This window comes from Campylobacter concisus, assembly GCF_003048605.1.
Classification (GTDB): Bacteria; Campylobacterota; Campylobacteria; order Campylobacterales; family Campylobacteraceae; genus Campylobacter_A; species Campylobacter_A concisus_BM.
In genome coordinates, this window is sequence record NZ_PIRX01000009.1 from 57672 (window position 1) to 113401 (window position 55730).

The 55730-nt window shown below is 40.7% G+C and carries 54 protein-coding genes and 1 tRNA gene (1 of these 55 only partly in view); 33 read left to right on the top strand and 22 right to left on the bottom strand.

Features of this window, described 5'->3' with window-relative positions; translation table 11 throughout:
* The 3 genes from CVS86_RS08470 to abc-f form a co-directional block, all read right to left on the bottom strand.
* Positions 1 to 1223, bottom strand: partial view of a DKNYY domain-containing protein gene (locus CVS86_RS08470; RefSeq protein WP_107791609.1) — the 5' portion only. 289 nt of this gene lie to the left of the window's left edge; only the first 1223 of its 1512 coding nucleotides appear in the window; it begins with the start codon at positions 1221 to 1223; its stop codon lies off the left edge, out of view.
* A 73-nt stretch (positions 1224 to 1296) separates the two neighbouring features.
* Positions 1297 to 1731, bottom strand: coding sequence for a hypothetical protein (locus CVS86_RS08475; protein ID WP_107791610.1), 435 nt, complete (start codon positions 1729 to 1731; stop codon positions 1297 to 1299).
* A gap of 1 nt (position 1732) precedes the next feature.
* Positions 1733 to 3664, bottom strand: a complete 1932-nt coding sequence (gene abc-f, locus CVS86_RS08480) for a ribosomal protection-like ABC-F family protein (protein ID WP_107791611.1) — start codon at positions 3662 to 3664, stop codon at positions 1733 to 1735.
* A 95-nt stretch (positions 3665 to 3759) separates the two neighbouring features.
* Between abc-f and CVS86_RS08485 the strand changes: the two genes are divergently transcribed.
* From CVS86_RS08485 to CVS86_RS08495, 3 genes are all read left to right on the top strand, one after another.
* On the top strand, positions 3760 to 5079 hold the full coding sequence (locus CVS86_RS08485; protein ID WP_107791612.1) for an MATE family efflux transporter: 1320 nt from the start codon (positions 3760 to 3762) through the stop codon (positions 5077 to 5079).
* The gene (locus CVS86_RS08490; RefSeq protein ID WP_107791613.1) at positions 5034 to 5717 is read left to right on the top strand and encodes a M48 family metallopeptidase; all 684 of its coding nucleotides are present in this window, start codon (positions 5034 to 5036) and stop codon (positions 5715 to 5717) included. The genes CVS86_RS08485 and CVS86_RS08490 overlap by 46 nt, the downstream gene beginning before the upstream one ends.
* A 70-nt stretch (positions 5718 to 5787) precedes the next feature.
* Complete coding sequence (locus CVS86_RS08495; protein ID WP_103573912.1) at positions 5788 to 6273, top strand: tetratricopeptide repeat protein; 486 nt, start codon at positions 5788 to 5790, stop codon at positions 6271 to 6273.
* 98 nt (positions 6274 to 6371) lie between these two features.
* Here the strand turns inward: CVS86_RS08495 and CVS86_RS08500 are convergent, their stop codons facing one another.
* On the bottom strand, positions 6372 to 8438 hold the full coding sequence (locus CVS86_RS08500) for a TRAP transporter permease (protein ID WP_107791614.1): 2067 nt from the start codon (positions 8436 to 8438) through the stop codon (positions 6372 to 6374).
* An 89-nt stretch (positions 8439 to 8527) separates the two neighbouring features.
* Positions 8528 to 9469, bottom strand: a complete 942-nt coding sequence (locus tag CVS86_RS08505) for a TAXI family TRAP transporter solute-binding subunit (protein WP_107791615.1) — start codon at positions 9467 to 9469, stop codon at positions 8528 to 8530.
* 597 nt (positions 9470 to 10066) lie between these two features.
* Here CVS86_RS08505 and CVS86_RS08510 point away from each other — a divergent pair.
* The 4 genes from CVS86_RS08510 to CVS86_RS08525 all read left to right on the top strand — a co-directional run bounded on the left by CVS86_RS08510 (position 10067) and on the right by CVS86_RS08525 (position 11845).
* On the top strand, positions 10067 to 10366 hold the full coding sequence (locus CVS86_RS08510; protein WP_103599593.1) for a DUF883 family protein: 300 nt from the start codon (positions 10067 to 10069) through the stop codon (positions 10364 to 10366).
* A 258-nt stretch (positions 10367 to 10624) separates the two neighbouring features.
* Complete coding sequence (locus CVS86_RS08520) at positions 10625 to 10861, top strand: hypothetical protein (protein WP_107791616.1); 237 nt, start codon at positions 10625 to 10627, stop codon at positions 10859 to 10861.
* A gap of 184 nt (positions 10862 to 11045) precedes the next feature.
* Entirely contained in the window at positions 11046 to 11201 is a 156-nt protein-coding gene (locus tag CVS86_RS09935) for a hypothetical protein (RefSeq protein ID WP_180995817.1), read from the top strand.
* Between the two features lie 161 nt (positions 11202 to 11362).
* Positions 11363 to 11845: an ATP-binding cassette domain-containing protein gene (locus CVS86_RS08525; RefSeq protein ID WP_199906533.1), complete on the top strand. Its 483-nt coding sequence runs from the start codon at positions 11363 to 11365 to the stop codon at positions 11843 to 11845.
* Between the two features lie 142 nt (positions 11846 to 11987).
* On the opposite strand, the gene CVS86_RS08530 is transcribed toward CVS86_RS08525, so the two are convergent.
* Genes CVS86_RS08530 through CVS86_RS08545 form a run of 4 tightly spaced genes read right to left on the bottom strand, consistent with a single transcriptional unit; the run spans position 11988 to position 15001 of the window.
* A complete protein-coding gene (locus tag CVS86_RS08530) occupies positions 11988 to 12860 on the bottom strand; it encodes a carbon-nitrogen hydrolase (protein ID WP_103567192.1) in 873 nt (290 codons plus the stop codon).
* Position 12861: 1 nt separating this feature from the next.
* Positions 12862 to 13788 (bottom strand): cation diffusion facilitator family transporter, encoded by a 927-nt coding sequence (locus tag CVS86_RS08535; RefSeq protein WP_107791617.1) that lies wholly within the window; start codon positions 13786 to 13788, stop codon positions 12862 to 12864.
* Positions 13789 to 13790: 2 nt separating this feature from the next.
* A complete protein-coding gene (locus CVS86_RS08540; RefSeq protein WP_107791618.1) occupies positions 13791 to 14759 on the bottom strand; it encodes an agmatine deiminase family protein in 969 nt (322 codons plus the stop codon).
* Positions 14756 to 15001: a CBU_0592 family membrane protein gene (locus tag CVS86_RS08545; protein WP_107791619.1), complete on the bottom strand. Its 246-nt coding sequence runs from the start codon at positions 14999 to 15001 to the stop codon at positions 14756 to 14758. Before CVS86_RS08545 ends, CVS86_RS08540 begins: the two co-directional genes overlap by 4 nt.
* A 110-nt stretch (positions 15002 to 15111) precedes the next feature.
* On the opposite strand from CVS86_RS08545, the gene CVS86_RS08550 reads away from it, so the two are divergent.
* From CVS86_RS08550 to CVS86_RS08570, 5 genes are all read left to right on the top strand, one after another.
* Positions 15112 to 15765, top strand: coding sequence for an amino acid ABC transporter permease (locus CVS86_RS08550; protein ID WP_009293648.1), 654 nt, complete (start codon positions 15112 to 15114; stop codon positions 15763 to 15765).
* Positions 15752 to 16420 carry an amino acid ABC transporter permease gene (locus CVS86_RS08555; RefSeq protein WP_103589782.1) on the top strand — a complete coding sequence of 223 codons (669 nt, stop codon included), beginning with the start codon at positions 15752 to 15754 and terminating at the stop codon, positions 16418 to 16420. Before CVS86_RS08550 ends, CVS86_RS08555 begins: the two co-directional genes overlap by 14 nt.
* Position 16421: 1 nt before the next feature.
* Positions 16422 to 17159, top strand: a complete 738-nt coding sequence (locus CVS86_RS08560) for an amino acid ABC transporter ATP-binding protein (protein ID WP_103589783.1) — start codon at positions 16422 to 16424, stop codon at positions 17157 to 17159.
* Positions 17160 to 17251: 92 nt separating this feature from the next.
* Positions 17252 to 18109 (top strand): cysteine ABC transporter substrate-binding protein, encoded by an 858-nt coding sequence (locus CVS86_RS08565; protein ID WP_103589784.1) that lies wholly within the window; start codon positions 17252 to 17254, stop codon positions 18107 to 18109.
* Between the two features lie 20 nt (positions 18110 to 18129).
* Positions 18130 to 18444, top strand: coding sequence for a TfoX/Sxy family protein (locus CVS86_RS08570; RefSeq protein WP_035142669.1), 315 nt, complete (start codon positions 18130 to 18132; stop codon positions 18442 to 18444).
* Between the two features lie 67 nt (positions 18445 to 18511).
* Here CVS86_RS08570 and CVS86_RS08575 read toward each other — a convergent pair whose 3' ends face one another.
* From CVS86_RS08575 to groES, 3 genes are all read right to left on the bottom strand, one after another.
* Positions 18512 to 19879 (bottom strand): phosphomannomutase/phosphoglucomutase, encoded by a 1368-nt coding sequence (locus CVS86_RS08575; protein ID WP_107791620.1) that lies wholly within the window; start codon positions 19877 to 19879, stop codon positions 18512 to 18514.
* 130 nt (positions 19880 to 20009) lie between these two features.
* Positions 20010 to 21644: a chaperonin GroEL gene (gene groL, locus CVS86_RS08580; protein WP_107791621.1), complete on the bottom strand. Its 1635-nt coding sequence runs from the start codon at positions 21642 to 21644 to the stop codon at positions 20010 to 20012.
* Between the two features lie 17 nt (positions 21645 to 21661).
* The gene (groES, locus tag CVS86_RS08585; RefSeq protein ID WP_009293641.1) at positions 21662 to 21922 is read right to left on the bottom strand and encodes a co-chaperone GroES; all 261 of its coding nucleotides are present in this window, start codon (positions 21920 to 21922) and stop codon (positions 21662 to 21664) included.
* A 168-nt stretch (positions 21923 to 22090) separates the two neighbouring features.
* Here groES and CVS86_RS08590 point away from each other — a divergent pair, with 168 nt between their 5' ends.
* Both CVS86_RS08590 and CVS86_RS08595 read left to right on the top strand, forming a co-directional pair.
* Positions 22091 to 24631, top strand: coding sequence for a tryptophanyl-tRNA synthetase (locus CVS86_RS08590; protein ID WP_107791622.1), 2541 nt, complete (start codon positions 22091 to 22093; stop codon positions 24629 to 24631).
* Positions 24632 to 25792: an MFS transporter gene (locus CVS86_RS08595; RefSeq protein WP_107791623.1), complete on the top strand. Its 1161-nt coding sequence runs from the start codon at positions 24632 to 24634 to the stop codon at positions 25790 to 25792.
* An 847-nt stretch (positions 25793 to 26639) separates the two neighbouring features.
* Here the strand turns inward: CVS86_RS08595 and uvrB are convergent.
* Positions 26640 to 28616, bottom strand: a complete 1977-nt coding sequence (uvrB, locus tag CVS86_RS08600) for an excinuclease ABC subunit UvrB (protein ID WP_107791624.1) — start codon at positions 28614 to 28616, stop codon at positions 26640 to 26642.
* Between the two features lie 125 nt (positions 28617 to 28741).
* On the opposite strand from uvrB, the gene CVS86_RS08605 reads away from it, so the two are divergent.
* From CVS86_RS08605 to CVS86_RS08650, 10 genes are all read left to right on the top strand, one after another.
* Positions 28742 to 28975 carry a hypothetical protein gene (locus CVS86_RS08605; protein ID WP_002940382.1) on the top strand — a complete coding sequence of 78 codons (234 nt, stop codon included), beginning with the start codon at positions 28742 to 28744 and terminating at the stop codon, positions 28973 to 28975.
* A gap of 23 nt (positions 28976 to 28998) precedes the next feature.
* On the top strand, positions 28999 to 29235 hold the full coding sequence (locus CVS86_RS08610) for a hypothetical protein (protein ID WP_009293636.1): 237 nt from the start codon (positions 28999 to 29001) through the stop codon (positions 29233 to 29235).
* A complete protein-coding gene (locus CVS86_RS08615) occupies positions 29232 to 29642 on the top strand; it encodes a type II secretion system protein (protein WP_107791625.1) in 411 nt (136 codons plus the stop codon). The genes CVS86_RS08610 and CVS86_RS08615 overlap by 4 nt, the downstream gene beginning before the upstream one ends.
* The gene (locus tag CVS86_RS08620; RefSeq protein WP_107791626.1) at positions 29642 to 31492 is read left to right on the top strand and encodes a primosomal protein N'; all 1851 of its coding nucleotides are present in this window, start codon (positions 29642 to 29644) and stop codon (positions 31490 to 31492) included. Before CVS86_RS08615 ends, CVS86_RS08620 begins: the two co-directional genes overlap by 1 nt.
* Before the next feature lie 51 nt (positions 31493 to 31543).
* Complete coding sequence (locus CVS86_RS08625) at positions 31544 to 33010, top strand: MBOAT family O-acyltransferase (protein WP_107791627.1); 1467 nt, start codon at positions 31544 to 31546, stop codon at positions 33008 to 33010.
* A 9-nt stretch (positions 33011 to 33019) separates the two neighbouring features.
* Positions 33020 to 34144 carry a hypothetical protein gene (locus CVS86_RS08630; protein WP_107791628.1) on the top strand — a complete coding sequence of 375 codons (1125 nt, stop codon included), beginning with the start codon at positions 33020 to 33022 and terminating at the stop codon, positions 34142 to 34144.
* A 65-nt stretch (positions 34145 to 34209) separates the two neighbouring features.
* A complete protein-coding gene (gene ispG / locus CVS86_RS08635; RefSeq protein WP_103569750.1) occupies positions 34210 to 35268 on the top strand; it encodes a flavodoxin-dependent (E)-4-hydroxy-3-methylbut-2-enyl-diphosphate synthase in 1059 nt (352 codons plus the stop codon).
* A 4-nt stretch (positions 35269 to 35272) separates the two neighbouring features.
* Positions 35273 to 36685: a replicative DNA helicase gene (locus CVS86_RS08640; RefSeq protein WP_103569749.1), complete on the top strand. Its 1413-nt coding sequence runs from the start codon at positions 35273 to 35275 to the stop codon at positions 36683 to 36685.
* A gap of 2 nt (positions 36686 to 36687) precedes the next feature.
* A complete protein-coding gene (locus CVS86_RS08645) occupies positions 36688 to 37935 on the top strand; it encodes a ComEC/Rec2 family competence protein (protein ID WP_107791629.1) in 1248 nt (415 codons plus the stop codon).
* 51 nt (positions 37936 to 37986) lie between these two features.
* A complete protein-coding gene (locus CVS86_RS08650; protein WP_107791630.1) occupies positions 37987 to 38343 on the top strand; it encodes a hypothetical protein in 357 nt (118 codons plus the stop codon).
* Between the two features lie 29 nt (positions 38344 to 38372).
* Here CVS86_RS08650 and CVS86_RS08655 read toward each other — a convergent pair whose 3' ends face one another.
* From CVS86_RS08655 to CVS86_RS08690, 8 genes are read right to left on the bottom strand one after another with little or no spacing between them, the layout of a single operon-like run.
* Entirely contained in the window at positions 38373 to 39236 is an 864-nt protein-coding gene (locus tag CVS86_RS08655; protein WP_107791631.1) for an EamA family transporter, read from the bottom strand.
* Complete coding sequence (locus tag CVS86_RS08660) at positions 39233 to 40468, bottom strand: TolC family protein (protein WP_107791632.1); 1236 nt, start codon at positions 40466 to 40468, stop codon at positions 39233 to 39235. Before CVS86_RS08660 ends, CVS86_RS08655 begins: the two co-directional genes overlap by 4 nt.
* The gene (locus CVS86_RS08665; protein ID WP_107791633.1) at positions 40465 to 43491 is read right to left on the bottom strand and encodes an efflux RND transporter permease subunit; all 3027 of its coding nucleotides are present in this window, start codon (positions 43489 to 43491) and stop codon (positions 40465 to 40467) included. Before CVS86_RS08665 ends, CVS86_RS08660 begins: the two co-directional genes overlap by 4 nt.
* Positions 43488 to 44231 (bottom strand): efflux RND transporter periplasmic adaptor subunit, encoded by a 744-nt coding sequence (locus CVS86_RS08670; RefSeq protein WP_107791634.1) that lies wholly within the window; start codon positions 44229 to 44231, stop codon positions 43488 to 43490. The genes CVS86_RS08665 and CVS86_RS08670 overlap by 4 nt, the downstream gene beginning before the upstream one ends.
* Entirely contained in the window at positions 44228 to 45493 is a 1266-nt protein-coding gene (locus CVS86_RS08675) for a TolC family protein (protein WP_107791635.1), read from the bottom strand. Before CVS86_RS08675 ends, CVS86_RS08670 begins: the two co-directional genes overlap by 4 nt.
* Positions 45493 to 46215: a flagellar type III secretion system pore protein FliP gene (gene fliP, locus CVS86_RS08680; RefSeq protein ID WP_196779718.1), complete on the bottom strand. Its 723-nt coding sequence runs from the start codon at positions 46213 to 46215 to the stop codon at positions 45493 to 45495. Before fliP ends, CVS86_RS08675 begins: the two co-directional genes overlap by 1 nt.
* A gap of 11 nt (positions 46216 to 46226) precedes the next feature.
* Positions 46227 to 47006, bottom strand: coding sequence for a flagellar motor protein MotB (locus tag CVS86_RS08685; RefSeq protein WP_009293623.1), 780 nt, complete (start codon positions 47004 to 47006; stop codon positions 46227 to 46229).
* Positions 47006 to 47773, bottom strand: coding sequence for a motility protein A (locus CVS86_RS08690; RefSeq protein WP_004318159.1), 768 nt, complete (start codon positions 47771 to 47773; stop codon positions 47006 to 47008). The genes CVS86_RS08685 and CVS86_RS08690 overlap by 1 nt, the downstream gene beginning before the upstream one ends.
* A 136-nt stretch (positions 47774 to 47909) precedes the next feature.
* Between CVS86_RS08690 and glmU the strand changes: the two genes are divergently transcribed.
* The 7 genes from glmU to truA are packed head-to-tail and all read left to right on the top strand — an operon-like array spanning position 47910 to position 54285.
* The gene (gene glmU, locus CVS86_RS08695) at positions 47910 to 49220 is read left to right on the top strand and encodes a bifunctional UDP-N-acetylglucosamine diphosphorylase/glucosamine-1-phosphate N-acetyltransferase GlmU (protein WP_103615244.1); all 1311 of its coding nucleotides are present in this window, start codon (positions 47910 to 47912) and stop codon (positions 49218 to 49220) included.
* Complete coding sequence (gene coaBC, locus CVS86_RS08700) at positions 49207 to 50379, top strand: bifunctional phosphopantothenoylcysteine decarboxylase/phosphopantothenate--cysteine ligase CoaBC (RefSeq protein ID WP_107791636.1); 1173 nt, start codon at positions 49207 to 49209, stop codon at positions 50377 to 50379. The genes glmU and coaBC overlap by 14 nt, the downstream gene beginning before the upstream one ends.
* Entirely contained in the window at positions 50376 to 51062 is a 687-nt protein-coding gene (locus CVS86_RS08705; protein WP_107791637.1) for a hypothetical protein, read from the top strand. The genes coaBC and CVS86_RS08705 overlap by 4 nt, the downstream gene beginning before the upstream one ends.
* 3 nt (positions 51063 to 51065) lie before the next feature.
* Positions 51066 to 51737 carry a polyprenyl diphosphate synthase gene (gene uppS, locus CVS86_RS08710; RefSeq protein WP_103615247.1) on the top strand — a complete coding sequence of 224 codons (672 nt, stop codon included), beginning with the start codon at positions 51066 to 51068 and terminating at the stop codon, positions 51735 to 51737.
* A gap of 7 nt (positions 51738 to 51744) precedes the next feature.
* Positions 51745 to 52533, top strand: coding sequence for a prepilin peptidase (locus CVS86_RS08715; RefSeq protein ID WP_107791638.1), 789 nt, complete (start codon positions 51745 to 51747; stop codon positions 52531 to 52533).
* Entirely contained in the window at positions 52526 to 53554 is a 1029-nt protein-coding gene (locus CVS86_RS08720) for an LptF/LptG family permease (RefSeq protein ID WP_107791639.1), read from the top strand. Before CVS86_RS08715 ends, CVS86_RS08720 begins: the two co-directional genes overlap by 8 nt.
* Complete coding sequence (gene truA, locus CVS86_RS08725) at positions 53554 to 54285, top strand: tRNA pseudouridine(38-40) synthase TruA (RefSeq protein ID WP_107791640.1); 732 nt, start codon at positions 53554 to 53556, stop codon at positions 54283 to 54285. Before CVS86_RS08720 ends, truA begins: the two co-directional genes overlap by 1 nt.
* A 41-nt stretch (positions 54286 to 54326) precedes the next feature.
* Here truA and CVS86_RS08730 read toward each other — a convergent pair.
* Positions 54327 to 54403: transfer RNA gene (locus tag CVS86_RS08730), tRNA-Arg, on the bottom strand.
* A 109-nt stretch (positions 54404 to 54512) separates the two neighbouring features.
* On the opposite strand from CVS86_RS08730, the gene CVS86_RS08735 reads away from it, so the two are divergent.
* Entirely contained in the window at positions 54513 to 54698 is a 186-nt protein-coding gene (locus CVS86_RS08735; RefSeq protein WP_087581907.1) for a hypothetical protein, read from the top strand.
* Between the two features lie 50 nt (positions 54699 to 54748).
* Complete coding sequence (locus CVS86_RS08740; protein WP_107791641.1) at positions 54749 to 55573, top strand: adenylosuccinate lyase; 825 nt, start codon at positions 54749 to 54751, stop codon at positions 55571 to 55573.
* The last annotated feature ends 157 nt before the right edge of the window (positions 55574 to 55730 follow it).

The following is a 55730-nucleotide window of genomic DNA, read 5'->3' on the forward strand; positions in this document are numbered from 1 at the left end:
ACGCTGCTGTTAAAACGCCAGCCGTAACCGACATTATCAAAATAATATGTCTTATCGCCGTTTGCATAGACCGCTCCGTAGCCATCGTTTCTTACAAAGCCGATCTTTCGCCACTGTTCTTTTGTATCGAGCCTAACGATACAAGTGTGGCGTGAGCTTAGGCCGTGGCTAATTTTTGTGTTGTGCCAAATTTCATAGGTTTTTAGAAAATATGTCTTGCCATCACTTATCACCACGTCGCCATATAGCGGCGTTATCTCGCCTTTAAAAGGATCGTCTCCGTCTCTTACAAACTCGCCCTCATCTATGCTGTTATACCACTGCCACTTTCGCTCCCAGTGATAGATACCGCCTTTGCCACGAAAGAGCGCATGATAGGTGTGCCTGTCTTCTAGGTTAAAAAGTGGCTCGTATGGGGCAAATTTTGGGTCAAATTCATGGTTATTTGCATAGACCATGCCAGAATTTGGCTCATAAAGATAGTGAATGCGCCATATCTCGCCGATATCACGCATTTGTGGGCTAAATTTGATCCCTAGTTTTGTGCTGTCATAATAGACATTTTCTCCGTCAGTCGTAAAATGCATGCTCTTTCTGCCAGATGCCTGCTCGATGTATCGCATTTTGCTGGCATTTGCGCCCTCTAGCTCTTTGCCCTCATGATAGACCTTTACTCCGTCGCTTGCATAGCCAAAGCCCAAGATCGCTGCTAAATTTGCGTTATCAACCTGCCTAAATTTATAGATATGGGTTTGCGCTTTTGGGGTTTTAAACATTTTATGTGAGAGGATGTCCCAAAACTCTTTAAGTGCGGATATTTCAAGGTTTGTCTCGCTTTCGCTATCGCAAAAATATGTGATCTTGCCGTCACCAAAGTAGCCATTGCCAAGCGCTCTAACGCCATTTGGATCAAGCCCACTCATCACGAGGTTACCGCAATATACCGCCTTATCGCTAGCGCCAACATTTCTGTTGTCGTATTTGCCGGTGTCAATGTATCTAAATTTACTGGCCCTCACGCCTATTAGCTCAAATTTACCCCCACTTGGCACCATGGCATAGACCTTGTCATCTTTGACGTAAAAATAGCTATTATTTAGCTCTTTACTATCGCCAATGTCGTCATCTAAAATAGAAACTAACCCAAAGATAAAAAAGTAGGTAGCAAAAAATATCACAACAATGGCGATTATTACAGAGATTAGCGGATGTTTTTTTAGCATTTTAGCCTCGTTTCAAATAAATTTAGCGACCTCATCAAGCCGCAAACCTTTCATACATTTAAATTTCAAAGTTCTATCCAAATATAAAATATCTAAAAATCAAAAACTTAAGATATGCAAATTTACCCATCAAAAACAAAAAACAAGCGGCTGCTAATGTAATAATAAGCCTAATAATATTAAATTCCAGCGTAACCCCATAATAAATAAAGACTGACGCAATAAAGCAAAAATAAAAACAACCAATCATGAAGATCAAATTTGTAATCCTTGCAAAAAGCCCTGACTCCTCGCTGTTTTTTGCGATTAGCCTAATTGTCTCTATCTTATTTAAAAACCCAACCTTTTTATATTTTATCCGGACTAGGTCGCCCACTTCATATTTATATATTTTAGGCGAAAATGTCTCACTAAATCTCATCTTATCAACGATAATGCTAAGGCTTACAACAGAATTTTGCCTAACAACTCTCGTATTTAGCGCGCTTATCCTACCGATCTTTTTCAAGCTACTCTAGCTCCTCGGCGATCTCAAGCACTTCAAAATACTCATTTTCTAGGCATTCAAGCTCAGCTTTTGCAGCTTCTAACTCTTCATAAAGCTTAGTTAGACCCACTTCTTGATAAATTTTTGGATCACTAAGCCCCTCATTTAGCTCGGCAACTCTTGCTTCAAGGGTTGAAATTTTATCTGGATATGTGTTTAAAATTTGCGTTTGTTTGTAGCTTAGCTTTGCGCCAGATTTACTCTTTTGTTTGGCTTCATTTTGGCTATTTGAGAGCTCTTTTTCAAATTTATCAAGCTCTTTCATCTCATCTTCAAGCTCCAAATAGACGCTATACTCTTCATGCAAGACATTTATCTTTGTCCCCTCAAACGCCCAGAGCTTATTTGCCATCTTATCGACAAAATATCTATCGTGGCTTACTAGCAAGATAGCCCCTTCAAAGCTTTGCAAGTAGTCCTCTAAGATGTTGATAGTTGCGATATCAAGGTCGTTTGTCGGCTCGTCAAGCACCAGCACATCGTAAGTTTTGGTAAAAAGCATCGCAAGTGCCACGCGGTTTTTCTCGCCGCCACTTAAAACGCCTATCTTTTTATCTAGAAATTCCTTTGGAAAGAGGAAATTTTTAAGATAGCCATAGACGTGCATATTTCGCCCTCGCACCAGCACGTGATCACCGCCATTTGGGCAAAATGTCTCTATAAGGCTCTTGTCATCATCAAGGACATTTCTAGCTTGATCAAAGTAGCCGATGCTCACCTCGCCTCTTTTTATCTCGCCACTACTTGGCTTTTCAAGCCCTAGCAAAATTTTAAGCAGCGTGCTTTTGCCACTGCCGTTACGCCCCACAATGGCGATCCTCTCGCCCTGCAAGACCCTTGCGTCAAATTTTTCAAAAAGCACCTTGCCGTCTATGATCTTGCCTAAATTTTTAAACTCAAAGAGCATCTTTTTGCGGTTTTGGCTCTGCACTTGGTTGAAATTTTTACTCGCTCGCTCAAGTTCTAGCCTCACGCGCCTTATCACACCTGGGTTTTTCTTAGCCTCCTCGCGCATAGCTAGCACCCGCTCTTTTCTGCCCTCATTTCGCTTTAGTCTAGCTTTTACGCCGCGCCTTAGCCACTCCTCTTCAGCCTTTAGCTGTTTTAGCAGCGTCTCATGCGACTTTGCAAGGCTTGCTAAAATTTCCTCTTTTTTGGTTAGATAGTTTGCATATCCGCCCTCGAAATTTTTTAAGCTTGCATCCTCGACCTCAACGCACCTAGTAGCGAGCGCATCGATAAAATACCTATCGTGGCTTATGAAAACTATGCTTTGATTTGAGCTTTTAAGCATATCTTCAAGAAATTTGACCATATAGACATCAAGGTGGTTTGTAGGCTCATCAAGCAGCAGCACATCTGGCTTTTTAAGGATGAGCGCACCCAGTGCCACGCGCCTGATCTCGCCGCCACTTAGCGAGCAAATGGGCCTGTTTTCATACTCTTTTAGCTTAAATTCTTGCAAAATTCGCTCGATCTTATGCTCGATATTCCAGCCATCTTTTGCCTCTATAAATTTTAAAAGCCTCTCTTGCTCTTTTAAAATTTCTTTGTTTTCAGGATCATTTGCTAGTAAAACACCGCTCTTTTCATACTCACTTATCGCGTCAAATATCTCTTTTAGCTCGTTATTTAGCGCATCTCTTACGCTAAATGTGGCGTTAAAATTTGGATTTTGCGCTAGCATCTCGACGCTTATCAAGCTCTGCACTATGCGTCTGCCACTATCTGCTGCCACCTCGCCAGAGATGATCTTCATAAGCGTGCTCTTGCCGCTGCCATTTTTGCCGATGATCGCTATCTTTTCATTTTCATTTACGCTAAGACTTACGCTGTTTAAAATTTCATTTGCGCCAAATTTTTTACTTACGTCTATTAGGTCGATTAATGCCATTTTTCTCTCAAATTTTAAATTTTTTGGATTATATCAAAAGGGAGCTAAAACCTAATTTGGCTATAATCGCCCAAAATTTAAAAAAGGAGAAATTTATGAATCTTTCTATGAAAAAGCTGGTCGTCCCTATATTTTTAGATATGTTTTTGCACTTTATAACGCTCATCATAAACACCTACATGGTGACAAAAGTGAGCGTGCATCTAGTTGGCGCCATGGGTGCTGGCAATCAAGTGATGGATCTTTTTATGACCATTTTTAACTTTTTAAGCATGGGCTGCTCAGTCGTCGTCGCACAAGCACTTGGAGCTAAAAAGAACGATCTTGCCTCAAGCGTCATACACGCAAGCATCACGTCAAATACGGTCTTTGGCATATTTTCAGCCATCATCATCTACGTCTTTGGCTACAACATCTTAAATTTACTAAACGTGCCAAGTGATCTCATAAACGATAGCTTCTCATACCTTCACATCCTTGGCTTTGCATTGCTCTTTGATGGCATCGGCATGGTGCTAGCTGCGGTGCTTCGCGTATATAATCTAGCAACCGCAGTCATGCTAACATCAGTTTTGATGAACATCATCACCATCTTTGGCAACGCTATCGCCCTTTTTGGCTGGTTTGACCTGCCAAATTTAGGCCTGCAAGGGGTCGCTCTCTCGACATTTGTGGGCAGGCTAATAGGCGTTTTTGTCCTACTTTACATGCTCATACGCGTGGCAAAAGTTAGAATTTATCTTAGCAAACTACTTGTCGTGCCGTTTGGAATTTTAAAGAAAATACTCTCAGTTGGCTTGCCAAGCGCTGGCGAAAATTTACTCTGGATGGCGCAATACATGGTCGCATTTGGCTTTATCGCGAGCATGGGCGAGGCAACTCTTAGCGTGCAGACTATCTACTTTCAGATCACGCTTCTCATCTTGCTTTGTGGCGCAAGTATCAGCGTAGCAAACGAGGTCATCGTTGGGCATTTGGTTGGGGCAAGCGAGTTTAACGAGGCCTATACAAGGACTTTTAAAGCCTTGTGGCTTGGCATTTCTATCACGCTCATCGTCGTTTTGATCGCCTACGCCTTAAAGTATAAGATCATGGACGCACTAAATTTAGATGAGGGCTTACGCAAGATAATGCTACCACTCTTTACGCTCTCGATCGTGCTAGAAGCTGGCAGAACCTTTAACATCGTCATCGTAAATGCCCTTCGTGCAAGTGGCGACGCGAAATTCCCGCTAGCAACTGGGCTTATCTTTATGTGGGGGCTTTCGCTGCCGCTTGGATATTTTCTGGGCATACACCTTGGCTGGGGCATCGTTGGCGTATGGATAGGATTTTGCGCTGATGAGTGGCTAAGAGGCCTTGCAAATACATGGCGCTGGAGAAGCAAAAAGTGGCAAGAAAAACGCCTAGTTTGAGGCAAAAGAGCCTAAATTTAGACTTTTATGGCTTAAGCGTTTTAGTAAATTTTAAAACAAATGTAAAATCTATGCGATTAAGAGTTGGTAAGGATGCCAAGATCACGCTTTCTATGCCATTTTACAGCACGCAAAAGATGGCTCTTAGCTTTCTTGAGACGCACAGAATTTGGCTTGAAAACTCATATAAAAAAGCTCTTTTAAATTTGCCAAAAGATGATGAGATGAAATTTCTTGGACAAATTTATAAGATCAAATTTGATGAGAGCGTAAATGTGCCATTTTTTGAAGATAAATTTATCATAACGCCAAATTTAAAGGCACTTGAGCGCTTTAAAAAAGCAAGGGCAAAAGAGCTATTTTTAGAGCTTATAAGCTACTATCAGCCTCATATCAATAAGCCAGTTAGTCGCATCGTCATAAGAGATAGCAAAACTCGCTGGGGCAGCTGCAACCACAAAAAAGGCTATATAAACTTAAGCCTAAGGCTCATCGAAAAGCCGCTCTCTGCTGTGCGATACGTCGTGCTTCACGAGCTTACTCACCTGCTCTATCCGCATCATCAAAGCAGTTTTTATAAATTTATAGAAGCCATCATGCCTGATTACAAAGAGCAAGAGCAAATTTTAAAATCATAATTATTTTTCATCAAGTAAGTGTAAATTTAATATGTTAAAATTGCACATTACTTTACAAAAGGAAAATTTAATGAAAAAAATGATTTTTATCTCGCTTCTTGCAGCTTGCGCTCTAGCAGGCGACTTTGAAGATGGCTTGAAGGCTTATGCTGACTCAAATTTCACTGAGGCTTTGTCTAAATTTGAAGCAGGATGCGCAGCAAATGACGCAAGATCATGTGCAAAAGCAGGCGCGATCTACCAGCTTGGCAAAACTGATGTGCCAGACAGTAATAAAGCGTTAGAGTTTTACAACAAAGCTTGCCAAGGTGGCGAAAAAGAGGGTTGCTCAGCAGCTGGTGGAATTTATCTCGATAACGATCCACAAAAAGCAAGAGAGCTTTTTAACAAAGCTTGCGAGCAAAACGACGGCTACTCTTGCGGCATGATAGGCTCGATACTAATAGAAGCTAAGAAATTTAAAGAGGCTTACACCTTCTTAGAAAAAGGCTGCAAACTAAGTGATAAGATGTCTTGCGAGTTTGCGGGCGATCTAAAACGCTCAAAACAACTTTGATCTTTAGGCTTTAAAAGCCTAAATTCTCACTTTTTACAAAATCAATAGAAATTTATCAATAAATTTAAAAATTTAGGCAAGAGGGCTCTTGCCTAGTGTTAAATCGCTCTTATTTGATCAAGCGGTTTATCTTTTATGCCCCACTGAGTCATAAAGACAAAGCCATAAAGAGCAGCTGCCACGATGTAGGCTGTGTATTCGTTTGGCATCAGACCAAATTTCACGCAGATATTTGGCACAAGAGCTAGAGGTACGACAGGGATAAGTAGCACTCTCTCCCAAATCCTAAGCTTTGTGACATAGTAGCCTTGTAGCAAGCTAGAAAAGGCAAACATTCCCACGATCGCCATGCCAAAGACGAGTAAAATTTCAAGTGGATTGCTCATCCAGACTATCCCTTTTGAATCAAGCGGATCGCTCGTGTTTATGCTCTCAATCAGCATAAGTTTATTGTTAAAGAAAAAGGCAAATGGCAATATCGCCGTTCTTAGATCGTAAAAAAATCCTTGCACGCCAACGGTTATTGGATTTGCCTTGGCAATACCCGCTGCTGCGTATGCTGCGATGCCAACTGGCGGCGTATCATCAGCTAAAATTCCAAAGTAAAAAACAAAAAGATGCACGGCGATGGCTGGGATCAAGAAGCCATTTTTGTGCGCTAAAAACAAGATAACTGGCGCAACAAGACTTGAGACGACGATGTAGTTTGCTGTCGTTGGAAGCCCCATGCCAAGGATGAGCGACATAAGAGCTGTGAGAAGTAGTATCATCATGATATTATCGCCTGCTAAAAGCTCGACTAGATCAGAAAGTACTTGACCAAGGCCAGTTAGCGAGATAGAGCCCACGATGATGCCAGCAAGAGCAGTTGCGATGGCTATTGTGGTCATACTCTTTGCAGCTGCGACCATCGCCCAAAATATATCCTCAAAGCCAAGAAGCACATCGTTTAGCCCTACCTTTTCGCCTGAAGCTAGCTTTTTGGTTGGCTCTTGAAAGATCATTATCAAAAATAAAAATCCTATCGCATTAAACGCTGCAGCTATGGCCGACTCTTTTGCGATTAAAAGCGTATAAAGTAAAATCAAGATCGGCGTTATATAGTGAAGACCGCTAACGAAAATTTTAAATCTTGAGTGAAATTCGCTCTGATTTATGCCCTTTAGCCCAAGTTTGACGCTCTCTAGATGCACGATGAAAAATAGCGACAAATAACAAGCAAATGCTGGGATAACCGCTGCCATCATAACATTTGTATATGTCATACCCAAAAACTCAGCGATGATAAAAGCAGCCGCACCCATGATAGGTGGCATGAGCTGTCCATTTACGCCAGCTGCAACCTCGATAGCTCCAGCTTTTGTGCGTGAAAGCCCAGCTTTTTTCATAAGTGGTATGGTAAATGTACCAACGGTTACGACGTTTGCTGTTGAGCTGCCTGAAACCATGCCAGTTAGGCCACTTGCGATGACTGAAGCCTTAGCTGGGCCACCTCTATATTTGCCAAGAAGAGAAAAGGCTAAATTTATGAAGTATTGTCCAGCGCCTGCTCGCTCAAGCAATGAGCCAAAAAGAACAAAAAGATAGATAAAGCTAACACTAACGCCAATAGGCACGCCAAAGATGCCCTCAGTCGTTAAAAACATATGACCCGCGATCTTTTCAAAGCTGGCGCCCTGATGAGCGATGATGTCTGGCATATAAGGACCAAAGTGATCGTATATCAAAAATAATATACAAATGATAGGAAGCGCTGGTCCCATGACACGCCTGCCAGCCTCAAGTAAGACGATGATCGCCAAAAACGATATGACGATATCTTGAGTGATATAATCCCCTGTCCTATCAGCTAGCTCATAAAAATAAACCGCTGGATAAAGCACGGCAACAACGCCTACCACGCAAAAAACTAGGTCGTAAAGTGGCAAACTTGAGTGAGCCTTTTTATGAAAAGTGACTGGATAGAGCAAAAATACAAGCCCAACCGCAAAAGCTAGGTGAATAGAGCGTGAAATGTTAGTATTTAGTGGGAAATACGCTATATAAAGCTGAAAAACCGACCAAGAGAAACACGCAAATGCGATGAAATAGTTGTAAAAATTGCTATTTATCTCTCTTGTCTTTACTTCGACAAATTGTTCTTCGTTGTCATTAACTTCGTTCATCTCTCTCCTTTAAAATTTAAATATATAAATTTAGAAGAAATTTGCATATTTAAATTTTATCCAGAGGCAAAAGCCCCTGGAAATTTGAGTTATTTTAAGATACCTGCCTCTTTAAACGCAGCCTCTGCAGCTGGGTGAAGCGGAGCTGAAAGACCTTGGACGAGATCTTCTTTATTAACTGATTTTAGCGCTGGGTGAAGAGTTTTGTACTCATCAAAGTTATCTAAAATAGCTTTTATCACAGCTTTTACAGCCTCATCTTTTGTATCTTTATTAGTTACCAAAACAGCCTTTACGCCGATAGTATTTACATCGTGATCGACGCCATCATAAGAGCCTTTTGGGATCACACCTTTTGCAAAGTATGGTTTTTCTTTAAGAAGATTATCGATCTCGCTGCCTTCGATATTTAGGATATCAATAGGCAAAGATGTCGCTGCATCAGTGATGTTTGCAGTTGGGTGACCAACAACAAAGCTATAACCATCTATCTTTTTATCTTTTAGTGCGTGTGGGCATTCGCCAACTGTTAAAACGCCGCGGTATCCTAGTTTTGAAACGTCAAAGCCTTTTGCTTTAAAGACTTCAAGCGTGCTCACTTCGTTGCCGCTACCTGGGTTGCCTACGTTGTATTTTTTACCTGCAAAAGACTGGATATCACTTGTTAGGCCGCTATCTTTTGCTACAACAAATGCAAGAAGCTCAGGATAGATAGCTACTACTGAGCGTAAATTTTCATCTTTTACTCCGTCAAATTTGCCAGTGCCATTATATTTATCATAGACGACGTCACTTTGAACAAAGCCAAAAGTAAGCTCTTTTTTAAGGACGTTATTTACGTTATAAACAGAGCCGCCAGTTGATTGAACAGAGCATTTTACGTCTGTATTTTTATTTGCCAAGCGGCAGATCGCTCCACCTATCGGATAGTACGTGCCTGTCATGCCACCAGTGCCGATACTGATAAATTCTTTTGCTGAAAGTGTTGTTGCCAAAAGCAATCCAGCAAGTGCTAAAGAAGTAGTTTTCATCTAAAATCCTTTCAAAAAATTTAAGGCTATTTTATTCTATAAATTTAGCTTTGTATCTTTTTGATATGATATTTTTATGCCATTTTGGTAAAGTTGCAACTATTCTACACAATCAAGGCTTAAAAAAATATTTTCTTAAGAATAAATTTATATTTCTTTATAGGGCGATTTGATTTTAATAAAACAAGAGCCCAAATATTATTTTTATAGCATGTACGATAATAACTTACTTAGTAAACTCAAATTGAGTTTACTGTAAGGTCTTGGCAGGCGGCCAATATTTTATTCTCATAGTAGAATAAAAATATAAAAGCTCAGACAAATCATTATCTCTAAAAACTATTTTCATATATAAAATATCTAAGTTTTGCATAGTAATTTAATAAAATATATTAAAAATAATTAAAGGTATAACACTAAGAATTTTGAAAGGATATCGGAATACCTTATGGTGACTTTTAGTTATTAACGGAACATAGAATAGCATCATACCACCAATGAGATTATTTGAATTGCTAAATTTATTAACCATTAAGTAACATCATATATAATTATACGAGAGCTTCAGCTCAAAACAATATTAATAAAGGAGTCCTAATGGCTACTCAAGAGGTAAATTTAGAGTCTTTAAAAAAAGACTTAGATTCTTTGAAAGCAGATTTTAAAGATGTTATAAAATCTATCAAAGATATGGGTGCAGAGCGTGCGGAATCCGCTAAAGATAAAATTTTAGACCAACTAAATATCGATGAGATCAAAAAATACATAGATGATCTAAAATCAAAAGGCAAAGACGGCATAGAGAACGTAAACGACGCAATAAAAGAAGATCCGATTAAAAGCATTGCTATTGCTGCAGGTGTTGGATTTTTAGCTGCCTGGTTATTAAAAAAATAATGGTGGGCATATCTGAATTTATAGTCTCCGTGGTTGAGCTTATAGATGCTCAAGCTGACGATATTAGGTATTCTTTTTTAAAGAGTGCCAATTCAGTTGTACTCAATATAATTGTGGGTGTGATTTGCATCATAGGCTTAGTATTCTTTTTGCTAGGCCTGCACACGCTCCTTGAAAAAACTATTGGGGAAATTTGGGCGTATTTTGCATGCTCTGCTGTGGCTTTTTTATCTTCAATTATCATATACAAGGTATTCCGTGCAAAGTGATATAACAAAAGAAAAGCTAAGAACAGTAGTATCGATGCTAGAGAACAAAAACACAGATAAAAAAAAGCTAAAGCTTGAAGAGGCTAAGCTGAATTTACTACTAAATGACCCTTTGCCAAACTTTTCAAAAGAACTCAATCTAATCAGTCGAGGCAATATTAAGCAGGCCTTGATATCAATAATAGATAAAAATTTTATAATACCTACCTTAAGAAAATTTCTATAAAAACTAATTTTTTATACTCTTTTCTTACTTTTGATAAAAAAATTAATAAATTTTAGATATAATTAGCTATATAATTTCAAGAGATGACCGTGTTGCTGAAAGCGAAGATCTTGAAAACCGTTTAAGCCATAAAAGATTGCCAAATTCTGCCCAAGCGCCATCTCTTAAAAACAAAGGAGTAAATATGCGTTATTTTCTAACACTGTTGTGTGCTGCCTTTTTTATGGTTGGCTGTTCCAATACTTGGCATGGTGCCAAAGAAGATACTGGCAATGCAGTCGAGTGGTCAAAAGACAAAGTTAACAAAGGTGCTACCTACGTTAAAGACAAAACAGAATAATTTTTGTTTTTAATTTAAACGTAGATATTAATTCATTATCCAGTGGGTTGAATTTCAATAGTTTGACCCATATAATTTTTCCTATTATATTTTATCTTTCTTTTATAGAATCATATTTATAGTCTTCTTTAAAAGCCAAAAATTTACAACAAGAGAATGAAATTTTAAAAGATCTAAATTTAAACATCGCCCAAAACGAGATCATCTGCCTAATGGGTAGCTCAGGATGTGGCAAATCAACATTTCTTTCAGCACTAAATGGCTTTTTGGAGCAAAAAGGCGGCAGATATAGCGGAGAAATTTTATTTAAAGACGAAAATATCAAAGATAAGGACGAAATTTGGCTAAGAAGAAAGCTAGCCATACTCTTTCAAGACGCCACGTTATTCCATTTTAGCGTCGAGAGAAATTTGACCTATGCGATGGAATTTTACGAAGGCAGCATAAAAGATAAGCAAAAAAGAGTAGAGGAGCTGCTTAAAAGCGTAAATTTACTAGATGAGATAAATGACCTTGATATGCCAGCTAGCAAACTCCCAGGCGGTCAAAAGCAAAGACTTTGCATCGCAAGGATGCTAACTACAAAGCCAGAAGTGCTCATGCTTGACGAGCCTTGCTCATCGCTTGATATGAAAATGTATTGATCGTAGAGGAGCTTTTAAAAAGCTTGTCGCAAAAATATACGATCATCATCACCACGCACAACGAAGAGCAGGCAAAAAGGATAGTCCGCATAGTGGATAATAAATTTGCATTTTAAAAGAGCTAGAAATTCTAGCTCTAAATTTAGTCGATAAATCTCTTTGTGATATTTGCGTAGGCGTCGATCCTGCGGTCTCTTAAAAATGGCCAAATTCTGCGAACTTCTTCGCTTCTTTTCATGTCTATCTCAACGATCTTGCAAAGCTCATCTGTGCTATTTGCGCGGAAAAGCTGCTCGCCTTGTGGCCCAAAAACAAAGCTATTTCCCCAAAACTTAATCCCATCCATGACGCCGCTATCATCTTTTTCAAAGCCCACGCGATTTACTGCAACAACTGGCAAGCCATTTGCCACGCTGTGACCTCTTTGCACCGCCACCCACGCTTCAAGTTGTCTTGACTTTTCATCGTCGCTATCGCCCTCAAACCAGCCAATAGCCGTTGGATAGATGAGAATTTTTGCCCCTTTTAGCGCCATTAGCCTTGCTGCTTCTGGATACCACTGATCCCAACACACCAAAACACCAAGCTTACCAAGGCTAGTCTCAACTGGCTCAAAGCCGATGTCGCCAGGCGTGAAGTAAAATTTCTCATAAAATCCAGGGTCATCAGGGATGTGCATTTTTCTGTATTTGCCAGCCACGCTGCCGTCACGCTCGAAGACAAAGGCGGTGTTGTGATAAAGTCCGTCAGCCCTCTTTTCAAAGAGCGAAGTGACCAAAACTACGCCATTTTCTTTTGCCACCCTACCCCAAAAAGCGACGTCCTCTTGCCAATCATTTGCGTGATCAAAGAAATTTGTATCCTCGCTTTGGCAAAAGTACTGCGTCTGGTGTAGCTCTTGGCAGACAACTAGATCAGCGCCACCTTTTTTTGCCTCAGCAATTAGCTCAAGCGTCTTTGCGATGGTCGCCTCTTTTGTCCCTTTAAATTCTTGTTGAAGTAGTGCTACTTTCATCTCATCTCCCTTCTTTGTCGTTATATGGGTCTAAATGCGTGGTTATCTGCCACGAAAATTCCTTAAATTTCTCTCTTATCTCAGCTTCAAGCGATTCGGCCACCTCGTGCGCGTCGTAAAGCGAGATATCTTTGTCAAAAACTAAATGCAGCGTTAAAAATATGGTATTTGCGCTCTGTCTTGTATTTAGGTAGTGAAAGTCTGAAATCCTCTGCTTTGCCTTTATCATCTTGATGATCTCAGCTGTGACCTCAGGGCTTGCTGCGTGATCTAGCAAGACACCAAAGGCGTCTTTGCTAAGACTTATAGCGCTTTGAGCGATGTAGCCGCTTATTACAATACCAAAGATCGCATCTATCATCACAAATCCACTAAATTTAACGATAAGCAGCGAGATGATGACTGCTAGGTTGCTAAAAAGGTCGATCTTATAGTGCAGCGCGTCTGCTTTGATGATAAGGTTGCCACTTTTTTTAGAAATTTGGTTTAAAAATAGCACCAAACATAGCGTCATAACTACCGAAAATACCATCACGCCAAGGCTTAAGCCAAGGTCTATCTCTAAATTTGGCTCGCTAAATTTCTTAACACTCTCATAAAATATATATCCAGCAGCCACGACGATGATGACGCACTCAAACAGCGCTGCTAACGCCTCCAGCTTTGTGTAGCCAAAGTTAAATCTCTCATCAGCTTGCTTTCTTGACTTTCTAAGCGCAAATAAATTTAAAAGCGAGACAATAAAATCAAGCATTGAATCAATCGCCGAGCCAAGCACAGCGACCGAGCCGCTAAAAAGCCCAGCTGCAAATTTTACAAGTGCAAGCAAAAAGGCGCAAGCTCCCGCTGCGATGACGGCCTTATTTTCGCCCTGCGTGCACTCCTGCTTATTTATGCTGTTAAACTCATAATCAAACGGACTTGACAAGACTAAGACCTTTTGTATCTATTTTGGCTTGAGCAGTGAAGCGAGCCATTTTGACGGACAAAAACTAGCGAATTTACACCGATGATCTTTCTATCTGGCAGCGCCTTGGCAAGTAAATTTAACACCTTTTCATCGTTTTCGTCGTTATATGTTGGCACGATTAGCGCACCATTTATAAAGATGAAATTTGCATAGGTGCAGCCAAGCCTTTTGCCATCATAAAATTTAGGCTTTGGTAGTGGCAGAGCAAGTAGCTTAAAGCCAGTTTTTTTAAGCTCATCTTCCATCCTTTTTAGCTCATCAAAGTGCTCATCGCTCTTGTCATCGCAAGCTGCGTAAGCGATAGTATCAGGCGTGATGAAACGCGCTAAAGTGTCGATGTGACTATCTGTGTCATCGCCTCTTATAAAGCCATTTTCAAGCCAGATGATACGCTTTAAGCCAAATAAATTTTTTAGCTTCTCCTCGATCTGCTCTTTACTAAGTGCTTTGTTTCTATTTTCATTTAGCAGACATTTTGAGGTGGTTAAAAGCACGCCATCTCCGTTAAACTCGACGCTTCCGCCCTCTAGTATCATATCAACAGGCTCAAGCTTGGTTTTGTAAATTTTAGCTAGCTCTAAATTTATCGCATCATCTTTTGAGCTCTTAAATTTACCGCCCCAAGCGTTAAATTTAAAGTCGTAACTTTTTACACCGTCTTTGGTGCAAACATCGATCATACCGTAGTCTCTAATCCAAGTATCGTCAGTATCGAGCTTAACAAACTCAACATTTTTAAATTTCTTAAATCTAGCAAAATTTGCCTCATCAGGGCAGATAAGCACCACCTTTTCAAAGGGCGTAACAGCAGCCATAAGCTCCTCATAGCCCGCCAAAATCTCCTCTAAATAAGGCTCCCAGTCGCTCTTACTATGTGGCAGCGATAAAAACAAAAGCTCCTGCTCTTCCCACTCTGCATACGCTCTCACGCTATCTCCTTATAAATTTTATAAATTCCATAAATCGTAATGATTATCCAAAAGACCTCTATCAAAAATGAGCCGAGGTTAAAGTGCACAAAAAGCGAGATTATAAGTAGCACCGCACCTACTAAATTTATTATCTGATAGGCTAGATCGCGGCTATTTAGACGGCCGATCTGAAGCAAAAAGTAGCCCATCACGATGCAAATCATCCCTAAAAAGCCGATGATCTGAAAAAGATCGATCAAATTTTATCCTTTTTGTAAGCTTAAATTTAAAGTGCGATAATACCTAATTAGTTTTAAATTTATGATTATTAAGTTAGAATATCTCCATTTTTCAGATTGGATTAAAGTTTATGGATTTTGAGTTTATTGAGAAATTTTACCCCCTTTTTGTAAAGGCTGGGATTCTCACCTGCCAGATCGCCTTTTTGGGGATCGTTTTTTCTATTTTGATAGGCATTTTTTGCATGGCTGTGAAATTTTACAAGCTAAAATTTCTCTCAAAACTAGTTGATTGCTACGTTGAGCTTTCAAGAAACACGCCGCTTCTTATCCAACTCTTCTTTTTATACTACGGCTTGCCAAAGCTTGGAGTGTCGATGAGCGGCTTTACCTGTGCGGTCGCGGGACTTAGCTTTCTTGGTGGCAGCTATATGAGTGAGAGCTTTAGACTGGGCTTTGAGGCGGTGAGAAAGTCGCAGATAGAAGCAGGCCTTAGTATCGCACTTAGTAAAAACCAGCTCCTAAGATATGTCATCTTGCCACAAGCCTTTAGCGTGGCACTTCCGAGCATCAGCGCAAACGTCATATTTTTACTAAAAGAGACAAGCATCGTCAGCATCGTAGCGCTTGCTGATCTAGTCTACGTCGCAAAAGATCTCATCGGACTTTACTACAAGACAGATGAGGCGCTTTTTATGCTGGTTATTAGCTATCTTGTCATCATCTTGCCAGTCTCGCTGGCGCTTAGCTACGTCGAAAAAAGGGTGAGAAATGCAAGGAGTTAGTATATTATTTGACACGCAAAATTTACTAAGGCTGCTTGAAGGTCTTGTGGTAAGCACTGAAATTTCGCTCATCTCGATCATCATCTCCGTCATCGGCGGCCTCATGCTTGGCGTTTTGATGAGTATGAAAAACAAATTTATCTATCTTGTTTTAAAAATTTGCCTCGAGATCGTTCGTATCATGCCTCAGATCGTCTGGCTATTTTTATTTTATTTTGGCGTTAGCAAGGCTTTTGATATCCACATCTCAGCATTTACCGCCTCACTCATCGTCTTTAGCCTTTGGGGCGTTTTTGAGATGATGGATATCGTGCGAGGAGCGATCACCTCGATACCAAAGCACCAGTTTGAATCAGCCGCCTCGCTAGGACTTAGCAAATTTCAAATTTACTTTTATGTCATCATCCCGCTTGCTACTAGAAGGCTGGTGCCTGGAGCTGTAAATTTACTAAGCCGTATGATAAAAACGACCTCTATCGTCGTGTTAATCGGCGTTGTAGAGGTGGTCAAAGTCGGCCAGCAGATCATCGAGCGAAATGTATTTACAAATCCTATGGCGCCATTTTGGATATACACGCTCATATTCTTTTTATATTTTGCGATCTGCTATCCAGTCTCAAAACTATCAAAAAAACTAGAAGAAAAATGGAGCTAAAATGAGCGAAACTATCTTAGAACTTAAAAACTTAAATAAATTTTATGGAGAGCTTCACGCCTTAAAGGATATAAATTTAGAGGTAAAAAGTGGCGAAGTGGTCGTACTTCTTGGACCATCAGGCTGTGGCAAGAGCACAACTCTTAGATGTATAAACGGCCTTGAGAGCATAGCAAGCGGCGAGATCATAATAGATGGCGAGGTGATAGACGCTAAATTTAAAGAGTGGCAAAGGATCCGCCAAAAGGTCGGCATGGTCTTTCAAAGCTACGAGTTGTTTGACCATATGAACGTCATCGATAACGTCCTTCTTGGGCCTTTAAAGGTGCAAAAAAGAGATAGGGCCGAGGCTGAAAAGACGGCTGATATGTGGCTAAGCAAGGTTGGGCTACTTGATAAGAAATTTGCCTATCCAAAGGAGCTAAGCGGCGGTCAAAAGCAGCGCATAGCAATAGTAAGAAGCCTTTGTTTAAACCCTGAGATCATGCTATTTGACGAGGTTACGGCTGCGCTTGATCCAGAGATCGTTAGAGAAGTGCTTGATGTGATACTAAATTTAGCCAAAGATGGCATGACGATGCTAATAGTCACGCACGAGATGAGCTTTGCAAGGGCGGTTGCAAATAAGATCGTGTTTATGGACGCTGGAGCGATCGTAGAGATCAGCGATCCAGAGGAGTTTTTTACTAATCCAAAGAGCGAGCGAGCAAAGAAATTTCTAAATTTATTCTCATTTTAGAAAAAATAAGAGATAATTTGCCGTTTTTTCAAAATGCGTTTAGAGCGAGACTTTACCGCTCTTATTTACTAAATTTTTCTAAAGGAGAAAGAGTGAGAAAATTTAAATTTTTCTTATTAGCATTAGTCGCTACCGTCTTTCTAACGGGTTGTGGTGATGACAAAGGTGCGGACAAAGCAGCCGCTTCAAATCAAGCTGACGCTATCGCAAAAATAAAAGAGCGTGGATATATAAGAGTTGGCGTTTTCAGTGACAAACCGCCATTTGGCTACGTCGATAAAGACGGCAAAAACCAAGGTTATGACATCTACTTTGCAAAACGCATCGCAAAAGACTTGCTTGGCGATGAGAGCAAGGTCAAATTTGAGCTAGTCGAGGCTGCTGGCAGGGTTGAAGTGCTCACAGCTGACAAGGTCGATATCACGCTTGCAAATTTCACAAAGACGCCTGAGCGCGCGCAAGTTGTTGATTTTGCGCTTCCATATATGAAGGTCTCACTTGGTATCGTTAGCCCAGAGGGCGCTGTGATAAAGAGCATTGATGAGCTAAAAGATAAAACCTTGATCGTCAATAAAGGCACAACAGCGGACGCATTTTTTACAAAAAATTATCCTGATATCAAGCTTTTAAAGTATGATCAAAACACCGAAACTTTCGCAGCTTTAGTTGATAAAAGGGGTGCAGCTCTAGCACATGATAACGCCCTACTTTTTGCCTGGGCGAAAGAGACTCCTGGCTTTGTCGTTGGTGTTGAAGCACTTGGCGACGTGGACGTGATAGCTCCAGCTGTCAAAAAAGGCAACAAAGCCTTGCTTGAGTGGCTAAATAACGAGATCATCGAGCTTGGAAAAGAAAATTTCTTCCACAAAGACTATGACGCAACACTAAAACCAATCTATGGCGATAGCGTCAATCCTGAATCTCTAGTCGTAGAAGGCGGCAAACTCTAAATTCAAAGTGAGTGATCATAGTGAATGAATTTAATGAATATGTTCGCGATAGATTTTCTGAATTCGGCGATATTGTCATAAAATCCATGATGGGTGGATACCTTGTATATTTTAACGGTAAACTAATAGGTGACATTTGTAATAATGAACTGTTCTTAAAGAGAACGCCGACATCGGACAGACTTCTTGCAGACTCAGAACTACGTTATCCTTATAATGGCTCAAAGACGTTAATGCATGTATTCGAGAAATTTGAGGATGCGAATTTGATTGGAGAATTGTTGCGCGGCATGTATGCGGAACTGCCCGAAAAGAAACCAGCAAAAGCCAGATAAGTTGGATGTTTAAATAAAAATTTGAAAAGCATTTTGGAGTAAATTTAACCCAAAATGCTTTTATTGGCTACATCAAGCTCTTTAGTAAATTTGTCACTTTTTGCTCGATCTCTGCAAGAAATTCCTTGCTCTTTGCTTCAAATCTAGTGACGATAACTGGCGTTGTATTTGACGCACGCACAAGCGCCCAGCCATTTTCAAATTGAATCCTAATGCCATCAATGTCGATGATATTTTTTATCTTTGGCAGGTCGCAGCCCTCGTTTTTCACGCACTCTTTTAGCTTAGCAACTATCTTAAATTTAGCCTCATCAGTCGTCTTTACCTTGATCTCATCGGTGCTAAAGACAAGTGGCATCTTATCAAGCTCGCCGTCAAGATCAAAGCCTTTATGCACTAGCTCAAGCACCCTCATCATCGCATAAAGCGCATCATCAAAGCCAAAGTATCGCTCTTTAAAGAAGATATGACCGCTCACTTCAGCCGCAAGATCAACATTTAGCTCTTTCATCATCTTTTTTATATTGCTATGTCCAGTTTTTCCCATAAAAACTTCGCCGATCTTGGCGATCTCATCATACATATTTTGTGAGCATTTTACCTCGCCAAGCACCTTTGGATGATCCATATTTAGTGCGTAAAGATAGGCTAGTTCATCGCCTTTTATATCTCTTTTTGGCGTTATAACTGCGATCCTGTCGCCATCTCCGTCAAAGCCAAATCCAAGGTCAAATTCTTTCTTTTCAATGAGCGAAAACAGCTCTTTTAAATTCTCTTTTTCGCTTGGATCTGGGTGGTGATTTGGAAAATTTCCATCTGGATCTTCATATAAAATTTTCGCATTTAGCCCAAGTGCCTTGACGATGGGCACTAAGCTCACGCCAACAGCGCCATTTGCGCAGTCGATGACAAAAGGCTTTTTGAAATTTTTAAGCTCACTAAATTCTTTTACAAAAAACTCGACATATTTTTCTAAGATATTAAATTCCTCACAGCTCTCATCGTCTGCGATCTCTAAATTTGAGGCGATTATCTCATTAACTTTGTCTTTTAAAATTTGCAGGTCTTTGCCAAAAAAACTATCTTTTTTAATGGTAATCTTAAAGCCGTTATAATCTTTTGGATTGTGAGAGCCCGTGATCATGATGTTTGCGTCAAAATAATCAGCATAAACGCTAAAGTAGCCAACAGGAGTTGGTAGCAAGCCGATGTTATAAATTTTAAAGCCACCAGCCTTGTTTAGACCGCTTAGCAGGTACCTAAAAAGTGTGCTAGCACTTAGCCTTGCGTCAAAGCCAACGCTTAAAGTTTTTACACCAAATTCGTTAAATTTCTTACCCAAAGCAAGCCCTATAGCCTTGACGCTGTCCTCTGTCAAGTCTTTTTCAAAAATGCCGCGGATGTCGTATTCTCTAAAAATTTCATCATATTTCATTGTAAATTCTCCCTAAAAGAATGCAAAAATGATACAAGAATAAATTTAAAAAGGAGTAAATAATTTTATAAATTTAGTGAGGTTAAAATTTAAATTCGAGCTAGAAAATGCTCTAGCTCGAAAAGAGCTGCTACATCATGCCGCCCATGCCACCCATTCCGCCCATGTCAGGCATTGCAGGCATTGCTTTTTCTTCTTTTATCTCGCTGATAGTTGCTTCAGTTGTTAGTAGCAAGCTAGCTACGCTAACAGCGTTTTGAAGCGCAACTCTCTCAACTTTAACTGGGTCGATGATACCAGCTTCAAACATATTTACATATTCGCCAGTTGCAGCGTTAAAGCCAAAATTTGCATCTTTGCTTGTCTCAACTGCATTTGCTACTACGCCAGCGTCAAAGCCAGCGTTCTCAGCGATTTGGCGAAGTGGAGCACGAAGCGCTCTTCTAACGATCTCAGCACCGATTGCCTCGTCACCTTGTAAATTTAAATTTACGCTCTTTGAAGCAAGGATAAGAGCTGAACCGCCACCTACTACGATGCCCTCCTCAACAGCTGCACGAGTAGCGCTTAGAGCGTCATCTACGCGGTCTTTTTTCTCTTTCATCTCAGTCTCAGTCGCAGCACCTACTTTGATAACTGCCACGCCGCCACTTAGTTTTGCAAGGCGCTCTTGAAGTTTTTCTTTGTCATAGTCGCTTGTAGTCTCAGCGATTTGAGCTTTTATTTGAGTTATTCTAGCGTCGATCGCTGACTTCTCGCCTGCGCCATTTACGATAGTAGTGTTATCTTTGTCGATAACTACGCTTGAAGCTTGTCCAAGATCGTTTATAGTGGCACTCTCAAGTGTTCTGCCTAGCTCTTCACTGATAACTTCGCCACCTGTTAAGATAGCTATATCTTCAAGCATAGCTTTTCTTCTGTCGCCAAAACCAGGAGCTTTTACAGCTGAGATGTTTAGCACGCCACGAAGCTTATTTACAACAAGCGTTGCAAGCGCCTCACCCTCGATATCTTCAGCAATGATTAGAAGTGGTTTGCCACTCTTTTGTACTTGCTCAAGCACTGGAAGCAGGTCTTTTAAATTTGTGATCTTCTTGTCAAATAGCAATATGAATGGATTGCTTAGCTCAACTTGCATCTTTTCAGGGTTTGTGATGAAGTATGGGCTTAGATATCCGCGGTCAAACTGCATACCCTCAACAACGCTTAGCTCGTCTTGGATAGACTTTGCCTCTTCTACTGTTATGACGCCATCTTTGCCGACTTTCTCCATCGCATCAGCGATAAGTTTGCCGATACTCTCGTCTGAGTTTGCAGAGATAGTAGCGATCTGAGCGATCTCTTTTGAGCCAGAAACTTTTTTAGAGATGTTTTTTAGTGCATCTATAAGAGCTGCTACTTCTTTATCCATACCGCGTTTTACTTCGATAGGATTTGCACCAGCAGTTACGTTTCTAAGACCCTCTTTAAATATCGCGTGAGCTAGCACAGTCGCTGTTGTAGTGCCGTCACCTGCTTGGTCGTTTGTCTTGCTTGCTACTTCTCTAACTAGGCTTGCACCCATGTTTTCGATAGTATCTTTTAGCTCAACCTCTTTAGCCACGCTAACGCCGTCTTTTGTGATGTTTGGAGCGCCAAAGCTCTTTTGGATAAGGACATTTCTGCCTCTTGGTCCCATTGTCACTTTTACAGCGTCATTTAGTTTTTTTACGCCATCGTATAGGCGATTTCTTGCATCATCAGAGTAAAAAATTTCTTTTGCCATTGTTTTTCCTTTTTAAATTATTTAATCACACCTAAAATGTCATCGATGTTTAAAACAAGATATGTCTTATCATCTAAATTCACCTCAGTGCCAGCGTATTTAGCAAATACTACTTTTTCGCCAACTTTTACGCCCTCAGCTTCAGCACCAACTGCTTTTACCTCACCGCTTAAAGGTTTTTCTTTTGCGTTATCAGGTATAATTATGCCCGAAGCTGTCGTCTTTGTCTCTTCTACGCGTTCGACTAGGACACGCTTGCCTAATGGTTGAAAGTTCATTGTTCATCCTTTTAGTTTAATTGTCTTTTTTAGCACTCTTTATTTTTGAGTGATGAAATGCTAGCATTTTTTTCTGAAAAAGTCAATAATTTATAGTGAATTTTATTAAAAACTTTAGTCTAAGTGACTAAAGTTTTATGATATGTAAAACTAATATAAAGGAATTTTATGAAAAAAGTAGCTTACATAGTTGGCGCGCTTGTGCTCATAGTAGCTTGCATCTTTGGCTTTATCTTTAGCTCTTTTGGCAATAAATTTATAGCCAGCAAAATAGAAAAAGAGGCGCTAGCTCGTGGTATCGATGTCAAATTTAAAGATTTTAACCTTGGGCTTAGCACGCTAAATTTAGAAGCGACCGTGATGGATGCCATAAATTTAAAGGCAAATGGCGATCTATCCTTGCTTACTCAAAGTATGAGCTTAAACATAGATATAAATGCCAACAAGGCAAAGGCTAGCGAGCTTGGGCTAAAAAAGGATGTCGCGCTTAAAGCAAACGTGGCTGGTAAATTTAGCGACTTCAAGCTAACAGCAACTGGCACGGCGCTTGGCTCAAATATAAATTTAAATGCAAATTTAAAAGACTACCTGCCAAAAGCTCTAAATCTTGACGCTAAAAATATCGAGCTTTCTGAGATATCAGCTCTGGTGCAAAAGCCAAATTTAGCTAGCGGTAAGCTTGATCTAACGAGCAATATGCAAGGGGTTGATGAGAAAAATGAGCCCATCATAAACGCTCAAATTTTAGCAAGCGATGCAGCGATAAACAAAGAAATTATTAAAAATGAATTTGGGCTAAATTTAGCAAAAGATATAAACTTTAAAGGCGGCATAAATGCTAAATTTGCAAATGAAAAAGTGAGCGCAAAAACCATTATCATCGCACCTGAAGCCACTTTGAAAGCAAACGAGACGACTTATGATCTGGCTAGCAAAAATTTAAAGAGCGACTTTTTGCTAAACGTGCCTGATCTTGCCCTTTTTGGCAAGCTCTTAGGCGAGCAGCTAAGCGGCGCAGTGGATGCAAACGGCGAAATTACAATGCAAGAAAATGCCCTTAAAAACCTAAAAGCTGAGATAAACGGCCTTGGTGGCAAGATAAATGCAAATTTTGATAGCAAAAACTTAGCCCTAAATGCAACTAGCATCAAGCTAAAAGAGCTTCTAGCGCTTGCCTTGCAGCCTAGCTACGCAGATGGGCAGATAAATTTAAACGCAAATTTTAGCGGCTTTGACGAGCTAAAAAAACTTGCGGGCGAGGCTAAATTTGAGATAAAAAACGGTCTTATAGATAAAGGGCTTGCAAAGCTTAAAAACGCGGCGAAATTTGAGCTAAAAGGTGGCGCCACAGCAAAAGGTGAGCTTGTAAATTTTGACGCAAACGTGCTTAGCGACCTTGGCGAGCTAAAGGATGTAAAGGGCGTTTTTGACCTAAAAAATAGCCAAATTTTTAGCAAATTTGCCCTGCTCATTAGCGACCCTGAGAAATTTAAGGCAGTTAGCGGCTTTGAGGTGGGCTCAAAGATGGCGCTTGTGGGCGATGTGAAGGTTAAAGAGAGCAAGATAGATGAGCTAAATTTAGGCGGCGATGCTTTTACTGGCAAGCTAAACGCCACCATAAAAAATGAAAATCTTGATCTTAGCCTAAAAGAGGCGCAGTTAGGAGAGATCTTGGCACTTAGCGGCAACGACAGGCTGGCAAACGCTAAGACAAATGTCCAAGCAAAGGGGCAAAATATCTTTAGCAAAAACCCAAGCGTCACCGCAACGATCGCTTTTAATGATGGCAAATTTAACGCCGCAGCGCTTAGTAAAATGCTTGATAAAAAATTCCCTGAAAATGAGAAATTTAGCTCAAATTTGAGCCTAGACTATAAAGGCGACATGGCGAAATTTAGTGGCGACTTTCTTAGCTCACTAGCTGATATAAAGGGCATAGACGGCAGTTTTGACGTGGGTAAAAGCACGCTAAGCTTAAAGCTTCAAGCGGTGGTTTCAGAGCTAAATAAGCTTGCGTTTTTAGCTGGTCGCGAGCTTCACGGTAAATTTGCAGCCATCGTAATGGCAGAGGGCAAAGTGGATGATCTAAGCGTAAAAGCCACTTCGGATGATCTATTTAAGGGCAAACTCGAGGCAAACTACAAAGGTGGCGCGCTTGATGCGGTGCTAAAAAACTTTGAAGTCAAAGGGCTAACGCAGACTTTGGGGCTAGATCATCTATATGACGGCAACGGCGATGCTAAATTTAACTACGAAACAAAGCAAAGGCTCGGTAAATTTGACATCTTACTAAAAGAGGGTCACCTAGCCAGCACAAATCTCACAAACAATATAAAAACCTTCACCGGCAAGGACATCACAAAAGAAATTTACAAAGACGGCAAAATTTATGGCGATATAAAGGGCGATAACGTCATCTTTAACGTAAATTTAAGCTCTCCAAAGAGCGATATAAAGGTTGCAGGCGGCACTTATAATACCGCGACAAAAATGCTTAATGCGCCACTTGTTTGCAGGCTCGAAAAGACCGATCTAAACGTGCAAATCTCAGGCACGACAGACAAGCTAAAATACGACGTCAGATCGCAATATCTCGAAAATAAGGTCAAAAAAGAGATAGGTAGATTTTTAGATAAAAAGCTGGGCAAAGATGATGACGCAAGCGGCGAAAAGCAAAATTTAAAGGGGCTTTTAAAAGGGCTATTTTAGATGAAAAAGGCGGAAAATTTAAAGTATCTAATGGGGCTTGGGCACTTTTGTAGCGACATAAACCAAAGCGCGCTTGGTGCGATGCTGCCCTTTTTCATAGCGAGCTACCACTACGACTACGCTACAGCCGCCTCGCTCGTGACCGCCACAAATTTAGCAAGCTCGCTCATCCAGCCACTTATCGGCCGCCTAAGCGACAAAAAAGAGCTGCCATACGTCATCCCGCTTGGGCTGCTGCTTGCGGGCGGAGGTATGAGCCTAACTGGCTTTGTGACAAACTACTACATCATCTTGGTTTGCGTGATGATAAGCGGTATCGGCGCCGCGCTCTTTCACCCAAGCGCCGCAAGGATCGTAAACTACGCCTCAAACACCAAAAATAGAGCCAAAAGCATAAGCATATTTTCATTTGGTGGCAACGTGGGCTTTGCAGTTGGACCCATTTTAGTCGCCGTTTTTGTGGGAAATTTTGGCCTAAAAGGGACGCTAATTTTCATCATCCCTCAAATTTTTCTGACACTTTTATATCTTAAAAAGGGCAAATTTATAAAAGCGCTAGAAGGCAATCACAAAAAGCAAATTTCACAAAAAACAAGCGCTTTAAAAGACGATCTGGGCGCATTTTTGAGGCTTTGTCTGTGCATATTTTCACGCTCGATCGTCGCATTTGGCTTTTCGGCATTTTTTAGCATCTACCTCATCAAAATTTTTGGTCTTAGCAAAGAAGCTGCAAATGTAAATTTAAGTATGTTTTTTGCTGCAGGTGCGATCTCTACGCTATTTGGCGGAGCACTAGCTGATAGATACGGCCTAGTTAGGCTCATCAAAATAAGCCTAAGCATCGCCGCACCGCTAGTCGTGCTAATGCTCTTTATCGACAGCTACGCGCTATTTCTCGTGGCCTCCATGTGCGTAAGTGCCTGCATCAGCCTATCTTTTAGCCCCTCAATCGCCCTTGCACAGCTTTATCTGCCAAATCAAATCGGCCTAGCCTCAGGCGTAACGCTTGGGCTTAGCATTACAATCGGCGGTATATTTGCGACGGTCATCGGCAAGATCGCTGACATCTTTAGCCTAACGCACTCATTTTACTTTATCGCCGCAGTATCGCTCATCTGCGCGATGTCAAGCTATTTTTTAAAGCCAGTTAGCAAGATATAAATTTATAAAAATAGCTTGCTAACAGCGTATAGTAACGAAAGACACAGTCAAATTTCTCACCCATAGCGCTGATTTTGTAAATTTTACTTTTTGGGCTTTAAATTTGCTTGGTAGATAAAATTTGATACGAGATGAAATTTAGACAAAACTTGTCAAAGAGAATAAGTTTTTTTGCTTCTCTATAAAAGCAAAGCTAAATTTAAAAATCCAAAAGAGCCAAACCATGGCATTTGGCAGCAGAGTATTTTTCAATAGTTTTATTTTTAATTTTAACAACCAAGCATCAAGGCAAAGTTTCTTGTGATGATTTTAAATGCTACGAAGAAATTTTCGACCGAAGATAGAGCAAATAAATTTAAGCCATTAAGACAAGAAAATTTTTGTTTCAGACAAGGCGGATGAGCAAAAACAAGCAACAAAACATGGTTTATTAAATTTAAAAGCATAGAAAAATTTGAATTTATATAACGGCAGTATTTTGTGATAGATTTAAATGTTGCGCAGTTAAAATTTTGCGCAGACTAAGCATACTAATCTACCTAGCAAAATTTAAATTTCTAACTACAAAAGCATCAAGACAAAGTATCTTGTGATGATTTTAAATGTTTTGCTTCGCAAGCTCGCAACTGCAAGCAGAAACGAAGAAATTTTCGACCGAAGATAGAACAAATAAATTTAAGCAATTAAGACAAGAAAATTTTTGTTTTTTGCTTCGCTTTGCTCGCAACGAGACTTCGCTACGAGGAGACAAGGCGGATGAGCAAAAACGAGGGAGCGTATATATGATACGTGACCGAAGTTTGAAGCGATATCCAACGCAGTATAAAACAAAAAGGGCTTGTCTTTTTTATAACTTTCTCATCTTTGCTATCTCATCACGTAGCGCCGCCGCCTTCTCAAACTCCAGCTGCGCCGCGGCTTCCAGCATCTGTTTTCTCAGCTCTTTGATTATGCTCGCTCGCTCGGCGGCAGGCATTTTTTCCAGATTTGCGCCTTTTCTTAAGATCTCCGTGCCGTCCTCGACGTGCAGGCTCTCTTCGATATTTCTACTTGCAGAGTGCGGCGTTATGCCGTGAGCCTTGTTGTACTCATCTTGAAATTTACGCCTAGCAGTCGTCGTATCGATCGCTTCTTTCATGGACTTAGTTATCTTTTTGGCAAACATTAGCACCTTGCCATTTACGTTTCTGGCCGCTCGCCCCATCGTCTGTATAAGGCTCGTTGTAGAGCGCAAAAAGCCCTCTTTGTCGGCATCCATGATCGCTATTAGGCTCACTTCAGGCAGGTCAAGCCCCTCACGAAGCAAATTTATGCCTATTAGCATGTCAAATTCGCCACTTCTAAGCCCTCTAATGATCTCATTTCGCTCGATCGCGTCGATGTCTGAGTGCATATACTTGACCTTTATGCCAAGCTCGATGTAGTAGCGGCTTAGCTCCTCAGCCATCTTTTTAGTTAGCACGGTAACTAGCACACGCTCACCTCTTGCAATGACCGCCTTTGCCTCGTCAAATAGCGCCTCGACTTGATTGTCACTATCTTTTATCTCGATGATCGGATCAAGTAGCCCAGTAGGTCGCAAAATTTGCTCATAGACATGCCCCTGGCTGATACCAAGCTCGTATTCGTTTGGCGTTGCTGAGACAAAGAGAAATTTCGCCTTTTTGCTTATAAACTCGTCAAATTTAAGCGGCCTGTTATCAAGCGCTGATGGCAAACGAAATCCATACTCCACAAGCACCTCTTTACGGCTCCTATCGCCTGCATACATGCCCCTAAACTGAGGCAAACTCACGTGGCTCTCATCGACGATAACCAGATAGTCCTCGCCACTTATCTCAAAGTAGTCAAACATCGAGTACGGCGTCTCTCCAGCCTTTTGACCGGTTAGGTGGCGCGCGTAGTTTTCGATACCTTTACACATGCCAGTGCTCGCCATCATCTCAAGGTCAAATTCCACTCTCTGCTTTAGTCTCTGCGCCTCAACTAGCTTGCCCTGCTCGTTAAATTCTTTCAAGCGCACATCAAGCTCCTCTTCGATCTCTTTCATAGCGATCTTTAGTCTATCAGCGCCCACGATAAACTGGCTGGTCGGGTAGAGGATAAATTTTTTTAGGTCGTGTCTTTTTTTGTTTTCCAGCACGTCCAGGCTATACATCGTCTCGATCTCGTCGCCGAAAAACTCGATCCTAAACGCCTCGTCGTTAAAATATGCGGGATATACGTCCACCACGTCGCCGTTTACGCGAAAGTCGCCTCGGTCGAAATAAACGTCGTTTCGCTTGTATCCCATATCCACTAGCTTTTGCAGTAGCGTGCGCTGGTTGATTTTATCGCCGACGTTTAGGTATGCGACCATGCCTTTATACTCGCTTGGATTACCAAGGCCGTAGTTCGCAGAGACTGAGGCCACACAGATGACGTCGTCAAAGCTTAGCAAGCTAGCCGTCGCAGAGAGGCGCAGGCGCTCAAGCTCCTCATTTACCGAGCTATCCTTTTCTATATATAGGTCGCTTCTTGGGATGTAGGCCTCTGGCTGGTAGTAGTCGTAGTAGCTTATGAAGTACTCGACGTGATTTTTTGGGAAAAAGCCCTTAAATTCGCTGTAAAGCTGAGCGGCGAGGGATTTGTTATGCGTCATTATCAGAGTTGGCATATTTAGCTCGCGTATGACGTTTGCCATGGTAAAGGTCTTGCCAGATCCTGTCACGCCTAGAAGTGTTTGGTATTTATTGCCTGATTTTATACTTTTTACTATCTCTTTTATCGCTCTTGCTTGGTCACTGCTTGGGCTAAATTTAGATGAAATTTCAAATTTACTCATTAACTACCTTTAAATTTGGGCGAATTTTATAGCAAAGATAGTGCTTTGTCAAATGAGAATTTTAAAAAGAATTTAGCCTCTGCGTGTTAGAATACGGCATTAATTATTATTTTAAAGGAACCTTTATGTTTGAAGATAATGCGATCTTAACCACACTAAGCGATAAAGTAAATGACCTCATCACAAAATACGATGAAGTTTGTAGAGTAAATGAAGAGCTACGTAACGAGATCGTAACATTAAAAGCACAAAATGAGGCAAAGACCAATCAAATAATGCGTCTAGAAGAAGACCTAGATAAGAAAAATAGCGAAGCTGATGATGTAATGAAAAAGATCGAAGCCGTCCTTGGTAGATAAGCTAGGCATTTTTGGCATAAAAGATGAAACAGATCACGCTCACCGTATCATCTCGCGACTACACGATAACGCTTGATGATGATTTTGCTGAAGTTTTTGAGCGTGACTGGCAGAAATTTATGGGGGGAAAGAAATTTATCGAGCCTCGTGAGCTTATAAATGCCTTTGTCGAAAAGAGCTACGAGAGCTACACAAATTTACGCGTCGTAAAGGACGTCACAAAAGAGATAGAAGAGATACTAAAACCGGAAAATAAATGAAAAAAAGAGCTTTTACCCTAATAGAAATCATATTTGTCATCGTTATACTTGGCGTCTTGAGCGCTATTGCTATACCAAAGCTTTTCTTTACTAGAAGCGACGCCATAGTCGCAAACGCAAAAACGCAAATCGCTGCCATAAAAAGCGGCATCTCACTAAAATACAACGATAGCGTCCTAAAGGGCAATCCAGCATATCCAGACGCGCTTGATGATGGGAATAAACTTTTCAACAAAGTAATAAGCGTAAATATCGCAGACAGCGGCACAAAAAACGGCTGGCACAAAACTGGAGCAACCACTTATACCTTCAAACTAGACGGACAAACAGCAAATTTCACTTATAACAAAACCACTGGCGAATTTGACTGCCAAAGCAGCGACGGACTTTGCAGCGCTCTTGAGTGATGAGATACTACGAGGTCGTATTTAGCGGGGTAAATTTAGCTGCGCTCACATATAAAAGCGAGCTAGATATTGCGCCATTTCGCGCCGTCACTGCAAAGCTTAGGGGCAAAAGTCTAGTTGGCTTTATCCTGCGCGAAGTGGATGAACCAAGCTTTAAAACAAGCTTTATTGATGAAATTTTACCCATTAAGCTAAACGATATCCAAGCAACTTTAGCTAAATTTATCGCCTACTACTACACCTGCGAGCTTGGCGTTGCTATAAATTTATTTGAGCCACAAAGTCTTACTGATGATGAAATTTACAAAGGCGAAAGCGACTTTAAATCACCAAATTTAAGCCAAAAGCAGCTTGAAGCGCTAAATTTTATAAATGAGCGAAAAAGCTCACTCATCTTTGGCGACACTGGAAGTGGCAAAAGTGAAATTTACATAGCTAAAATTAGAGAAATTTTAAACGAAGGCGGCCAAGCGCTATTTTTAATGCCTGAAATTTCACTAACCCCACAAATGCAAAAGCGCTTAGAGAGCTTCTTTGGCGAGGCGGTGGCTGTGTGGCACTCAAAGATCACGCCAAAGAAAAAAGAGCAAATTTTAAAGGACATTAAAAGCGGCAAAGCAAGGCTTATTGCAGGAGCTAGGTCTGCTCTATTTTTGCCACTTGAGAGGCTAAAACTCATCATCATAGACGAAGAGCACGATGATAGCTACAAAAACACGGGCTCAAAGCCCCACTACAACGCAAGAGACCTAGCACTCTTTTTAACTAGCAAATTTGACCTGCAAGTGGTACTTGGAAGCGCCACGCCAAGCCTTACTAGCTTTTATAAGCAAGAATGTTTTCGCCTAAAGGGGACATATTTTGAGTCGCAAAAGAGCTATATATTTGACGAGAGCGAGACTGGCATAAGCGAAGTTTTAAAAGAGCAGATCGCAAAGACGCTTGAAAACAAAAAACAAGCCGTCATCTGCCTGCCAACAAGGGCAAATTTCAAATATCTTGTCTGCAAAAACTGCGGAGAGACGGTGAAGTGTCCATTTTGTAGCATCGGCATGAGCTACTATAAAAAGCAAAACTTGCTAAAGTGCCAATACTGCGAGCACAAAATGGCCGTGCCAAAGACCTGCCACCAGTGCGGCAGCGAGATGATAGAGGCTAAAAAGATCGGCACGAGCGAGCTTTTAGAGAGGCTGCAAGCTGAGTTTGCAAACGCTAGGATCGCTAAATTTGACAGAGACGAGATCACTACGCAAAATAAGCTCGTCAAGGCCTTGAAGGAATTTAACGATGGCAAGATAGATATCTTGCTTGGCACACAGATGCTAAGTAAGGGGCATGATTATCACAACGTCGAGCTAGCCGTCATCATGGGCTTTGACGAGCTTTTAAATTTTCCTGATTTTAAAGCTAGAGAGCGGACACTTGCCCTTGCTATGCAAGTAGCTGGAAGAGCTGGCAGAAACGGAGCTGGCAGGGTCATCATCCAAAGCAAACAAAGGGAGTTTTTTGAAAGTTATATCAGCGACTACGACGCATTTTTAAAGGAGGAGATCAGCTACCGAGAGGGGCTGTATCCGCCATTTACTAGGCTGCTTCGCGTGGTCGTTTCGCACAAAGATGAGAGCATGGCAAAGGGCGCAATGAACGAATTTGTGCAAAGGCTGGAGCCACTAAAAAGCGACGAGCTAGAGATCGTTGGATACGGCAAGTGCCAGGCTGAGTATCTTGTGGGTAAATTTAGATATGAAATTTTACTTCGTTCAAACTCACACACCATGCTTTTAAAAGCGGCAAACCTCTGCAAAAGCGATCTTAGCGATATTGATATAGATCCAGTGAATTTTAGCTAGTGATTAGCCAATGTTTATTATAATCTCACCAAAAATTTAACGGATGCGTCAATGCTTTTTAACTCTTACGAATTTATATTTTTATTCTTGCCATTTACATTTTTTGTGTATTTTTATCTAAATAAAAAGCGTCTTACAGAAGTGGCAAAGGGCTTTTTGGTTCTATCGTCTTTATTTTTTTACAGCTGGTGGAATGTCATTTATCTGCCACTAATCTTAGGCTCAATGGTGTTTAACTACTGCTTTGGTGTGGAGCTAAACAAAGAAAATAGTAAAATTTCTAAAAAATTTATTCTTATACTAGGCATTGTGGCAAATTTAATGCTACTTGGATATTTTAAATATTCAGACTTTTTCATAAGCAATGTAAATTTTATCTTTAACACCCAGATACCTCATTTAAATTTGCTATTACCCCTTGCGATATCATTTTTTACTTTTCAGCAAATAGCCTATTTGGTCGATAGTGCTACGGGGGGGGGTACGAAGCAGTATGATTTTTTAAACTACTGCTTATTTGTTACCTTTTTTCCGCAACTAATCGCTGGTCCGATCGTTCATCACAAAGAGATGATGCCACAGTTTGCAAATTTAAAAAATAGAGTAATCAACTATAAAAATATAGCACTTGGTCTATTTATATTTTCGATAGGGCTTTTTAAAAAGGTAGTTATCGCTGATAGTTTTGCTGTTTGGGCAACAAATGGTTTTGACAAGGCGGCTGTCTTAAATTTATTTGAAGCATGGGCGACTAGCCTAAGCTATACATTTCAGCTCTACTTTGACTTTAGCGGATACTGCGATATGGCTATCGGTGCAGCACTTCTTTTTAATATCAAGCTTCCAATAAACTTTAACTCACCCTATAAAGCCTTAAACATTCAAGACTTTTGGCGCAGATGGCACATAACACTAAGCAGGTTTTTAAGAGACTATATCTATATCCCGATAGGTGGTAACCGCAAAGGTAGGCTACGAACATACGTAAATTTAATGGCAACCTTTATAATAGGTGGTATATGGCACGGGGCTGGCTGGACATTTGTCTTTTGGGGACTTTTGCATGGCGTTGCCTTGGTTATTCACAGAATTTGGAGCGAACTTGGCTTCAAGATGAATAAAATTTTGGCTTGGTTCATAACATTTAACTTTATAAATATTACTTGGGTATTTTTTAGAGCAAAAGATTGGGACGATGCTTTAAAAGTTTTAAAAGGGATGTTTGGGCTGAGTGGTGGCATAGTTTTAAACGCCAGATTAGAAAAAAGAGTAGGATTTTTAAAAGAATATGGTGTAAGTTTTGATAAATGGGATATAAATTTGCAAGTAGATGGAACAAATACTTTGATTTATTTTATGGTTTTCAGCTTTGTACTTGTACTATTTTGCAAAAACTCTGCTCAAAAGATACAATATTTTAAACTTTGCTGGCAAAATTTAACTATTGCTGTTTTTTGTTTTGTGTTAGCTATTTTAAATATGTACAAAATGTCTCAATTTTTATATTTTAATTTTTAGGAAGATCGCATGGGATTTAAAAAATGGACGTTTAGTTTTTTATTCGCCACAATTTTTATAATTCTATTTGTAGCAACTTTTAACTATATAGTTGACCCATATAGAATTTATGATACAAACATATTTAAAAATAAGCCAAAAGAAGATCTGCAAGCGCGTTTTGCAAAGGTTTTAAGAATTCAACAACTAAAGCCTACATCTATTTTTTTAGGAAATTCTCGCCCACAAAGATCATTTGATTCTGCACATAAATATTTTACACAACCGGCCTTTAATGCAGCCATATCTGGAAGCAATCTTAATGAGGCTAAAGCATATCTAAAATGGGCAATAAGACAAGGAAATTTAAAACAAGCGCTACTTGTTTTCGACGATAAAACTATGCTGGGCATGCGCAATAAGACGGATGATTTTGAGGAGTATTTTAAAAATCCAAAAGTGTATAAATATAAAATTTTATTTAGTCTTCAAATGCTTAGAGACTCTATAGCTACAGTTAAAAAACGAAAACAAACTCCACTTTTTGAGCCTGATGGCAGGCGCACAGAGGCTTCTTTGCTAGAAGAAGTACAAAAAAATGGAGGATATTACAAATACTCCATAAATACACTAGAAAACGGATACATGGCTAAATATAATAAGAATGAGGTATCAAAATTATCTTATAAAGTTTTTATAGATATCTTAAAAGAATGCCATGACAACAATATCAAACTAGATATTGCAATAAGCCCATTGCATGTTAGATTGCTTGAAGCTATGGACTATAGAGTTGGACTTGATGTGGTTTGGTATGAATGGAAAAAACAAATAGTGACAATAAATGAAGAGGTTGCTTTAAAGCTAGGTAAAAAGCCATTTAGGATAATAGATTTTGGTATGTACAACAATATAACAGCACAAGAACTACCAAAAGATATAAATCAAACCTCTAAATACTATTGGGAAGCAAGCCACTACAAAACAAAACTTGCAGATATGATGTTAGATGCTTTAATGCAACAAAATATAGATAACGATTTTGGCGTAGAAATAACTAGTAAAAACATTGATGCCCACATAGAAAAGCAAAAGAACCTTAGAAGTAAATTTATAAACACGCAAGAATATAGGCGTGAAGTTTTTGGAGATTAGGTTAAACAAATTTATTTAAAAGCCAAGATTTTATATAATCCCCAATAAAATTTAAAGGCAAAATTTTGCAACGATACCCGACAAAACAGATAAAAATTCGCGATGTTTTAATAGGCGGTGACGCACCGATCTCCGTGCAGTCGATGACATTTTCAAAGACAAAAGACGTAAAAGGCACGCTAGAGCAGATACAAAGGCTATATTTTGCAGGCTGTGACATCGTGCGCTGCGCAGTTTTTGACAAAGAGGACGCCAGCGCGCTAAAGCAAATCGTCGCAGGCTCACCCATCCCAGTCGTTGCAGACATACATTTTAACCACACCTACGCGCTCATCGTTAGTGAATTTGTCGATGCTATCCGCATAAATCCAGGCAACATAGGCTCAGCAAAGAACATAAAAGCAGTCGTTGATGCCTGCAAACAGCGAAATCTGCCTATCCGCATAGGCGTAAATTCTGGCTCGCTTGAAAAGCAGTTTGAAGACCGCTACGGCCGCACGGTTGAGGCTATGGTGGAGAGTGCTTTATACAACATCAAGCTTCTTGAGGATTTTGACTTTACAGACATTAAAATTTCACTTAAATCAAGCGACGTCGAGCGCACTATGCAAGCCTATCGTGCGCTTCGTCCAAAGACAAACTACCCATTTCATCTAGGCGTAACAGAGGCAGGTACTACTTTTCACGCGACTATCAAGTCCGCGATCGCACTTGGCGGGTTACTACTTGAGGGTATCGGCGATACGATGAGAGTTAGCATCACGGGCGAGCTTGAAGAGGAGATCAAAGTCGCAAAGGCGATCTTAAAAGATAGCGGCCGCCAAAAAGAGGGGCTAAACATCATCTCATGCCCAACTTGTGGGCGTTTGCAAGCTGACCTCATGGCAGCAGTAAAGCTCGTAGAAGAAAAGACAAAAGGGATAAAAGAGCCGCTAAACGTCTCAGTGATGGGCTGCGTGGTAAATGCTATCGGCGAGGCAAAAGGCGCAGATGTAGCCATAGCATTTGGCAAGGGAAATGGCATGATCATGCGACACGGCGAAGTGGTTGCGAGGCTGCCTGAGAGCGAGCTTGTGGATAGATTTTTACAAGAGATCGACGACGAGATAAAGAGCAGAGGATAAAGCAGTGGCAAAAGAGAGACTTAACGAGATAGAATTTAGCAACCTTTACGACCTTGATATGGAGCGAGCCATACTAAGCTCGATCATCGCAAACAACGACGCTTTGGGCGAAATTTTTGACACGATAAAGGCTGGAGACTTTTATCTAAAGGCTCACGCTCAAATTTACAAAGCGATGGTTGATTGTCTAAACGGCGACGTACCTATCGCATCGACATTTATCAAAAACAAGCTTGGCGAGAGCTACGATGATAACGTCATGGCGAGCATTTTAGCCACAAACTCGATCATTGACATCCAAAGATACGCAAACGAGCTAAAAGAAAAGTCGATAAAACGCAGTCTAGTAAAGATCGCCCACGACATCCCAAGCAAGGTAAATGAAGACAAAGCTAGCCGCGATATGGTCGATGAGTTAAGTCAAGAATTTTACTCGCTAGTCGATGGCAGCGGCACTGGCAGCATCAGAGATAGCGAAGATATCATAAAAAGCTTGATAGTGCACATGCAAAAGCAAGCTGCCCTAAACGAGCGCGACATCATCGGACTAAACACCGGCTTTAAAAAGCTAAATGAGATGATAAAAGGCTTTAAAAATGGCGATCTCATCATCATCGCAGCGCGCCCTGGCATGGGTAAAACGACGCTTTGTCTAAATTTCATGGGGCACGTTTTAAAAAGTGGCGCCGGCGTCGTCTTTTTCTCACTTGAGATGCCAGCAGAGCAGATCATGATGAGGATGCTAGCAGATAAGACCTCGATCCCACTTCAAGAGATAATGACAGCGACCTTGGACGACGAGAAGCTCGCTCACTTTAGCCACGCATGCAGCGAATTTTCGCACGCCAAACTCTTCGTGCATGATAGCGGCTACGTAAATATCCACCAAGTAAGGACGCAGCTTCGCAAGCTAAAGTCGGCTCATCCTGAAATTTCACTCTGCGTCATCGACTACATCGGCCTTATGATGAGCACAAACAACTACGCCGATCGCCACATACAAATAGCTGAAATTTCTCGTGGCTTAAAGCTTCTAGCACGCGAGCTAGATATGCCTATCATCGCACTTTCGCAGCTAAACCGCGGCCTTGAAGCACGCGCAAACAAGCGCCCTATGCTAAGTGACCTAAGAGAGTCAGGCGCGATCGAGCAAGACGCTGATATCATCCTTTTTGTCTATAGGCACGAGGTCTATCTGGAGCAAGAAGAGAACGAGAAAAAGAGCAAGGCAGCAGCCGAGGGCAAAGAGTATAAAAGTGAGCACGTTTTTAACAAGCTTCAAGAAAACGCCGAGATCATCGTTGGCAAAAACAGAAACGGCGAGGTCGGATCTATCGACGTGCTCTTTCAAAAGCAGTACTCTCGCTTTTGCGATATCGCCACCACACCAGTGCAATCAACTGAATTTAAAGAGTAAATTTGCCAAAAAGCAGGCGTATATTTTATTTTCTCCTGCTTTGCCTTTTGCTTTTTTGTCTAAATTTAGCGCTTAAATTTCATGAATATAACGCATTTATGGAGCTTGGCGAGCAAGACATCGTTGGCAAAGTAAGCGTAAATTTCACCAAAGAGAAAAACGGCAAAAAGCGCCAGATCATCAGGATCGACACTTCAAATTTTAGCTTTTACACAACCGCTTCTAAAAAAGATAAGATCAGTCTTTATGACGTCGTGGCACTTAGCGTTCAGCCAATAGACGTTAGTTTTAAAAACTATCTTTCTGGCACATTTTACATGCCAAGCTACGATAGAGCCGTTATCAAAAAAGACGAGAGCCTAAGGCAAAGAGCCATAAATTTCATCTCCGCGCAGCACGAAAACGCCAAAATTTCGCAGCTCTTCTCAGCGCTTTTCCTTGGCACAAATGTCTTTGGCGAGCTAAGAGATGACGTCTCAAACTGGGGCGTGGCGCACCTCATCGCCATTAGCGGCTATCATCTTGGCGTCATAAGTGCAGTTTGCTTTTTTCTTTTAAAGCTCGTTTTTAAGCCCATTTATGCGAGATATCTGCCTTACCGCTCATACATTTTTGACTTTACGATCACCGTATTTTTGGTGCTTTGCTTTTACTTTTACATGATCGGCTTTATAGCAAGCTTTTTGCGGGCATTTTTGATGAGCGTGGCTGGCTTTTATATGATCTGCAAAAAGATAAAGATCTTAAATTTCTACACGCTCTTTGGCGTTATTTTATTTAGCGTCGCCCTATTTCCGCAGCTTCTTTTTAGCGTTGGCTTTTATTTTTCATACCTTGGCGTCTTTTATATCTTCGTCTATCTTTTCTATTTTGCGCCTAAATTTAACCTGCTAGCAAACTCGCTACTCTTAAATTTATATGTCTTTTTTGCAATGGAGGTTGCGGTGCTCTATTTCTTCCCGCTCATTAGCCTCTTACAGCTTAGCGTGCTAGCTATCAACTACCTATTTGGCGTATTTTATCCACTAAGCTTTTTACTTCATCTCTTTGGATATGGCGGCATTTTTGATGAAATTTTAAGCAAGATGCTAGCTTTTAGACTAAGCTCTGGTAGTCTTCACATAAGCACATCTGTCTTTTTACTTTATAACGCCATCACGCTTTTATGCGTTAAATTTAAGCCAGCAGCATTTTTGCCACCACTATTTGGCGTGGCATCGTTTTTGCTCTTTTTGCTAAATTTTTCGTAGTCAAAATTTATTTAAATTTGCCGATATGCTTTTAAATTTAAAGGCGAGGCGATGCAGATAAACTCAAATTTTATAAATTTAAATAAAAACGGCTCTACAGCTACTGGCGATGAAAATTTAAAAAGCAAAAATTTGCCAAAACTAGATAAGAGTGAAATTTTACACGACGCTTCAAATTTAGTTAGCGAGACAAATAACCAGAGCGAGAGTAGCGCCGATGTCATAAAAAAGCAGTTAGAAAAATTGCAAAAACAGCTAAAAGAGATTGAAGCTGCGATAAAACAGGCAAGTGCTAGCAAAAATCCATACGCAAAAGAGTTGGTCGCTTCTCTTCAGACCAAAAAAGGGGCCATCTTTGCTCAGATAATGCAGTTAAACGCCCAGCTTGTAAAGATGCAAGGCGCTTAAATAGCTCAAATTTAACCCTAAATTTAACCTCACGCGGTCTTTACAACGTAAAATTTCATCACTCTATTGTGAATTAGTAGCGAGATATACATTATCACAGCGCCTAAAATAAGCCTTGTTAGATTAGTGTCCTTTTGCCAAAAGACTAAATTTACAATGATAGCAGCTGGTATGAGGGCGTTGTTCATGATGGCAAGCACGCCGCTATCGACCTCGCAAGCGCCTTTGTTCCACATAAAATAGCCAACCCCGCTAGCGACCGCTCCAAGCCACAAAAGCACCAAAGTTTGGGTTAGATCAACGTGAAATTTAGCTGGATTGCCAAGTGTTACGAGCGCGATCACTGCCACAAAAAACGCTCCAAAGTGAAAGTAGCCAAAGACCTTTTTTTGATCCACGTCATATCTCTCCAAAAGCGCCTTATACGCACTCTGCCCTGCTCCAAAGCAGATATTTGCCCCTTGCACCAGCAAAAAGCCCTTTATCGCCCCTTCGTTTATCGCGCCATACTTGATGATAAGCGCGCCAAAGACCGCAACGCCAACGCTAAAGAGATAAAGCGGTCTAAATTTAAAGCTAAACGCATCGTAGATCAATGTGACGTAAAACGGCGTAAAAATGGTAAAAAGTGCGACTTCTGGCACGCTTAGATACAAAAACGAGTTGTAGTAGCAAAGATACATTAGCCCTATTTGCACCGCTCCGATCGCCATTATGCCAAGGGCGAGCTTGGGGCTGACGCCGCGAAATTTCGTAAATGGCAAAAAAACTAGGCTTGCAAGCGTCACGCGCACAAAAACAGCCAGATAACTATCGACCTTTCCCGCTAAAAACTCGCCTATCAAGCTAAAGCTAAACGCCCACAAAATGGTCACGAAGATCAGTTTATTCATTCTATCACTACCTCATTTATATTTCTTGCGCATTCAAAAAAGTATTCAAGCTTATTTAGCTCGAGCAAATCGCCATTTAGGATGAAATTTGCCCTGTCGCTAAAATTTTTCTCGCTCACAAACAAAAACTGCTCAAATTTTACCTTGCCGCTAAGATAGCCATTTAGCAGGTCATTAAAGTCGCTATCAAGGCTATCTTGCTTTAGCGAGTCTAAATTTAGCCTAGCACTTAAGCCCTCTATCACGCCTCTTAGATCCTTTAGCCTAGCTATTATCCTGTTTTCTTCGTCGCTTAGATCAAGCGCGGCCCTTTGCTCCTCTATGCGCTTAGTTTGGCTTTGCTTGCTAAGGCTTAGGCTATCTGGCAGCTTCCACTCAAACTCCACTCTAGGCTTGTTCGCATCAGCGTATGCCTCAGCCATCTGCGAAGTCGTCCTCTCACCTTTTTTAAAGCTGTTATTATTCACACTTTGCGTATCTTTTAAGTAAATTTTTGGAGCAAATTTGCTCTTTTGCTTCTCATTTTCTTGCTCTTTTATATATTTTTCTTGCTCCATAGCCCCAAGTTTGGCGCTTAGATCATCCTTGCTAAAATCAGGCATCACTATCTTTGAGCCAGCATTAAAGCCGATCTCGCCATTTGAGAGTAAATTTATCCTAGAGTTTAACTCCGCTAGCTTAAGTCCAAGCTCGTCAAGCTCGGCTCTTTTTTTATTTAAGGTGAAATTTATCGCATCAAATTCGCTCTTATCGATCTCGCCATACTCAAACCAAAACTCATTTTCAGCCGCAGCCTTTGCAAAGCTATCAACAAATTTTGTCTCTAAATTTATCAGCGAATTTAGTGCAACAGCGTTGAAATAGACCTTTGCGACCTGAAAAGCAGTGAGATTCATCAGCTCTTCATCTTTGTAAATTTTTTCCACGCCCTTGTGGTCTAAAATTTTATCCGAAGCCTCACTCGCACCGCCGTCAAAGATGAGATACTCGACCTTTGCCGTGATCGATCCAGCCTTTGTCATATATCCGCCCTTTAGCTCGTCAGGCACAAAGGTATATCTGCCATCAAGGGATAAATTTAGCTTGTTGCTCTTATTTTTATTTATATATTCATTTTTATTAAATTCTTTCAAACTCTCAAGCTTCGCACTTTGCGCCAGAGCGATGATCTCTAGTAAATTTCCAGCCCAAAGAGGCAAAGCAAAGAGCAAAACCGCCAAAATCTTCTTCAAATTCTCTCCCTTTCATAAAATTTTCTTATAAATTTATCAAGATTATAGACCCAAGCAAATAGCACTGGCACGACAAGCAGACTAAGCAAGGTCGAGCTAATGAGCCCAAAGATGATGCTTATAGCCATAGGCGAGTTGGCTTCAAAGCCAGCACCCCTGCCAAGCGCAAGAGGTAGCATGGCAAATATCATCGCAAAAGTGGTCATCAAAACAGCCCTTAAGCGCTTTTTAGCAGCCACTTTCACAGCTTCATTTGCCTCTATGCCGTTATTTGCAAAGTGATTTGCAAAATCAACCACCAAAATGGCGTTTTTACCGACCATGCCAAAGAGCAAGATGACGCCAACCATGACAAATAGGCTAAATGGATTGCCGCTTATAAAAAGTCCGATCACCACGCCACAAAAGGCAAGTGGCATGGCTAGCATGATGAGAAATGGCAGCAAAAAGCTCTCATAAAGCGCAGCAAGCACCATGTAAATAAGCACCGCACTAGCGCTCACTGTAAAGATAAAAGAAGCGTTCGTATCGTCCATCAGCTCGACAAAACCAAGAAATTTATACTTGAAATTTGCTGGCAAAATTTCATCAAGCTTCTTTGAAATTTCATTTGCCACGCTATTTAGAGGAGCGTTGTTTTTTGTATTTGCTAGAAATTTGATCTCATCGGCTCTATTAAACCTTGAAATGCTAGCTGGCTTTTGCTCAAAACTAATCGTCGCCACATCGCCAAGTGTTACAAAAAAGCCCTCATTGCTTCTTATCTTGGTCTTTAAGATATCATCTGTATCGCTTCTAAATTTATCATCAAGACGCATGTAAAGCTCATACTCTTTGCCATTTTCGTTTTCAAAAACAGAGACCTCGTTCTGGCTAAATGCACTATAAACAGCGCTTGCAATGCTGGCTTTATCTAAATTTAGCCTTTTTGCCTTATCTTCATCTATAGAAATTTGCACACGCTTTAGCAGATCTTCTTCAGGCGAATTTACATCCGTTGCGTCATTTATCTCTTTTAGCATCTTGCTGATCTTTGGCACAAATTTCTCTAGATCTTTGCCATTTTCAGATGTGATAGTAAGCTTAACTGGCTGCACATCGCCACCTTCAACAACCGGAAGATCAGCCACAATGACGCTCATATCGTCACTTTTTAGCTTGTCGCGAAACCTCTGCATGATGGCGTTTTGCCGCTCGTGATTAGCTCTATCTTTTAGCTCCTTTAGCCTAACGTAAGCTTTTACAAGATAAGGCTGCTTGGCGTCTGTGTAGCCAAGGATGAAGTAGGCGTAAGCTACCTGAGGATCGGCATTTATGAGTGAAATTTTATCTTTTAGCCTCTCTTTGCTAGCTTGTAGGCTAAGTGAAGGATCAAGCTTAAAGTAGATGTTAAACTCCGAGTTATCCTCGCTTGGCATGAAGTCGCCACCTACAAATTTAGCCAGTCCAAACGAGCAAACAACGACCACAAGCGTTATGGCTAAAAATATGAGCTTAAATTTAAGCGCTAAAGTCAAAATTTTCTCATAGAAATTTTCAAGCGCTTCAAAAAATGGCTCACTCTTTATATAAAATTTGCTCTCCTTAGCATCTACAAACCTGGCACTAAGCGTTGGCACAAGAAATATACTCACAAAAAACGAGATGACGATGCCAGCTGCCACGCTCATCGCAAAGGAGTTAAAGTACTTGCCAACGATGCCACTCATAAAGGCTATTGGCACAAAAACGCAAAGCAGCACGAGCGAGATCGCAAAGACGCTAAATGCTATCTCTTTTATGCCTGCAAAGCTTGCTTTTAGGGCATTTGGCTCATCTTTTAGCCGGCTTGCGATGTTTTCAGTGACGACGATCGCATCGTCGATGAAAATTCCGATGCCAAGTGTGAGCGCTATGAGGCTTAGGCGGTTGATGTCGTAGCCTAGGGCATTTATGATGAAAAATGTCGCCACGATGCTAGTTGGTATCGCTACGACTGAGATGATAGTGATCGAGAAATTTCTTAAAAAAAGATAGACGATCACGATGGTTAGCAAGACGCCAAGGATCATATCAAAGGCGGTTTGATCGATGTGCTTTTGTATCACTTCGCTCTTATCGTAGGCTATTTTTACGTCGTATTCATTACCAAGCAGGCTTTTAAACTGCTCTAGCTTTACTTTAGCTAGGGCGATCACGGTTAAGGCGTTTGCGTCTGGAGCTAGCTCAAGACCAAGCAAGACGCCACTTTTTTTATCCATTATCGCTGCTTCGTTTGCGTCTTTATAAGCAAGATCAACGCTTGCGATATCTTTTAAAAAGACCCCTTGTTTGATCGTTAAATTTCTTATCTCATCTATGCTTTTGGCGCTAAAATTTGACTTGATAGCCATTTGGATTTTTTCATTTTCTATCTTGCCAAGTGGTGCTTTTAAATTTTCAACCTTTATCAAATTTGCCACTTCATTTGCGCTAAGAGCGTTTTTATCAAGCTTAAATCTATCTAGTAAAATTTTCACCGCTGGCTCTAAAAAGCCATTTGTCTTGACCTTTGAAACGCCGCTAATGCGCTCTAAAAATGGCTTTGCCACGTCATCGATCTCTTGCATTAGCTTAGTTTCATTACCATCGAGCCTTGTAATAAAGAGGCTAAAGACGGCTGAAGAGAGGCCATTTAGCTTTTCTATCTCGTAGTTTGCGTTTAACCTTGCCTTTTGCATCTTGTCGCGGACGTCGTTTGTAGCGCTCTCCAGGTCTTTGTTTAGCTCAAATTCGATGCTTACCACGCTTAGGTTGTCAAAGCTAGTTGAGTAAAGCTTTTTTATCCCCTCGATGCTTGAGACCTCGTCCTCGATCTTTTGCGTGATCTTTGTCTTGATGTAGTTCATGTCGCCGTTTGCGTAGGTCGTGATCTTAACGATTGGGATATTTACTTGCGGGTATAAATTTACGTTCATCGTCTTTAGCGAGTAGATGCCAAAGACAACGAGACTTAAAAATATCATAAGCGTAGTTATGGGGCGGTTTATGGCTGTTTTTATCATTTATTTTCGCCGATTATCACTTTTCCTTGACCAAACATGCCTGGCTTTAGCCCCACATCGTAAGCTTCGGCGTAAAATTTCCTAGTCTCTCTTTTTATTTCTGGGTAAATTAGCGCGATTTTAACCTCTTTTTCCTCGTTTGTTGCGTCAAGCTTAAATTTAAAAATGTCGCCAACTTTTACTAAATTTGCGTATTTTTCGTCAATCGCTATTAAAATTTTAGCCTCCTCGGAGTTTAAGACAAAGGCTGGCTGAAGTGGCGAAGCGCTCTCGCCAAGCTCGACATTTTTACTAGCTATTACACCATCAAACTGAGCTTTTAAAACGGCCTTTTTAAGATGATCATCTGCGTTTAAAATGGCGATCTCAGCCGCTTGCACCCTAAGAGCTGCCTCGTCAAATTTATACTTTACCTCATCAAATTCTTGCTTTGAAGTGACGTCCTTTACTTGGCTAAATTTATTAAAGGTGCTTTTAGCAAATTCTTTGGCATTTTTGGCAAGCGCTAGGTCGTTTTTTGCCTTTTTTAGAGCGATCTCAAGGCTTGTTTGATCAAGGCTAGCTAGCACGTCACCTTTTTTAACGTGACTTGAGACATCTACAAAAATTTTATCCACCTTGCCGCTGCTCTCAAATGCAAGCTTTGAGCTTTGCTTGGCATAGACTTCAAAATCAGCAAAAATTTCCTCCCCTGCAAATGAAAAAATGCAAAATATCATTAAAATTATAAGTTTTTTCAATCCCTAATCCTCTCTAAAATGCTCTCCCCGCTCTCAAAAAAATACTCCGCTTTTTTGATCTCCAGCTCATCTTTCGCCCCTTCAAAAAGGCTAATGGCATCAAATTTTTGTGAGAGCGCCTCAAGCAGGTCGCTATATCCTAAAAGCCCAGAGTTATACTTCTCAAAGCTCGCTCTAAGCGCAAGCTCGCTCGCCTTTACATACTCATTTAGCGAGGCGATCTTTGAGCTAAGAGTTGTGATCTCGTTTTGTAAATTTTTAAGTTTTGTCTCGTTTTCGCGCTTTTTATACTCTAAATTTAGCCTCGCTTCATCAAGCGCGATCTTGCTAGCTTGACTCATCTTGCTAGTGGCAAAAAAGTCAAAAATTTTCCACCTAAAGCTAACGCCAAATTTATTGCCGTGCGTATCCTCTTTTAGATATTTATCAAGATATGGGCGATAAGCGTTATACTTGCCAAGGTCGATGTCGTAGTTGTTTTTGTAAAATCCATAGGTGTCATAGAGCATGATTTGGGGTAAAAAGCCAGCTCTTGTCTCGCTAAGCTTAGCTTCACTTATAAAAATATCTTGATTTAGCCTGTCAAGCTCGGCATTTTTTGAAGCTAAATTTGAGCCAGTCTCAGCCATTTTTGCCCCGCTAAGTGGCGAAATTTGCTCGCCTGTTAGCAAATTTATCTCATTTAAAATTTGCTCCATTTTGTTTTTATACTCAAGCTGCGTGCTGTTTGCCAAGTGGTATTTTGCCCGCACATTTTCTAGCTCATCTTTTGGGGCAAGACCTGCAATGTTCGCCTTTTCAAGCTTGTCTAAAACACCTTTTAAGAAATTTGCCTGAGCCTTTTTGGCTGCTATTATATTTTCAAGTGCGCAGGCGTTAAAGTATAAATTTACAGCCTTAAACGCAAGGTAGTTTTTGGCTTCATCGCTTGCGATAGCGGCTTTGTTTTTTAAAAGCTGACTCATCTTTAGCCTAGCCTCTCTAGCTCCACCATCATATAGTAAAAAATCAATCCTTGCCAGCACGCCAGCTGACTCTTTGGCGACTATGCTTGGGAAGGTACTTGCGTTTTTGCCGTATGAGCCCTCTAGGCTAAGGCTTGGCAAGTAGGCGCTAGTGGTAGCCTCACTATTCAAATTTGCTCTTTTTAACTCAAGCTCTTTGATCTTTGAAATTTCGTTTTGAGTGGCCTTGTTCGCTATCTCGCTCAAATTTGATCCAAATAGCGCCAAAGGCAAAAGTGCTAATAAAATTTTTTTCATCAGTGAAAGCTCTTTACTAAATTTCCTATTAGCAAATTCCAGCCATCAACTAGCACGAAGATGAGTAGTTTAAATGGCAGCGAGATCATGACAGGAGGTAGCATCATCATACCCATCGCCATCAAAACGGAGCTTACGACCATGTCGATCACCAAAAATGGCAGGTAGAGCAAAAATGCTATCTCAAAAGATGTCTTTAGCTCGCTTATCATAAAGGCTGACATCGCGATGCTTAGCGGGATATCCTCGATATTTGCTGGATTTTGCAAATTTCTTATCCTAAAAAATAGCGCAAGATCTTTTTCTCTAGTGTTTTTTACCATAAATTCTTTAAAGGGCTTTAAGCTCTTATCAAGCATCTCCTCATAGCCTATCTGCTCGGCTATATAAGGCTTTATGCCCTCATCATAGCTTCTTTGCCCGACTGGCTCCATGATAAAAAATGTAAGCACCATCGCAAGCGAGATGAGCACCGTTGAAGGCGGCACTTGTTGCGTACCCATCGCTTGACGCAAAAATGAAAATACAATGACAAGGCGCAAAAAGCTCGTCATCATAAAGATGAGCGAGGGAGCGAGTGCTAATGCGGTGAGGATTAGTAAAACATTTAGTGAATTTACAAGCTGCTCGGCATTTTGCGGTGAATTTAGGCTTAAATTTATAGTTGGCAGCGCAGGATCAGCGCCAAAAACTACACAAAACAAAACCGCTAAACTAAGCAGTGCTTTCACGACTAATTCCTCGTATCAAGGATACTTTTCTTAGTAGCCTCTTTATTTTTTGGCTCGAGCGAAACGAAGTGAATTTCCACTCTATTGTTTTTGGCTCTGCCCTCCTCTGTGCTATTGCTAGCGATCGGATCAAAAGATGCCCTGCCAGAAGTGATAAGCCTCTCTTGTGGTACGCCGTCACTAACTAGCTCTTCAAGCACGCTTAGCGCCCTTGCGGTAGAGAGCTGCCAGTTGTTTTTATATATAGAGTCTTTGCTTGGATTTGTATTATCAGTGTATCCGATGATATCTGTTTTTACCTCATTTGGCATTTTGGCTATGATCATGCCTATTCGCTTTAAAAAGAGCTTCGCATCCTCGCCAGAAATTTCAGCGCTATCTTTGTCAAAGAGCATCGCAGCTGGAAGTCTAACGATAAAGCCATCCTCGCTCTCCTCCATCGTGATCTCAGGTGCTCCGCTAGCCGTTAGTAGCTCATTTATCTTTTTAACAGTCGAAGTGACCTCGTTTTGAGCGCCTTTTTGAGCTTTTGGCTTTGGAGTGCGTCTGCTTTCAGGATCTGTCTCTTTTTCTACCTGACTATCTGGTCTTGCACCACCCTCTAGCACGCTTAGCGCACCAGCTAGTGAGCCAACAGCAGCCTCCATCTTTTTAGCATCCATCGTCGCCATAGAAAGGAGCAAAACGAAGAAGCAAAGTAGGAGTGACATAAGGTCACCAAAGGCAGCCAGCCACTCAGGCATACACTTTGGGCACTCTTCTGGTTTTATTAATTTACCCATTATTCAAACTGACTTTTTCTATCTTTTGGAGGTAAAAATGCTAAAAGCTTAGCTTCAAGCGTTCTTGGGTTATCCCCTGCTTGTATCGCCATGATACCCTCTAAAATGACTTGCTTCTCAAGCGCCTCATCAGCATCGCGGATCGAGAGGATATTTGCAACAGGTGAGCCGATGATGTTACCTATCATCGCACCATAAAGTGTCGTAAGCAAGGCAACCGCCATAGATGGACCGATCGCACTAGGATCTGACATGTTAAGAAGCATCGCAACAAGACCGATAAGCGTACCGATCATACCCATCGCACCAGCAAAACCACCGACTTGCTCGAAAATTTTGATGTTATTTGCATGCCTTGTGCTAGTCTGATCGATATCGATCTCCAAAAGCGCTCTGATCGCATCTGGCTCATTGCCATCGACCGCCATCGAAAGACCTTTTTTTAAAAACTGATTTGATTCATTATTTACTTCGCTCTCAAGTGCTAAGATGCCATCTCGCCTAGCTTTGGTTGAGTAATCAACTACTTTTTTTATAGTCTCAGGTAAATTTACAACGACTGATGGCTTAACAGCGACACCATAAAATTTACCAACACCTTTAAGCGTCTCCATCTTGAAGCCAACCATCATAACGCCGATAGTACCACCAAAAACGATCATCACAGAAGGGATGTCGATGTATGGTCCTATACCAACGCCTATCGCCATTGATCCAAACAAAAGCACCAGGGTCAAAACCCAGCCGACGACGGTTCCTAAATCCATTTAAACTCGCTTTATTTATAAATTCTTAAGAATTGCTATTTTATTAGCTTTTTGTTGAAACAATCGTTAAATTAAAAAAAATGTTTGCCATTTTTTGCTACAATCTGCGAAATTTTTAACGTTAAAAGGCTTAAAAATGAACAATAATACTTCAATCATAATCCTAGCTGCTGGTCTTGGTACCAGGATGAAATCAAAACGCCCAAAAGTCTTATTTGAGCTATGTGGCGAGCCAATGATCATTCACATCTTAAAGCAAGCTTATGCGATCACAAATGACGTTAGCGTCGTGCTTCACTACGAAAAAGAGTTAATTAGCAAAAAGATAAAAGAAATTTTCCCTCAAACTAAAATTTTTGAGCAAGATCTAGCAAATTTCCCAGGCACTGCTGGTGCGATAAAAGGCGTAAATTTAAGCGGTGAAAAGGTGCTTGTCACTTGTGGCGATATGCCACTTGTTAGATCAACTGATCTTATGCGTCTAGCAAATGCCGAAGCAGACGTGGTTATGAGCTCATTTGAAGCGGCAAATCCTTTTGGCTACGGCAGAGTTATCATAAAAAACGGCAAAGTTGAGGCCATCGTCGAGCAAAAAGATGCTAGTGAAGCGCAACTTGCCATAAAGAGCGTAAATGCTGGCTGCTACTGCTTTAAACGCGAGGCGCTAGAGCAAATTTTACCGCTCATAAGCAACCAAAACGCACAAAAAGAGTACTACTTAACTGACGCCATAAAAATAGCAAACGAAAAGGGACTAAAGTGCGTCGCAGTAAATGTAAATGAGCAAAATTTCATGGGCATAAATGATAAATTTCAGCTTAGCATCGCAGAAAAAATAATGCAAGATGAGATCAAACAAAATTTGATGAAAGCTGGCGTTTTGATGCGCATGCCTGAGAGCATTTTCATAGATAGCAGGGCTAAATTTGAAGGCGAGTGCGTGCTAGAAGAAAACGTAAGCATCCTTGGTGAGTGCGTTATAACAGAAAGTATCATCAAAAGCTCATCGGTGATCGAAAGTAGCGTTATCAAAAACTCAGACATCGGCCCACTAGCCCATATAAGGCCAAATTCTGAAATTTCTGACACACACATAGGAAATTTCGTCGAGGTTAAAAAAGGCGTCTTAAATGGCGTAAAAGCAGGACATCTAAGCTATCTTGGCGACTGCGAGATAGAAAGTGGCACAAACATCGGTTGTGGCACGATCACATGCAACTACGACGGTAAGGCAAAATATAAAACAAAGATCGGCAAAAACGTCTTTGTTGGCTCAGATACACAGCTAGTTGCCCCTGTAAATATCGCTGATAACGTCATCATCGCAGCTGGAAGCACCATCACAAAAGACGTTGAGAGCGGTGCATTAGCCATCAGCAGAGGTCGCCAAGAGAACAAAAGCGGCTTTTTTGAGAAATTCTTTGGCAAAGACGATGTTAAAAAATAAGAAAATTTTACTTGCCGTTTGCGGCAGTATCGCCTTTTATAAGGCATTCGAAATTTTATCGCTGCTTAAAAAGCAAGGCGCTGATGTTTATGTGGCTTTAAGTGACGGAGCGCTTGAATTTTGCAGTGTAAGTGGCTTTGAGGCGCTAAGCGAGCATAAAATTTTAAGCTCACAAACGCAAAACTGGCAAGATGGCGTAAATCACATAGCCTACTCCAAAATGGATCTAGTCCTCATCGCACCCGCCTCGGTAAATACGATAAATAAGCTAACAGCTGGCATCTGTGACAATGTCTTTATGCAAACGCTAATCGCCGCCTCGCACGTGCCTTTAGTCGTTGCCCCAGCTGCAAATAACAATATGATCGAGCATTTTGCGACGCAAAATTCACTTGAAATTTTAAGGAAAAACGGCGCTTTAGTGGTTGAGCCAGTGCTTAAAACTCTAGCTTGCGGCGACGTTGGCAAGGGTGCTTTAGCAAGCCCTGAAGTGATAGTAGAAGCTGCCATTAAAAAGCTTAGCAAGCCACTTTTTGCAGGCAAAAAAGTGGTAATCACTGGCGGCGCGACAACCGAAAAGATAGATGATGTTAGAGCCATTACAAATTTCTCAAGCGGCAAGATGGCAAGAGCCTTGGCTAGAGCCTTTTACTACGCAGGTGCGGAGGTAAAACTGCTTGCTAGTTTTGAAACCGCAAACGAGCCATTTAAGTGCCTTAAATTTAGCTCAAGTAGCGAGCTTTTAGAGCTTTGCAAGAGTGAATGCGAGGGTGCAAATTTACTTGTAATGTGCGCTGCAGTGAGCGATTTTGTGCCAACAAAGACCCACGGCAAGATAAAAAAAGAGGACGTTGGAGAAACTTTAAATTTAAACCTAAAGAAAAATGTCGATATTTTGCAAAGCTTAAAAGAGTTTAAATGTAAAAAGATCGGCTTTAAGCTTGAAATCTCAAGCGAAAGCGCTCTAAAAAGCGCTAGATCGATGCTTGATCTAAAAGCACTTGATGCAGTTTGCCTAAATATCTTGGGCGAGAAAAATGGCTTTGCAAGCGAGCAAAACGAGGTAAATTTCATTACAAAAAATAGTGAGATTTTATTGCCGCTTGCCTCAAAAGACGAGATCGCAGGGCGTATCGTGGAGCTAGCAGCAAATTTATGATAGAGCAGATCTCGCGCGTCCAAAAGATAGCAAATAACAGCCAAGCCCCGCTAGTAGCGATAAATTCGTCCTTGCCACTTAGCATTTTGGTGAGCCAAAAAGTCGGCTTTAACAGATACATCTTAAATTTTGCAAATAGAAATTTAAACACAAAAAGCGCAAAAGAGCTAAACGTGGGCTCAAGATACTGGGGCGAGGTGCATAGTAAGGGCGAAAACATCGTCATAAAAAATTTATACGAAAAGCCAAAAATTTTAGATGAGGACGTTTTGGCTGACGGGCTAAATTTGATAGAAAATTTAGTAAAAAACGAAAATTTATCGTGGCTTTACAGCTATTTATTTAAAAACTTAAGCGAAGTTAAAACAAAAGACGAGATGAGAGTGCTAGCAAAAATGCTCTTTGCTCTGCAAGAAAATGTCGTGCATATACCATTTGCGTATAGCGGTACAAACGGCATTTTCCAGCTTAAAAAAGAGGCAAATGAGATGAGAGTTTTTCTTGTTTTTTCAAATTTTGCGCCGCTTATTTTTAAATTTAAAGATGAAAATTTATATGAGATCGCAACTCCATTTAGCAACGTCGCAAGCTTGCTAAAAAGCGAATTCAGCGCCGCGGTTTTGGTGCAAAACGTAAGCGCTCTTTGGAGTAAAAAAGAGCAGATAATTGACTTTAAAGGCTAGACATTGAACAAACTTAACCACCTTGCTATCATCATGGACGGCAACGGACGCTGGGCGAAAAAGCGTGGATTTTTGCGGACAAATGGGCATGAGGCCGGTGCAAATGTGGTGAGCGATATGTGTGAATTTTGTATCGATAATGGGGTGAAAATTTTAAGCCTTTACGCATTTAGCACCGAAAACTGGAAAAGACCGCAAAAAGAGGTTGATTTTTTGATGAATTTGCTTAAAAAATTTCTTCTTTTAAAGCGTAATGATTTTATAAAAAATGGGATCAAATTTAACACGATCGGCGATATCTCGCCATTTAGTGACGAGCTAAAAAATGAGATAGAGATCACCAAAAGTGCGACAAGGGAAAATACAAATTTGCTTTTAAATTTAGCGATAAACTACGGCTCAAAAGATGAGATCATTAGAGCTGTGCGAAAACTAAATTTAAAAGGCTGCGAGATAAATGAAGCGAGCCTAAATGCGGCACTTGACGAGAGTGAGCCGGTGGATCTTCTCATTAGAACTGGTGGCGAGAGCAGGCTTTCAAATTTCATGCTCTGGCAGGCAAGCTATGCGGAACTATTTTTCACGCCGACACTTTGGCCTGACTTTGGCAAGGATGAGCTTGCAAGCATCGTTGCTAAATTTAAAGATATAGAGCGAAGATTTGGCGGGGTTTAGTGAGATAATGGATATTTTGGTCATCTTTTTTGCCGTTTTTGCTTTTGTTTTTGGCATCTGCGTGGGGTCATTTTCAAATGTGCTAATCTACCGCTTGCCACGAAATGAAAGTATAAATTTCCCAGCCTCGCACTGTCCAAAATGCTCTCACAAGCTAAATTTTTATCACAATATCCCGCTTTTTTCATGGCTATTTTTAGGCGGCAAATGCGCCTTTTGCAAGCAAAAGATAAGCCTTGTCTATCCGCTGGTTGAGCTAGCCTCTGGGCTACTTTTTCTGATCTGTTTTTTTAAAGAGTGCGGCGAAATTTTAAGCGTAGAAACTCTGCTTTATGCGCTATTTTTAGGGCTTTGCTTTATCATGCTACTAGCCCTTAGTGTCATAGACATAAGGTATAAAGCCGTGCCAGATCCTCTTCTTTTTGCGGCGCTATTTTTTGCATTTGCCTATGCTCTGCTACTTTTTATCTTTAAAGGAAATTTTGCTCAAATTTTAAATTTAATTCTTTTTGGCTTTATATTTTGGGCGCTGAGATTTGTCGTGAGCTATGCGATGAAAAAAGAAGCCATGGGCAGTGCTGACATATTTATCGCAGCGATCATCGGAGCCATTTTACCAGCCAAGCTAGCCCTTGTGGCGATCTATCTAGCTGCACTTCTTACGCTTCCAGTCTATGCGATCGTTCGTAAAAAAGGCTATGAGCTAGCCTTTGTGCCATTTTTAAGCCTGGGACTGCTTGTCACCTACGCTTTTGACGGGCAAATTTTAGAAATTTTAAGGTTCATTTATGAGTAGAGTAAATAAATATCTTTTGTTTAACTTTTTAGGCACGTTCGCATCGCTATTTAGTACGCTTTTTTTGATCATGTCGATCGTCTTTTTCATCCAGATCGCGCGTATCACCTCATACATCGAGATCAGCTTTGGTGAGCTCTTCAAACTCTACTCATTTATGCTCCCACGCGTGCTGCTCTTTGTCGTGCCTATCGCGTTTTTCGTCTCACTTGCGATGACGCTTTTTAGGCTCTCAAAAGAGAATGAAAGTATCGTTATCTTCACACTCGGTGGCTCGCCAAATAAAATAGCAAGATTTTTCCTAGCATTTTCAGCCATTTTAAGCGCCGCCTTGCTCGTTATCGCCATCGTCATGATACCAATAGCCGCCCAGCTAAATGCAAATTTCATCGACTATAAAAAGACAGTCGCAAAGCTAAATTTAAAGCCAACCCAGTTTGGACAAAAATTCTCTGACTGGATGGTCTATGTGGGTAGCGAGGTGGAGGATAGCAATGGCACGACCTACAAAGATATCGTGATGTTTAACCCATTTGTCAAAGACTCACAACGCCTAATAACCGCCAAAAACGCAAAGATCATAAACGTGGGCCAAAGCGTAGAGCTCTCTTTAAACGAGGGCAAAATGTATGACATCAGAGACGAAATTTATCACCAAAGCAATTTCAAATCAATGAAGATAAGAACCGCCCAAAGCGAGGAGATAAGTGACGTTGGCAGCATCAAAGAGTACTGGATGGATGCAGCTAGCAGCGATAAACGCCGAAAAGACCTTAGCACCTACGTCCTAGTGGCTCTCTTCCCGCTTGCTAGCACGCTCTTTGCGATCAGCCTTGGCATCGTCACATATAGATACGAAAAGGGCATGGTCTATGTGGGCACTTTTGGCGTTTTGTTTGGCTATTTTACGCTCATAATGCTCTTTTCGTCAAAGCCAGCGCTTGCGATACCGCTCATATTTTTCGTATTTTTGCTAGCTGGCGTCTTGCTTTATAAAGCCAAGATCACACGAAGATACTGATGAAAATTCAGCTAATCTACAGCTACGATGGCTCGAAATTTCAAGGCTCACAGACTCAGCCGCATGAAAACGGCGTAGAGGATGAACTTGCTCGCGCCCTAGCTCACGTTGGCATTTTTGAAAGAGTGATCTCTAGCTCGCGCACCGATAAAAGCGTGCATGCAAATAACCAAAGTTCAAGCGTTGTTTGCGGCGATCACTTTAAAGACTTGAGACGCTTACAAGATCTTATAAACCGCCACGCACACCCAAGCATTCATATAAAACGCATAAATTTGGTGGATGATAGCTTTCAAGCAAGATTTGACGCGGTCGCAAGGTCTTATAGATATGTGATAGATCACGGCAAATTTGATGTTTTTAGCTCAAATTACAAGGTATTTTTGCCTAAATTTGATACCAGAAAAGCAAATGAAATTTTGCGTAATTTTATCGGCGAGCATGATTTTAGCGCATATATGAAAACTGGAAGCGATACAAAAAGCCCAGTGCGCGAAATTTACAAAGCATTTTGCTACACATACAAAGAGCAGACTATTATCGTTTTTAAAGCAAATGGTTTTTTACGCGGTCAGGTGCGCCTCATGGTTGCAAATTTACTAAAGGCGCTAAAGCAAAAAGACGGCAGCGAGCTCATCAAAGCTTCACTAAATGGACGTCCTGCTTTAACTCGCATACCGGCACCTGCTGAAGGGCTATATCTAAATAGAGTTTTTTATAAATTTAACTAACCTCAAAAGTGGTCTGAAAATAAAATTTGGGGAGAAAAGGATGGTGCGCCCGAGAGAATTCGAATCTCTGACCTTTTGAACCGCAATCAAATGCTCTATCCAGCTGAGCTACGAGCGCACATGAAAAATTAAGTTGTGATATTAACCAAACTTTCCTTAAAAATAGATTGTATTCATTTTAAATTTATAACCTTTTTAGTAGAATCCTTTGAGCAAAAGGAGCAAAAATGAACGATTTTTTCGATAGTCTAAAAGAGATCAAAAAAGAGCTTACAAAAGAGCAAGGCGTGGCGAAAAAGCCTCAAAAAGAGGCCATTTCTCATACAAAAGAGGAGGCGATCTTACACAAAGAACAAAAGCTAAGAGATGAGTTTTTGGCATATACAAAAGATAGCAATATCAGGAAAATTTGACTTTGGAACGCTAGTTGCTTTAAATGGGGATATTTTGAATGGAGAAACCCATGAATATAACCCAAACTTTAGAATCTTTAAGCATTTTAACCGATAGCGACGCTCTTTTTTGCGAGCTTCGCGCACTGATAAGTAAAAATTTCACAAAAACCCTAGCAAACAAAGACAAGATCATCTCTTTTTATGAAGAGAGCGAGATCCCACAGCGAAAATGCTTCTTAAAATTTATAAAAAAACTCTATGAAAAACAGGGCAACGAGCTTGACGTAACTTTTGCAAAATACAAAACCATAAAACTATCTTTAGTGCAAAAAAACGCTCTGACAAACATCTACAACATCGACATCGATTTTTTTAATAACGAGATGATCTTTACGCTAAATAACGCTCCAAGAGCTTTTGCTAGCTACATTTTGCAAAATTTTAAAGGAAATGAGTCTAAATTTGATGAGAAAAATCATAAATTTAGCCTAAAGATAAAAAAAGAAAGTGACTTTGGCTTGATAGAAGAGATCATTTCAAGACGCGAACATCTAAAATTTATAGTAAATTTTAACTACAATGAAATCAAATTTAAAGAGTTTAAGAGAAACTACAAGGTTCAAAACTCGGCCAAATTTAAAAGTCGCTTCAGCGCTTTGGCAAATTTATTAGAAGAAAATTTTGAAATTTTAGGCTGCTCAAATAAAGACAGCTTCGAAACTGTAAGAGATAGCTACCTAGCCCTTGCTAAAATTTACCACCCAGACAGGCACTCAAACAAGAGCGAAAGCATCAAAAACGAGTATAACGCTAAATTTAAAAAGATCCAAGCAGCCTACGAGGGGCTAAAGCCATTCTTTAAAAATCAAGAGAATTTTATAAAGGTAGGCTAAAGAAGCCAACGCAAAATATAAATTTACTTAGCGGTTTTTGCCTAAGAGCATTTATCGTTCTTGGAGCAATTTATATATTTTAATAAACTTTCTCCCTTTAAAAACTAGGCCGGATAGGATCTGGCCTAGCTATCTAATCATTTCTCGCCAAGTGGCC

Bases quoted from the DNA above. Each gene is read 5' to 3' on its own strand.
- abc-f (WP_107791611.1), bottom strand. From the start codon at position 3,664: ATGGCATTAATCGACCTAATAGACGTAAGTAAAAAATTTGGCGCAAAT.
- CVS86_RS08485 (WP_107791612.1), top strand. From the start codon at position 3,760: ATGAATCTTTCTATGAAAAAGCTGGTCGTCCCTATATTTTTAGATATG.
- CVS86_RS08490 (WP_107791613.1), top strand. From the start codon at position 5,034: ATGGCGCTGGAGAAGCAAAAAGTGGCAAGAAAAACGCCTAGTTTGAGG.
- CVS86_RS08495 (WP_103573912.1), top strand. From the start codon at position 5,788: ATGAAAAAAATGATTTTTATCTCGCTTCTTGCAGCTTGCGCTCTAGCA.
- CVS86_RS08500 (WP_107791614.1), bottom strand. From the start codon at position 8,438: ATGAACGAAGTTAATGACAACGAAGAACAATTTGTCGAAGTAAAGACA.
- CVS86_RS08505 (WP_107791615.1), bottom strand. From the start codon at position 9,469: ATGAAAACTACTTCTTTAGCACTTGCTGGATTGCTTTTGGCAACAACA.
- CVS86_RS08510 (WP_103599593.1), top strand. From the start codon at position 10,067: ATGGCTACTCAAGAGGTAAATTTAGAGTCTTTAAAAAAAGACTTAGAT.
- CVS86_RS09935 (WP_180995817.1), top strand. From the start codon at position 11,046: ATGCGTTATTTTCTAACACTGTTGTGTGCTGCCTTTTTTATGGTTGGC.
- CVS86_RS08530 (WP_103567192.1), bottom strand. From the start codon at position 12,860: ATGAAAGTAGCACTACTTCAACAAGAATTTAAAGGGACAAAAGAGGCG.
- CVS86_RS08550 (WP_009293648.1), top strand. From the start codon at position 15,112: ATGGATTTTGAGTTTATTGAGAAATTTTACCCCCTTTTTGTAAAGGCT.
- CVS86_RS08555 (WP_103589782.1), top strand. From the start codon at position 15,752: ATGCAAGGAGTTAGTATATTATTTGACACGCAAAATTTACTAAGGCTG.
- CVS86_RS08560 (WP_103589783.1), top strand. From the start codon at position 16,422: ATGAGCGAAACTATCTTAGAACTTAAAAACTTAAATAAATTTTATGGA.
- CVS86_RS08575 (WP_107791620.1), bottom strand. From the start codon at position 19,879: ATGAAATATGATGAAATTTTTAGAGAATACGACATCCGCGGCATTTTT.
- groL (WP_107791621.1), bottom strand. From the start codon at position 21,644: ATGGCAAAAGAAATTTTTTACTCTGATGATGCAAGAAATCGCCTATAC.
- groES (WP_009293641.1), bottom strand. From the start codon at position 21,922: ATGAACTTTCAACCATTAGGCAAGCGTGTCCTAGTCGAACGCGTAGAA.
- CVS86_RS08590 (WP_107791622.1), top strand. From the start codon at position 22,091: ATGAAAAAAGTAGCTTACATAGTTGGCGCGCTTGTGCTCATAGTAGCT.
- CVS86_RS08595 (WP_107791623.1), top strand. From the start codon at position 24,632: ATGAAAAAGGCGGAAAATTTAAAGTATCTAATGGGGCTTGGGCACTTT.
- uvrB (WP_107791624.1), bottom strand. From the start codon at position 28,616: ATGAGTAAATTTGAAATTTCATCTAAATTTAGCCCAAGCAGTGACCAA.
- CVS86_RS08605 (WP_002940382.1), top strand. From the start codon at position 28,742: ATGTTTGAAGATAATGCGATCTTAACCACACTAAGCGATAAAGTAAAT.
- CVS86_RS08610 (WP_009293636.1), top strand. From the start codon at position 28,999: ATGAAACAGATCACGCTCACCGTATCATCTCGCGACTACACGATAACG.
- CVS86_RS08615 (WP_107791625.1), top strand. From the start codon at position 29,232: ATGAAAAAAAGAGCTTTTACCCTAATAGAAATCATATTTGTCATCGTT.
- CVS86_RS08620 (WP_107791626.1), top strand. From the start codon at position 29,642: ATGAGATACTACGAGGTCGTATTTAGCGGGGTAAATTTAGCTGCGCTC.
- CVS86_RS08625 (WP_107791627.1), top strand. From the start codon at position 31,544: ATGCTTTTTAACTCTTACGAATTTATATTTTTATTCTTGCCATTTACA.
- CVS86_RS08630 (WP_107791628.1), top strand. From the start codon at position 33,020: ATGGGATTTAAAAAATGGACGTTTAGTTTTTTATTCGCCACAATTTTT.
- CVS86_RS08650 (WP_107791630.1), top strand. From the start codon at position 37,987: ATGCAGATAAACTCAAATTTTATAAATTTAAATAAAAACGGCTCTACA.
- CVS86_RS08655 (WP_107791631.1), bottom strand. From the start codon at position 39,236: ATGAATAAACTGATCTTCGTGACCATTTTGTGGGCGTTTAGCTTTAGC.
- CVS86_RS08665 (WP_107791633.1), bottom strand. From the start codon at position 43,491: ATGATAAAAACAGCCATAAACCGCCCCATAACTACGCTTATGATATTT.
- CVS86_RS08675 (WP_107791635.1), bottom strand. From the start codon at position 45,493: ATGAAAAAAATTTTATTAGCACTTTTGCCTTTGGCGCTATTTGGATCA.
- CVS86_RS08685 (WP_009293623.1), bottom strand. From the start codon at position 47,006: ATGGGTAAATTAATAAAACCAGAAGAGTGCCCAAAGTGTATGCCTGAG.
- CVS86_RS08690 (WP_004318159.1), bottom strand. From the start codon at position 47,773: ATGGATTTAGGAACCGTCGTCGGCTGGGTTTTGACCCTGGTGCTTTTG.
- glmU (WP_103615244.1), top strand. From the start codon at position 47,910: ATGAACAATAATACTTCAATCATAATCCTAGCTGCTGGTCTTGGTACC.
- coaBC (WP_107791636.1), top strand. From the start codon at position 49,207: ATGTTAAAAAATAAGAAAATTTTACTTGCCGTTTGCGGCAGTATCGCC.
- CVS86_RS08705 (WP_107791637.1), top strand. From the start codon at position 50,376: ATGATAGAGCAGATCTCGCGCGTCCAAAAGATAGCAAATAACAGCCAA.
- CVS86_RS08715 (WP_107791638.1), top strand. From the start codon at position 51,745: ATGGATATTTTGGTCATCTTTTTTGCCGTTTTTGCTTTTGTTTTTGGC.
- CVS86_RS08720 (WP_107791639.1), top strand. From the start codon at position 52,526: ATGAGTAGAGTAAATAAATATCTTTTGTTTAACTTTTTAGGCACGTTC.
- truA (WP_107791640.1), top strand. From the start codon at position 53,554: ATGAAAATTCAGCTAATCTACAGCTACGATGGCTCGAAATTTCAAGGC.
- CVS86_RS08735 (WP_087581907.1), top strand. From the start codon at position 54,513: ATGAACGATTTTTTCGATAGTCTAAAAGAGATCAAAAAAGAGCTTACA.
- CVS86_RS08740 (WP_107791641.1), top strand. From the start codon at position 54,749: ATGAATATAACCCAAACTTTAGAATCTTTAAGCATTTTAACCGATAGC.